Genomic DNA, 57,671 nt, shown 5'->3' with positions numbered 1-57,671 from the left:
TTCGACCCCTTATTGAACTTAACAAGGTGAGCAAAACAAAAATCAAACAATTAGTGTACCTGAGAGTTAGGCGTTGACAGATTGAGTCTCGAACGAAAGGAAGGGGATTCCAATATATGGTATGGTGTAAATTAAAGCCTAATTGAAGGTGAAGGCTAAGGGGGAAGGCAAATGGAGGTAAAACACTCTCATAATTGCAATCTGAACATATGGTATTATCTACCTGATGAAGTATGGGATAAAGTTGCTAGATAACTCGAAAGCTGGTGAGAACATGAATGCAAACCAAGCAATTAACGTTATAGATATGAAATTATCTCGCTAAGTATTTTTATGAGTTGATGGGATAAGAGAAGATAATAAGGGTACCCTCTCTTCGCGGAGAGGGTATTTCTGTTTGTCTGGCCAGGGATGGCAGGACATCTTCTGGGCATCTATAAGTAGTTGTGAGGGGATTTGTCGTGTTTCACTATAGGGTGAATTTAAGTTGCAGTTTTCATGTTACTGCGTAGAATTTTGAAATCTTCTAATATATTGGAGATTCTTAGAATCATATCTCTATTCATATCTTGTTCTGTAGAGTTATTTGGTAAGTATAAGCCCCACTGCTGAAACTTGCCCTCTAATAGAACAAATCCGGATACATGAGCTCCAAAACCATCTATTCTTGCGGCCTCAAGAGTTAATCTGTCGTCATGAAATACATTCACCAGTAGATTCTCAGTCCCCATGAAAAATACCGGATACGTTATGTTACTGAAAAAATCCTTATATTCCTGCTTGGCTGCTTCAGCCAGATGATCCTTTGTAATGATTAAGCCATCATAATTTATATTAGTGTCTTTAATAATATCTTTGAGGCTTTTTGGTATGTAGCTTAGATTTCTAATGTTATCAAAAGGAACATCACCAACAACTGCAATTTCTAACTGGATTGATGGAGGGTTATAAAGCTCCGCTTGAGGCTCATTTACAATTGTGCTGTCACAGCTGTTATTATAATGGTTACTTTATATTTAAAAATATAGAAAAATAATCCTTTTTTCAAGTGAATAATTAACCGTGTAATTCATCAATAGCAAGTCTAAGGTGGATGAGAGTGGTTGAGCCTCTAATGATAGGAAGGGAATTCCAACATATGGTACGATGTGATTGAAGTCTATCTGAAGGTTTGGAGGTTATGACCATACAAAGATTGATTTTCTCAAGAGTAAGAGCATAAAGACCTTCCACGAAATATTGGAGATAGCAGAACGTCCGGATTTGCTGTTCTCAAACGACAAGAAACAGTACAATGCGGAGGCTCGCCATAACCTCTATACCATTCAGAAGCTGAACAAGCCGATCAGGACGAACAGGATTTCGCTGAACGAATTAGAGCAGACTATAAGCTTCATTGAGGATTCTTGGTCCCGATATTTGAGCGAACACTATCAAGGGAAGTCCTTTGTCTTTTATTTGTGGGGTGATTATCAAATTCCTACAATACGATTATCCATAGTTTCTTTTTATGAGGGAGTAAAACTATCGTTCGAATGTGTAGTGGAAAAGCTTAATGAGATTGGCAAAGTTCTATCGCTATATATAGATAAAGCTGACTTTGATGGTAGTTTGGAGTCAGACATCGACGATTATACACTAGATGATTATACGTTGAGTGTCTATTCCAAGAAGATTATTACGTAAGGTTTATTTGCTATAAGTTGTTAGGCTAAGGGGGGAAGGCAAATGAATGAAATAACCTCTCATCATTGTAATCTGAATATATGGGCCCATCTACCTGATGAAGTATGGGATAGAGTTGCTAATATATATGCGCTTATGCCTGGTTGGATAGGGTATACAGATGGAATTCCACACTGGTTTGAGCAGGAAGAGGAGGATGTTTATATTCAGGCATCCGTTGAGCCGAGCGGATTATCATTTTATGCTCAGATGAATCAGATCAAAATGTATGTCAGCGGCTTCCTCTGGGCCAGCGAATTAAGAAATAAATGAACACCAAGTCCACCAGTGAAGTGCGGCTGCTTCGGGGCGAATTTGGAAGAAAAGAGTAGGACGAGGCGGAGGGACTTGGAGATTAAGCTGTCAAAGTTGGAGAGCTCCGTGTAGAAGCGATCAGACAAGCTTAAAGGGAACAGTGCCGGAGGATCGTCTAATCGTAATTGCACAAGCAGAAAAAGTACAGAACATACCAAAGACCTAATGTCCGCTCAGGCTGCTAAGTAAATCGAATTTTATCATGATGGCTTATAAGTTCTTGGCTATCCCTATAGAGGAAAGCCTAGAGAGCTATGATATTGCATTGAATATTCTGGCTTTGGTGGACAGAGGGGCTGGAAAAAAGCAGATAATGAGTATGGTGGAGAAGGTGGGGTTGAAGTATCCGGTTGTGCGGTGGTTTTATAAGTTACGGCAGGATAGGGGCGATTTTTTACCCGGGGATGAATGAGCTTAGATGGGAAAAGCATTTGGAAAATGGATGGGAGAGTGATAAATAACTCAACTTTCGCAGCTCAAATCCGCAAACAAACCCTTGATATAGCTGGGTAAACCGGAGATCCATTCGTGTAGTTGACAAAAAACAGCTATTTTGTTCTTCTTGGTTTTCGCCTGGGACATTTCGAGAAATAAACTCATGAGCTGCTGAAGCGCGGTCTGGTAGTCCAGATCGCGGACCTCGTCGGCAAAGAGAAAGAAGAGTCCTCCCAGTGTTCGGTCATCACTCGATTGACGCCGTTCGTAATCCATTGCCAAATATCGACTGAATACAATCGTCGTATGGCTAATCAGCCCATCAAAGGAACGGCTCTGAAATTCAGTTCCCAGTTTCAAGTAGCTTTTGGTGACTTTGAAAAAGGTCTCTATGCTCCAGCGCATGCCATAGATTCGTACGATTTCAGCTGCATCCAGCGTTACATCGGTGCTTAAAATGGCCAGCCACTCTCGTTTTTTATTCCGGTTGCGGACAAACACAAGCTTCACGGGCAGACCGCAGGCGGTGTGCACGATGACCGAGCCTTTAATGTCTTTGGCTTTCGATGTGGGAAGGCTTTGAAAAACCTCGCGGAGTGTCATTCGCTTACCTTGAACCAGGTAGCGTTGCTTCATTTCTTTCACCATACCAATGACGGGAAGCCCTTTGGCGGCGAGCTCACGGAGCAGTGGAGCTTGCGTAAACCAGCTATCCATAAGCACGTAATCGGCGGTGAATCCTGCACCTAAGGCTCGTTCCAACAAGGCTACGACTGCATCCGGCTTCCGAGAAAAGGCCTCCATCCGGCGCTTGTAGCCGTTACTGCGTTTGGAGAGATTCGAAGCCATTTCGCACAGACGGTTGGCTAATTTGGCTGAAGACAGCATGACAAAGTCAAGTGGAGCAAAGCTAAAGCCGTCTGACAGCCTAGCGTTAGCATCGTGTAGCCTTTGGTAAATTTGCCTGTGGAGTGGTCAAATACACGTGCCAAAAGTTCCGCTTTTTTGCTCCGGTTTCGGCTGAGCACGGAATCGTCAATAATGAATACGCGTACTCGGTGCGACGAAATAAGCGATTCGAAATGGCGCACGATGCGAAGGCTTAAGACCTGCAAAAAGCGTCGCCAGGCAAAAGAGGCTTGATTCAAAAAACGGTAGATCACGTCTTTGCCGGGAAGATCGGCTGCGCGGTCACTTTCCAGAAGTCGATACCAATTCTTCCCTTCGAAGACCAAAGAGAAAATGATTTGGAAAATGGCTAAACTCGAAAGACCAAACGATTTAGAAATACCCGCTTGTCGCAACGATTTCCCGATGTGAAGACTGGCAAAAAGGTTGGAAAAGCGAGACTGTTCAGACAGGGAATGTTGTTGTAACATAGAGTTACGCACCTTTCTTGTTGGCATGGTTGGTCGCACTTCCATGATACCAAACAAGTGAGGTGTTTTTTTGTCAATGCGATTAAATCAATTGGATTTTCCTTACGTACTCAAGGGTTTAGGCTCATTTTCCTGGTGCGAAAGTTGAGTAAATAATTATTAAAATGAAGAATCTATTTAATACGAGTCGTTGATTTTTTAAGTATAGGAAAATCTCTAGAGCAATTAGCTGTGCGTATTTAAAATCTTAAATTTTATTTTGAGTTCTTTGCAAATAACAAGAAGGGATATTTAGTGCTTCTAGTTAATTAAGTATTTCATTGATATACTGAAAGAGTATCTATATATTCATGTGAAACTAATTGTTTGTGTATTCGAGCATATAAATAGGAGGACTATATTGCATGGCAAATGGAAATAACACAGCAGATATCGGCTTTGAACAACAAATCTGGACAGCAGCCGACATCCTGCGCGGGAATATGGATGCATCCGAATATAAGCATGTCGTTCTTGGACTTATTTTTCTGAAGTACATCTCGGACAAGTTCGAGGAACGTTATCAAGAACTACTTGCCGATAATGACGACGTGGAAGATAAGGACGCTTACACTGAGGTGAATATTTTTTATGTACCGCCTATTGCAAGGTGGAATGTGCTCTCTGAATGGGCACACAAAAGTGGAAAAGTAACTGATGAAAACGGAAGAGAGGAGTATTTTGATATCGGCGGAATAATTGACCGTGCCATGCGAGCTATTGAAAAAGAGAATAAACGGCTTAAAGATATTCTTCCTAAGAACTATGCTCGTAGTGAATTGGACAAACGTCGTCTTGGGAATGTGGTTGATTTGTTTAGCAACATTCAGATGATAGAGCACGGCACAAATAAAGACATTCTTGGTCGAACCTATGAATACTGCTTGGCCAAGTTCGCTGAGCAAGAAGGCAAACGTGCAGGTGAATTCTATACACCATCCTGCGTGGTTCGTACGCTTGTTGAGGTATTAAAACCCTTTAAAGGTCGAGTATACGACCCTTGTTACGGTTCTGGTGGAATGTTCGTACAGTCAGCTGATTTCGTTAATCACCATGCAGGTAATATCAATAACTTATCCATATTTGGACAGGACGCCAATCCTACCACACGGAAATTAGCATTGATGAACCTTGCTATACGAGGCATTGAAGCTGATCTTGGTGGGTATAACGCTGATACTTTTCATAATGATTTGCATCCTACGCTAAAAGCAGAATTCATACTCGCTAATCCGCCGTTCAATCTTTCAGACTGGAATGATGGCTCTCTAAATGATGACCCACGTTGGAAATTTGGTCTGCCTCCATCCGGTAACGCGAACTTTGCGTGGCTTCAGCATATGATCTACCACCTTTCACCAAATGGCAAAATGGGCTTGGTACTTGCTAACGGCTCGCTGTCCTCTCAGAGTGGAGGAGAAGGCAAGATTCGCCGAAGAATTATTGAGGATGACCTTGTTGAAGGGATTATTGCGATGCCGCCACAGCTCTTCTTCACTACGCAAATTCCAGTTTCGCTATGGTTCATCAGCAGAAACAAGCAGCAAAAGGGGAAAACATTATTTATTGATGCGCGGAAAATGGGAACGATGGTAAACCGTCGGCTGCGTGAATTAACTTATAAAAATCTAGATGGAAGTGATGGCGATATTTTGAAAATTGCTGCTACATTTGAGGCGTTTGACAATGGGACGCTTGAGGATGTGAAAGGCTACTGTGCCGCGGTCACAACTGCTGAAATCGTGAAGCAGGATTACATACTCACACCGGGGCGCTATGTTGGCATTGAAGAGCAAGAGGAGGATGGTGAACCTTTTGATGAGAAAATGACGAGGCTGACTGAAGAACTCTCTGATATGTTCAAACGCTCTCATGAATTGGAGTACGAAATCCGGAAAAGATTGGCGGCGATTGGGTATGAAATCTAAGTGGAAATTAACATCCTTACCTGACTTGTTGTCATTTGTTGTTGACAATAGAGGCAAAACTGTTCCGACTGAAGAGAAGGGACATCAATTGATTGCGACAAACTGTGTTCGCAACGACAAACTGTATCCTGTTTATGAAAAAGTACGATATTTATCAGATGAAACATATAAAACGTGGTTTCGTGCACATCCAATCCCTGGAGATATTCTCTTTGTTAATAAAGGGACTCCGGGAAGAGTATGTATGGTTCCTGACCTAGTGGATTTTTGCATTGCACAAGATATGATAGCTTTCAGAACAAATGATCGTATGTATAACAAGTTTTTGTTTGCAGTACTTAGAAGTTCTAATATTCAGACTCAAATATACAATACGAGTGTAGGCGATGTAATACCACACTTTAAAAAAAGTTTTCTTGATCAGCTTCTTATCCCAGAACCAGACTTGGAAACGCAACGTAAAATTGGAGATATGTATTATTTATTGTCGAAAAAAATTGATATAAATACAAAGATAAATCATCAGCTAGAGCAGACTGCCCAGACTATTTTTACTGATTTTAAGAAGCGCTGTACAAGCAATATTTGCACCATTTCCGACATTGCAGCGATAAACACTGACACATATTCCGGAAAAGAAGGATGGGAATATGTGAACTATCTTGACACAGGGAATATCTCTAATAATGAAATTGAATCAATTCAACATTTTGCTTTACTTGACGGTAAGTTGCCTAGTAGAGCAAAGCGCAAAGTTAGGGCAAATGATATAGTCTACTCCACGGTTAGACCCAATCAACGGCATTTTGGTATTATCGCTCATCCCGTTGATAATATGTTAGTCTCAACAGGATTTGCTGTATTGAGAAGTGTGAATCCTGCTGTATGCAATGAATACATTTATTTAACGCTCACGTCAGAGGCTATTATTGAGCAACTTCAACAGCTTGCAGAACAAAGTGTTTCCACCTTTCCTTCTATAAAAGCTTTAGATATCGGAGGTTGTAAAATTATTGTACCAACATTGGATGAAGGTAAAACAATCCAGATGCAGTTAGCTCCATTATTTCATGCTATTTATGAAAATCAGGTGCAATCTACTCGCCTAGCTGCGTTAAGAGATACCCTGTTACCCCGCCTGATGTCTGGTGAATTGTCCGTTTCTGACCTAAAGGCTGTTAACCAAGATTAAATAAGAAAGGAGTAAAGTCTGATGTGTGCAACATTAACTGAGGGAAATGCTCAATTACAAGATCAGATGATAAATGATGATGAACCATGTCTTGGGACATATTTAAATATCTTTTTAAAGAACACTAAAGTCGCCAAAGCTCTGGATGACAAACGAATTTTATTCTATCGTGGACAGTCTGACTCATCCTATTTATTAACTCCAAGTGTTTTTAGAAATGGATTGCTCACAAAAGAGCACATTTTGATAAGCGACATTGTGCTTAACTCTCCAAGTGAATTTAATGCTATTGGTAACTCATTTGAACGTCTTATCAAAATGCAACACTACGGGCTTCCAACAAGACTTTTAGATATAACCTTGAATCCTCTTGTTGCTCTGTATTTCGCTTGTAGTAAGGATCCTGAAAGTGACGGAGAGGTTTTAATCTTTTATGATTACATTCAACGTCCTTATGACATAAATGTTAGAAGTCTTGTTGCCTTGGCTGAATATAGCGGATCATCAGAGCGGAAAATGCTGGGTTTTTTAAGTGATAGAGAAATAAAAAGTCCAGAACTTGGCTATTTAACTACCGTATCACACGTACTAATTGAAGCACCAATGAATAACGAGCGCATTAAACGGCAGCAGGGAGCATTCATTATTGTTGGAATACGTGGCGACCAAAGTAGTAACCCATTTCAAAAAACAGAATTTGATCTGAAGCCTCTACTGGTCAAAGACTTTGATGATGGTATAGGCCGTTCAATTATTATACCTAAAGATGAAAAGGCTAAACTGTTACTGGAACTTGAAACATTCGGAATCAATCATGGATTCCTTTTCCCAGAATTAGAGCACCAGGCAGCTTACATAAAGAATAAATATGAAGGGGGGTAGAACTGTGCCATATACCGAAGCCAACTACGAAAACGCAGTAATAGAGATACTCCGCGATACGTTAGGATACAGCTACGTTTACGGTCCAAACGTTGAGCGTGATTATACCGAATCTTTGTATATGGATGAATTATTTCCTGCTCTGCTACGTATTAATTCAAAACTCCCGGAAGCAGCGCTATTCGAGGCAATCTACAAGCTGCGTAATTTTGAGAGTGGCACGTTGTTGCAGAAAAATGTCCAATTTATGGACTATCTGCAAAATGGTATATCAGTGAACTATTTCGATGATGGTGAGCAGCGGGCATCTCTTGTCTATCTTGTGGATTACGATAACATAGAGCAAAATGATTTTACTGTTGCAAATCAGTGGACCATTACCGAAAATAGCGAAAAACGCCCGGATATTATTGTTTTTCTGAACGGACTGCCTGTTGTGGTGTTTGAACTTAAATCGCCGAGTAGGGAGGAAACCGACGCTAGTAAAGCCCATCGCCAGCTTCGTAATTATATGATAGAAATACCGTCCTTGTTTATATATAATGCTTTCCTGGTAATGAGTGATCTTGCCATGTCCAAAGTCGGCACAATTACTGCCGATGAAGACCGTTTTATGGAATGGAAAACAAAAGACGGCAGTTATGAGAATACGCAGTACGCCCAGTTCGACACCTTCATTGAAGGGGTATTTGATAAACGACGAGTTATTGATATTATCAAAAACTTCATCTGCTTTTCAGGCGATGCGAAAATTCTTGGTGCATATCATCAGTACTTTGCCGTTCATAAGGCAATTGCTTCAACCATAAAAGCAATCGAGGCAGATGGTCGCGGTGGCGTGTTTTGGCATACGCAAGGCAGCGGCAAGTCCCTGTCCATGATATTCTATGCTCATCTGTTACAGGAAACGTTAAAATCGCCTACTATCATTGTGCTTACCGATCGAAATGATCTTGATGACCAACTTTTTGGGCAGTTCGCCAAATGTGCAGATTTCCTGCGGCAAACACCGCAGCAAGCTGATAGTCGTTTTCATTTAAAAGAACTTCTTGAAGGTAGGCAGGCGAACGGAATTATTTTCACTACCATGCAAAAGTTTGAAGAGTCTTCAGAAGCTCTTTCTGATCGCCGAAACATCATCGTTATAACCGACGAGGCTCACCGTGGACAATATGGGCTTGAAGAAAAGGTTGATGCTAAGACAGGGCGTGTAATTCTAGGCACGGCCCGGATTATACGGAACAGTCTGCCGAACGCAACATACATAGGATTTACAGGCACCCCGATATCATCGAAAGATCGCTCAACAATCGAAGTATTTGGAAATTATATTGACATCTACGACATGACACAAGCTGTTGAGGATGGAGCAACTCGCCCAGTTTACTATGAAAGCCGCGTCATCCATCTCAAATTGAATGAAGATATTTTACGTCTTATTGATACTGAGTACGACATTATGGCGCAAAATGCTGAAACATACGCAATTGAAAAAAGCAAAAAGGAACTCGGGCAGATGGAGAGCATCCTCGGTGCAGGCCAGACAATAACTGCCCTATGTGAAGACATCTTAAAACACTATGAGGAAAACCGCCAGTATGAACTGACTGGTAAGGCAATGATTGTGGCGTATTCCCGCCCGGTGGCAATGAAAATTTATCATGAAATATTAGATATGCGCCCTGACTGGACACAAAAAATTGGCGTGGTGATGACAAGCAATAACAACGATCCTGAAGAATGGCGTGAGATCATCGGAAACAAACGTCATAAGGATGAAATGGCGAAGAAGTTTAAGGATAACGCTAGCTTGTTAAAAATCGCTATAGTAGTAGACATGTGGCTGACGGGATTCGATATTCCTAGCTTAGCAACGATGTATGTTTATAAGCCGATGGCAGGCCATAATTTGATGCAGGCAATCGCCCGCGTAAATCGTGTTTATAAAAATAAAGAAGGCGGTCTAGTGGTCGATTATGTTGGTATTGCATCGGCGTTGAAGCAGGCGATGAACGATTATACCAATCGCGATAAGAATAACTACGGTGATATGGATATCGCAAATACTGCTCAAGTGATATTTCATGAAAAACTGGAGGTTTGCCGCGACCTGCTCCACGGTTTTGATTATTCAGGCTTTATGAGTGAAACAGCTACTGATCTAAGTCGCGCCAAGGCAATCAGCAACGGAGTGAATTTTCTGTCAAGCGTAAGCAAAGAAAAGCAGCGTGAGTTTTTTGTCAAAGAAACTATGTTGCTTCGTCAGGCATTGTCGCTGTGTCGTTCACTTCTCACCACAGATTTGCGATTTGAGGCGGCATATTTCGAGGCGGTCCGTACACTTATTACTCGTATCACTGGCGAAGGTAAGCCGCTGTCGCTAAAAGATATAAATGCCCGCGTAAACGAACTGCTCAAAGCTAGTATTCAGAGCGAAGGAGTCATCAACTTATTCTCCGATGTAAACACAGGCTTCTCCCTTTTTGACCCTAAGTTTCTTGAGGAAATCTCAAAGATGAAGGCGCGTAATCTTGCGGTTGAAATTTTAAAGAAGTTGCTCGCAGAGCAGGTAGCGATCTACCGCCATACGAACCTCGTCAAGAGTGAAAAATTTTCTGAGATGCTCTCACGTGCTATGAAAGCTTATCTCAATGGCATGCTCTCCAACGAAGAAGTCATCGCAGAACTGATGACAATGGCAAATGATATGGCGAATGCCCATTTTCAAGGCGATGCTCTGGGTTTAACCGACGAGGAGTTGGCCTTCTACGATGCTTTGACACGCCCCAAAAACATCAAGGACTTCTACCATAACGAGGAACTTGTGGCCATGACTAAAGAACTTACAGATATGCTCCGCAAAAACCGCACTATTGACTGGCAGAAGAAAGAATCTGCCCGCGCCGGAATGCGACGTATGGTCAAGAAACTACTGAAGAAGTTTAAATACCCGCCGGAAGGTATAGAAGACGCAATCTCTACCGTTATCGGGCAGTGTGAGATGTGGACTGAAAGTTAAGGGGGATAAGAGAGTGAATGCTTTTAAAAGCAATATTTTTGAATATATGAATGGTATAAGGCAGTACAGCATCCCCATTTATCAGCGAGTCTACAGTTGGGGAATTGAGCAATGCCAACGACTTTGGGCGGACATCGTCATGATGCAAAAGGAGAATCACGAAGGGCATTTTGTTGGCTCCATTGTCCGCATTGACGAAGTGTCGGCAGCTGGCTTCCCTAAGGCAATGATTATCGACGGGCAACAGCGTCTGACTACGCTTACACTACTGTTGATTGCGCTTCGGGACTTTATCAAAAATAACAATACAACTACAGAAATCAACGCTGCAGAAATAACAGACACTCTTCTCATTAATTCATATAAACGTGACGGAGACCGCTATAAGCTTCTGCTTACTAAAACTGACCAAGAGATGCTGAAAAAGTTGATTGAAAGCATCGCTCCTAATCGCGAATCTGTTTCAAAGATTCTTTCAAACTATGAGTTTTTTGAGAGGCAAATCGCAAAGGGTGACCTAAAGGCCGACGAGATTTATCAAGCCATAGGAAAACTCCAGATAGTCGATATCGCGCTGGACCGCCAATACGACGATCCGCAGGCGATTTTTGAAAGTCTGAACTCCACTGGTATAGATTTGAAAGATTCCGATCTTATAAGAAACTTTATCCTTATGGGTCTTCCTTCGGGAAGACAGGAATTTGTTTACAACAACGTATGGATTCATATGGAAGAATTATTTTCATATGGAGACAAGGCTGTATTGATGGACAATTTCTTCCGTGACTACCTGACTATGAAACTCGGGAGGTTGGTCAATCAGCGCGATGTATATAAAGAATTCAAGCTCTATCGAAACATTTATTGGAACACTAAAACAGAGGAACTCTGCCGCGACCTTCTGGCATTCGCAAAGCACTACGCAGATATGGATTCTGGTGAAAGCAGCGATGTACAACTTAAATCTTTATACATTGACTTGAAAACCATAGGATTAGGTGTTGCCTATCCATTCTTGATGAAGACTCACGAAGATTGTGCGAACAATATTATTTCGGTAACAACATTACTTGAAATCGTATCCATATGCGTAAACTATGCGCTTCGGCGCTCAGTCTGTAGCATGCGCACGACCGGATTGAACTATATGTTTGCGGTATTAAAAAACTCGATAAATGAATCAGATTACCTCAACTCGGTAAAGGCGTTCTTTATCTTGCAGGAATCGTCAAAGGAATTTCCACGTGACAAGAGGTTTATCGACGAGTTTGTCACCCAAGATGTATACAGTAAGAAAATATGTCGTTTCATCCTCTGCAAATTAGAAACGTGGAATGGGCATAAGATCGTATCTTTGGATGACCTGTCGGTTGAACACGTATTCCCGCAAAAACCAAAAGCATCAGAATGGGGAGTAGTGCAGAAGGTACTACTGCATACCGTTGGCAATTTAACTCTTGCGCATTGGGCTGACAATTCGTCTATGTCGAATAAGCCATTCAGCGATAAACTTACAATATCGCAAGGATACAAGCAAAGTGCTTTACGTCTCAATGAATATATCGTCGAACAGTCAGAGTGGGGCGAAACACAGATAAATGAACGCGCCAGAAGACTTGCGGAATTAGCAATGAAGGTATGGCCGTACCCGATGCTCGCTGATAAAGAACTAGAACCGTATCGTAAACTGGATGATTCCGTTACACAGTATACATTTGAGAGCTATGGGAATTCAGACGGTTTCACAAAAATTCTTTTTGAATCATTGAATTTGAGGATATTGAATCTCGGTACAGTCATTAGTCGTGTCTTTAATAAACAGTACGTGGCATATAAATTAGACACAAATTTTGCGGATGTTGAAGTTCAGAAACAACGATTACACATCTGGGTAAACTTACGTTTTATCGAAGTTGCCGATCCAAAGGGTATCTGCCGAGATGTTTCGGGAATCGGTCACTTGGGAAACGGCGATGTTGAAGTATACTTGGACGGCTTAAATAAACTTGATGATGTTATGGTTATCATTGAGCAAGCATTCCGAAAGCAAAATGCTGAATAAGCAACATAACAACAATCAACTCCAGGTAGAGAATGCTCGTGCTGCCTGACATAGGAGAATAGCTTATTCCGCCCAAGACGCTGAGAAGCGCAGAGCGAAGGCGCTAGGAAGTAGAGCAACTAACGGAATATAGGTCCTGAGCGCGATGCTGGAGCGCCGCTGGCTTGATTTTGAATTAGAACAAGAATTCTGAAACTGGGAGTTTGACGCAAATTGCATTCGGTCTTCTTATTGCTTAAGTCAGTGATAGACACTTATGCATATGGAGTGTGTGGCTTTTTTTGTGGAATATAAAGTTATGCAAGTATCCCTTGTTAAGCGTAATGAACTTATGACAAAAATTGAGTGATAAGTAATAATTATAAGAGGTATGAGGAAAAAGGCTGAAAGCTTGCCTAAAGCCTTTTCTCTCGTTTTTAGAGGGAGGTCGTCAATTCAGAAATAACCTTTTTTAATGTGATGATTTTGTGAAATACATTCATTGAAACGAAACAATGTCATCTGTCCAAATAAGGGCTATTCAAGTTCCCCCAACAACTCCACAACAGAAACCTCCAGCGCCTTCGCTATGGCAACCACTTCATAATCCTGAACTAATCTGTATTGACCTTCTAATCTCGATAAACTAGTCGGACTAATATCTAATCCGAAGGTTTGCAACCTGGCAAGGAAATCCTTTTGCTTCATTCGCTTAGCTTTTCGAATAGCTACAACTCGAGTCCCGATGATGTTTTTGTCGCCTGGGGGCTCTTTACGATGTCTCATTTCCGTGTCACCTCACAATTTAACCAAATTGTATGCGAGGTAACTGTTGTTTTAATGCGGATATCGAATTAAAATAAAATAAACCGATAAACGCATTAAAATATCTTCACATCGTCTACAGACATAGCTTTTCCAGGAAGGAGGGTTTGTAATGCAACATCTGATGCAGAAATATGAGGAGGAAAAGCGCAAGCTGAATGAACTTGGCCAGAGATCACTGGAGCAAGGAATTCCACTGAGCGGCAATGAAGCAGTTCAAGCCCAGAGTCGTAGAGTGGATGAACTCATTAATCAAATGCATCTAGAAAAGAACGGATATTCAGAGGCTTTTCGTTTAAACTTCTGTCTTGGGGGAGATGTGGTGAGCTTTCCAGTGTGGTTTGTACAAACGATTCAAGGTCGATTGAATGAGGTAACCGCACAGATTGAATATCAATCTGAGTCTAGGCATGCTTTTGAAGAAGAGAGCAAGGCCTTTCAGGCGTTGTTTGACTCCATGGATATTGCACGCATGCCAGAGTTTGAGTATTGGGAGGATAAGCTGCAATTGAAGCAATCTGCTCTTAATGAACGTCTATATCTACAAGGACTAAAAGATGGTATGCAGCTCGCAAATGCCTTTACTGCTCCTTCTATTCTCTCCGATTAAGACAGAATCAAAAACGTATACGCATACTTTATTTTTGGACTGTCCAGGCGACAGTCCTTTTTCTTGTGTCTGGAAGGGATACTTTCCCATATTGTCGAATAACCATACATATTGTAAATCAAGACTAGAAAAGGCTTTGCTCTATTTAATGAATAACTGAATCAGTCGAGCGTCACAGACTGAACCGTTCGCTAACTTCATTTTGAAAAGCTTCCAACTAAAAATAATAGTTAACCACCTTGGAGGACTCACATGCCATTACCAGAAACAATCGCACAGATATTCAAGCGAAAACAAAAATCATATAAGATTGTCTTAATCCTATCCTTAATTGAAGAGCTTAGAGCGTCCAAGCGGGAGCGAGTGTCTTATGATCGAGTTAAAATGCGGTTCCTTAACTACTTCATAGCTGAACAAGAAAGAGGAAACCGGGTAGATTTGCCACAAGGGCGGAAGTTATGGCGAGAGGCATCTAAAAGTCGGTTGAAGGATATCCTTAACAGTCCTGTTAATGCACTTTCGCATATTTTGTATGTAGATTTGAGAGAGAACACTATTGGGTTTCATAGCCAGATTCATAGACAGCTAGGGGAAGAGGGGCTCTCACAATTAGAGCGGCTTGCCAACGAGGAGCTACAGGCTTACAACGCTGCTTTGCAGCGGTTCTCTTTGCAAGGTTATCTGGAGAAAATCCTGGCGGAGTACACCTCTGCTAAAATGGAAGGATTCGCAGGTCATTCTCTTGGCACATTGTTTCGCCAGACCCTGCCTTCAGAGCTTAAAGCATTACCTTCCATAGATGAGCAATACAAGGTTCAAGGGTCAATTGGACAAGGCAATTGGGCAACGGTACCATGGCTGGCAGTTCTGGATAAACGAATAACGGAAACAACTCAGCACGGGGAATATATTGTGTATCTATTTGCTGAGGATATGAGTGCTGTGTATCTTACGTTTAATCAGGGTGTAACAAAGCCCATTCAAGAGAAGGGGCGCAGAGAAGGCTATGCTTATCTGAGAGATCGCAAAGAAGCTCTTCTAGATCTCCTTGACCTGACTAATATGAATAAGGATGAGAACATTCATCTTGTGGATAGTGGTCTTGGTCAAGACTATCAGGTATCGACCATCGCTTACATTAAATATGATAGAGGTAATGTTCCGAATGATGAGCAGTTAATTCAAGATCTCGAGAATGTAATCGAGGATTACCGTCTATATGTGGAATCGGTGATTGCGCCCAGTGATGACGAAGCCATTGATGAGGAAGTGGAACTATTGCCACAAGAAGCCGAGCCGTTAAAGGACGAGGAAGTTACAAGTATCCTCCACCACATCCAATCCCACATCCGCCGCCAAGGCTTCTTTTTCCCGGAGCATCTAATCGAGAACTTCTACCTCTCGCTGAAGGCGAAGCCGTTTGTGATTCTGGCGGGGATATCGGGGACGGGGAAGACGCGGCTGGTGAAGCTGTTTGCGGAGGCACTGGGGGCGACGCGGGATAATGGGCAGTATACCTTGATTCCGGTGCGGCCGGATTGGAGTGATCCTGCGGATCTGCTGGGGTATAAGGATCTGTCGGGCAGGTTCCAGCCGGGTCCGATGACGCAGGTGTTCGTGGAGGCGCGGCAGCCGGAGAACCGGCATAAGCCTTATTTTATCTGTCTGGATGAGATGAATCTGGCCCGGGTGGAGCATTATTTCAGTGATCTGTTAAGTGTGCTGGAGACGCAGGAGTGGCGGGAGAGTGAGATTCAGACGCAGGAGCTGATCTCGAGTGCCTTGCTGGGTATACCTGAGGATCGAGCGACCTATGGAGGCCTGGGCATCCCGGAGAATGTGTTCCTGATCGGGACGGTGAATATGGACGAGACTACGCATCCTTTTAGCAAAAAAGTTCTCGACCGCGCAAGCACCCTGGAGTTCAATTACATCAATCTGCAGCAGTATCCGCAAGGGGCTGAGCAGGACGCGGGCGATCCCGCTGATCTTAATGAGCTGAATCATCTCTTCCTCCGTTCCGATTATTTGCAGCTGGTGGATGCCTATGATACCCATCAGGAGCTCGTTGTGCGGACGACGGAGAGACTGGTGAAGATTAATACACTGCTGGAGGATATCCATGCTCATGTGGGCTTCCGGGTGCGGGATGCGATTTGCTTCTATATGATCTATAACGAACGGTATGGCCTGATGGAGGAGGAAGAGGCGTTTGACTGGCAGCTGCTGCAAAAGATTCTGCCGCGTATCCAGGGGAGTCATTCATCGGTGCGACGGGTTCTGCTGGGCCTGATGAAGGTTGCGATAGGCAGCAGTGCTGGCATTACGGTTAATGTTCAAGAACTCATGGACGATGATGCTTCGCCGCTCTATCTGAAATGGGCTGCCGGGCAGAATCCGCCTGGGGTTAAGCATCCGCAAAGTGCCCGTAAATTGGCTTATATGCTGAGGAGGCTGGAGGAAGATGGATTCACCTCATACTGGCTCTCTTAATCAGGCGGTGGAATTGCTCCGTATCGAGACGGAGCTTTTTACACTATATGTGCAGGGGCGGCCCTATCATCCTACGGTGGAGACGTTGCAGCTTCATCGCTCCCCGGATCAGGAGTGGGTGAATGCTCAGCTTGGGATTACCTGCTCGCAGCGGCTTGGGGAAGTACAGATTAAGGTGTTCTCGCCTGAAGCCTATAGGCTGATCGACTGGCAGCCGGGGGAGTCGTCCTTTCCTTGCTTTTATGAGACGCAGCCGTATGAACTGGTGATTCAGAACAAGAAGGCGGCTAAGCTTACTTTCTATCATGACAATGTGCTGCTCCGGCAGGCGGTTAAGCCTCTGGGTGACTCGATCCTTGCGGGTGTGCTGAACTTTGGGAATGAGGTTGGGCTGACGGAATGGGAGATCCGGGGTGAAGGGCAGACGCTGCTGCGGGTGGAGATGGAGATTTTCCCCTCAAAGATGGATTACAAGCGGGATTACCAGAACCTTCTGCATGAAGTGAATGCGCAGATTTATAATTTGGCTTTTGATTTTCTGCGCCGGACGTACCAGTTAACCGGACTGCGGGAGACGCAGCATCAGAGCCTGACGGAGTTCTTCGCCATCCTTCAGCATGTATTCAGACAGCTCTTGGATGCCGTTGAGCGGATCAACAAGAATCCTAATGTTGCGCTGCTCCAGGAGCGACGGTTAATGGATGCAGGCCGGGTCAAAAAAGCCGGAAGAGAGAACATCCGCGAGCTCGCGAAGCATCCTGAACGGTTAAGAGAAGACATGAACCATGGGTTCTTAACGATCGGCAACCGGAGCTACACAGCATCCCACTTAATAGAGACACGGAAGCGCCTCGCCTATGATACGAGTGAGAACCGGATCGTCCGCTGGATGCTGGAACGTATTCACGGGAAGCTTAAGGAGCTTAAGGGCCGCTGGAAGGAGAATAACCGGACCTCAGATCCGCAGCTTATCCGAAGAATCGACACGATGCTCACTCAGCTCGAGCGGGTACTTAAGATAGATTTTCTGCGGGAGGCTGGAGCACTGAAGCAGATGTCCGTTACGCTGGTGCTGCAGATGGCCCCCGGATACCGTGAGGTCTATCGCTGTTATCTCATGCTGCTCAAAGGCCTGTCGATCCAAGGCGACCTGCTTCGTCTATCCATGAAGGATGTCGCGCAGCTCTATGAATACTGGTGCTTCCTTAAGCTGAATCAGCTGCTGGGACAGAAGTATACGCTGGTGAAGCAGGATATCATTAAGGTGAACCGGAATGGGATCTTCGTTACGCTGGACCGCTCGCAGAGTGCGCAGATGGTCTATGAGAATCCGGTTAACGGGGAGCAGTTCATCCTGTACTATAATGCGATTCATGGAACAGACAGGACCCCAACGCTCAGTCAACGTCCCGACAATGTGCTTACCTTGAAGAAGAAGGATGCGGGTCAGATCAAGGAGTATAAGTATGTTTTCGATGCCAAGTACCGCTTGAATCCGGCGTACGAGGGGACTTCTTATCAGCAGAAATATGGTCAGCCCGGGCCGGAAGAGGATGACATTAATACGATGCACCGCTACCGGGATGCGATCGTATATCAGGAGATAGGATCAGGGGAATACGAGCGAAGCATGTTCGGGGCGTATGTGTTGTTTCCGTATCCTGATGAGGAGCGGTACAAGTCCCACCGTTTCTACAAAAGCATCGGGCTGCTCAACATTGGCGCCTTGCCGTTCCTGCCCAATTCCACAAGCCTGGTGGAGCAATTCTTAGCTGAGATTATTCAGGATAGTCCAGAGAAGGCTTATGAACGCTCGACTCGTCCGCGCGGCACGAAGGAATACTATGCCAATCAGCTTGCGGGCAAGAATGTGCTTGTGGGCTCTGTCCGGGGGCCGGAGCAGGTGGGAGTGGCGCTGCGGGAAGCTTTTTATCATATGCCGCTTAAGAATCTTGCCCTCCAGAAGCTGCTGACCCAGATCGAATACATCGCGATGTGCCAATCCCGCAAGAAATTCATTGATCCCGCCAAAACAGGCATTCACTGGGTAGGCAAGGTAGCGGATTGGCAGGTGCTGCGGCGTAAGGAGATTACGGAAATCCCTTGTCGGCCGGGTACCGAGGAAGAGCTGTATGTACGCTTCACGATTGAGGAATGGAAGAGGGTAGCTGATCCTATCGCGCTTGGAGGACAAGGGATTTACACGGTGCTCTATACGAGTAAGTACATCCTGGACCGGGCTTTGGAGATTGCCGAGCTGCGGCTGGATACGGAGGAAGCACTACGCGAATGGCGGGAGAAGCGCCGCAAGGGCAGAGTGCAGGTGAAGCTGGATCATGAGGAGTATGTGGATTTGGGCAGGGTGGTGGAGGTGCGGAATATTTGAAAGAGAGCAGGAAAAATGCAGACACTAGGCATTTAATTCTACTCAAATTATTCACGACGACAAAGGGAGAGAACAATTATGAATGATCGCCATCATCCATTCTTTCGGCTGGCTATGAAAACCTTGATTATGCTGCTGTGTGTTGGTCTGCTGCCAGCCATACATTCGGCAGCTCCGGCGCAGGCCGCACCGGTAGTGGGGAACCAGATTAGTCCGCTGCTGATCAATAGCCAATATGTGCTGTTTCCAGGTAAGCTGGCGCCCTATATACAGGCAGGCAAATTGATGGTACCTATCCGTGCGTTCGCAGGTGCGCTAGGGGCACAGCTGACGTATGATGCCGCCACAAAGAGCTCCACGGTATCCCTTCTAGGTGAGAGTGTGGGACAGCTACGGGCCGGGCAGGCTACTGCGGTAACCAAAGACGGGAATACAATAGCGTTGGGAGTATCCCCGCAACTGCGGGAGGGCGTGCTGTTTGCGCCCATGAACCCGATCCTCACCGGGCTGAAGAAGGTGAAATGGGAGAACATGTATAAGGTGCTCAGACTCAAAGTACTGATAGTGCAGGGGCGTGGAGACACGGTGTTGCCGCAGGCCAAGTCTTGGAAGAGCGTGACCCCGTTTGGAGATTTGGGAGGGGAGCACCACAATCCCTTTTATCCGACACTACTGACGCAGTCTACCGATGGCAAGGGTTTCCGGCTGACTCTCAGCGTACTTAATGCCTCTGGGTTTGTTATTCCCAAGGGCGCTTCCCGCTTGGAGTTGGTCGCTGTGGACAGCCTGGGTCAGGCCGTTGTCCGGCAGCTTCCCGGCCCTTCGGAGGCGACTCCCAAGGCAGGGGCCTTGTCATTCACGATTAATGTGCCCACAGCGCCGGATTATGTGATTTTCAATTCACGGATCGAGTAAAGAACACAAGGAGGCCAGGATTGCCATGGACACCCCGGAACATATCCAGAAGATACTTGATGAAGATAATGATGAATGGTTATCGACTAAGCCAGAGGAGCGTATTATACGCTTCTATGAAACGGACAAACCTTATGGCTGTTTTTCCAACTTTTCGAAGCATCCCATCCTGTTAAAGGGCAAAGAGTGGGCAACAACAGAGCATTATTTCCAGGCGCAGAAGTTCGTAGGGACAGAGCATGAAGAGGAAATCCGGTTCGCCAGTACGCCAATGATAGCGGCTAGGATGGGGCGGGAGCGGGATCGGCCGCTGCGGCCTGATTGGGAGGAGTGTAAGGTGCAGGTGATGCGGGAAGCGCTCGTGGCAAAGGTTGAGCAGCATCCTGTTATCAAGTCCATCCTGCTCTCCACCGGCGATTGCACGCTGGTTGAGCATACCTCGAATGATGCTTACTGGGGAGACGGCGGGGACGGTCAGGGCGGCAATATGCTGGGAAAGCTGCTGATGGAGATTCGGGATGGCCTGGAGAGAGAAGCATTCACCGGAAGCTCTTAAGGAGTACGATGCGTACTTCAGTCCGCCGGAAGAGTGGGCTCGGGGTAATGAGAAGTTCTAAGAAAATAGATATCTTCATACATTTTCTTACTTTATGATATGATTTGTGGTATAGTAAAGGCAGAAAAAACGTAGAATACAAAGAGAGCCGTGCTGGATACACGACTCTCGGAGCAATAGCCGCTTTTAAGGGCGGTGGCTTTCGGAATAGCAGTTAAGAAATAGACCGCTTCCCTTGACTAGGGCGGTCTATTTCTTTTTGTGGAAAGAGAGAATCAACACAACCAGAGTCGCGAACGAAATCATTAGCGTCAATGCTTGGTATACCTCCACAGGCTTCACCTCCCTTCCGGGAGATTAGCCGACCGCCCATATAAGCCTTTCTATTGCTTCTGCGATTATACCACGGATGGAAAATTTTGAATATACGAACAGCTCAGACTCGACCAATGGAGCCCGCCGGAAGAGTGGGCTCGGACTAATGAGAGATTCTAAGAGAGCGGTGCAATAGGCAGGAGAAAGTATAATAAAAAAGAGAGCCGTACTGGACACACGACTCTCGGAGCAATAGCCGCTTTTAAGAGCGGTGGCTTCAAAAGGTAGACCGTCAAAGAATAGACTGTATCCCTTGGGCAGGGCGGTCTATTTCTTTTTGGGGGAATTAAGCAGTGCGATAATGAACATGCCGAACATGAACATCAGGGATCACGAATGGAAAAGTGTGAACTTACCAACAGGACTCTTCTAAAAAAGCTCAAAAGCAGGCCCCCACCTGCCTTTGGGCTTTTTCCTGTGCCTCCTACAATCCCCTCTGGAAATTTATTCTCCCCTCGTAATACTTCCGCCATGTTCGCCCCGCCGGATATCAGCGATGATAGAGCCTGTAAGGTAACGCCAAGCGCGTTCATCCTACAACTGGTTCTTATCCGAACGGGCGTAACGAGGCGGGGATCTCAGGTGATCCCGCAGTGCCGGCATGTATGTTACGGTATCCTGTACGGTCCGTTGCGGTAAGAGCAGATAAGGGGTTCGATTCCCCGATCGCCTTCACAGCGACGTTGGTTACAGTACTCGATTTCCATCGAGCCACAATTGAAGCACAATTGGAGTAAGGAAACCAATGGACAGAATCTCTGGCGGCTAGTCTAGCGCACTGCGGAAGGGCTTTGCAATCCGTGGATACCGATAGTGTGGCAGCAGGGGAGGACAGTGGCAAGGACAGAAGGGAATGAAGGCTGGCTGAAGGTTGGGTTAGCCTCGGACCCCTAGAAGTCCTCCCGGACCTCCCGGCAGACCGCCTGTCTCAAATGTGATTCCGCCCGGTCCACAGCGGGATTCTGTCATCCATTGGCCAAACATGAAGGGGGTAATGCATATGATGTTGAAACAAATCACGATTCAAGCGGACCAGCGCGGTCTGCTCTTTTATAAGGGAAGTTATGTGAAGCGGCTGCTGCCGGGAACCTACCGTTACTTCTCGTGGTCGCAGCATACGGTGGTCGTCCTGAACATTGGCAGGCCGTTTAGTGTCGAGGGCAAAGACCTGGAGCTGTTCTTACAGGAGGATGAACTCCTGCGGGAGCTCGATGTCGTACGCGTACAGGATCATGAGATTGTTCTGCACTATGAGGATGGTCAATTCAAGCAGGTGCTGAAGCCGGGTGTGTATGCTTATTGGAACATCCTGCGGAAGCACACCTTCGTCCATACGGATATCAGGCAGCCGGAGCTGCCTGCCGGGATCGACCGCTCCATTATATCGAAGCTTACTCCATATGTGCAGTGCTACGAGATTGCGAGCTACGAGCAGGGATTCCTGTTCTATGATCATACACTCCAGCGGGAGCTCACGCCGGGTAAGTATTATTTCTGGAAGGGGCCGGTCTCGGTGCTGACGAAGACGGTCGATCTGAGACAACAGCAGATGGATCTGGTGGGCCAGGAGATGATGACAGAAGATAAGGTCTCGCTGCGTCTGAACTTCGTATGCCAGTACACCATCGTCAATCCGCACCGCGTTCTGGAGATGAAGGGGTTCGACGAGCAGATCCACATCCAGCTGCAGCTCCTGCTCCGGGAGTATGTCGGGACGCTGAAATTGGACGATCTCCTGAAACGAAAAGAGGATGTTGCCACCTTCATTCTGTCCCGTATCCAGGAGAAGGAGGGAGAGTTCGGGGTACGTTTCCTTGGGGCGGGGGTGAAGGATGTCATTCTGCCGGGAGAGATGAAGGACATCCTGAACACCGTTCTGCTCGCCGAGAAGAAGGCGCAGGCGAACCTGCTTACCCGCCGGGAAGAGACAGCTTCGACGCGCAGTCTGCTGAATACGGCGAAGCTGATGGACGAGAATCAGACGTTGTTCCGTCTGAAGGAGCTGGAATTCCTGGAGAAGATATGCGACGGGATCGGTTCTATCTCGGTTACGGGCGGCGGCGATCTGCTGGAGCGGTTAAGCTCACTCATCGGTACCCATAAGTAGACCGCTTCCTGGCGGTCTATTCTTTTGTGCAAGCTATAGAACTAAGCTATAGTAGAGCTAATAATGCCGAACCCAAGGAGGTAATCCCATGGACAACAAAGCAAAGAAAATCCTGATGAACACCTTCTGGACCTCAGCCGGCTGGAAGAGTAGTCCTGCTGCCTTCACCGGTGAGGATTTCGACTATGCCAAAAGCAAAGGCCTGATGTTCGATCCTGTGACGATTACCCACGACGAGATTATCCAGCGGCTGCAGGAGCTGCACCAGACGATTACCAGGGAGCGGGTAGCCGCTGCGTTCCTGCACAGTCTGTCGACGAAGAAGGTCCATTTGCGGAGCGCCCTGTCCAGCTGGGCTCTGACTTCCGGTGTACCTGTGCATACCTATGAGGAGCGGAGTGCTGTCCGGCCCAATTATAGCAGCTGCGGGGATTGTAACTTTCACAGGTTAATGTCTGACCGGGAATATATCAATCAGGATCTGAATGTGCTGAATTTCGAACGGGTCAAGTGGGGCGGGATTCGTCTCAACTGGCTTTTATATTGCTGGCTGGACCTTGAATTATTCAGTACAGAGGAAGAGTTCGAGGTTACCGCCGAGGATGCTGCTATACTCTCCGGGATGCTGGAAGCGGTTCGGGGTTGTGGGGAGTATGATGGTGCACGGATGCTGGAGAAGCGGTGGAAGGACGTCGTTCCTTCCAGTAAGAATGAACGGGATGTAATCATGGAGATTTGGGGCTATGCCGGATTGCTGGTACCGCGGGACACACCCCGGAAGCGCAGAGGCGGGAGTTCAGATTATAACTCTATGGCGGAGTGGCAGGGGAATGACGGTTATTCCCAGGAAGCGGTAGAGCTATATTTCGGCGGCTTCAACAACAATCGCCCCCCACAGCTCTCATGAGCGAATGGAGGGCGATCTTGGTAATGTGCGATTCCACTTAATCTACTCCACCAATCCCAGCAAATACCCGTAATGCTCGGCTTCCATCTGGTCCTGCGGGATGAAGCGGATGGAGGCGCTGTTGATGCAGTAGCGCTTGCCGCCGCGGTCTTCGGGGCCGTCATCGAACACATGACCCAGGTGGATGTCGCCGGATTGGCTGCGGACCTCGGTGCGTTCCATGCCGAAGCTGGTGTCCGTATCGTAGGTTACCACCTCCGGGGTAATGGGCTTCGTGAAGCTGGGCCATCCGCAACCGGAATCGTATTTGTCCCGGCTGGTGAATAGGGGCTGACCCGTGGTGACATCCACATACAGGCCGGGTTCGTAATTATCCCAGTATTCGTTGCTGAAGGCGCGTTCAGTATCATTGTTGACCGCTACCGCATACTGTTCATCCGTTAATTGTTTCTTCAATTCTTCATCGGAGGGGCGCGGATATTGGGCAGGATCAATCACCACCGCTTGCTCATCCAGAATGCTTAAGTCAATGTGGCAGTATCCGTTCGGATTCTTCTCCAGATAATCCTGATGGTACTCCTCCGCCAGATAATAATTCTTCAGAGGCAGCACTTCCGTTACGATCGGCTTATCATAGTTCGCCTGCTCCTGATCTACAGCCTGCTGAATGACGGCTGCATCCTCCGGGGACGAATAGTAGATTCCTGTACGATATTGAACACCTCTGTCATTGCCTTGCTTATTGAGGCTGGTAGGGTCAACTACTTTGAAATAAGAATCCAGTAACTGCTGCAGCGTCACTTGCTTCGGATCATATTTCACATGAACGGTCTCTGCGAACCCACGGTCCCCGCTAATGACATCTTCATAGGTTGGATTCTCGCCTTCCCCGTTGGCATAACCCGAGGTGACATCCTGAACTCCCTGAATGCGGGACATATAGGCCTCGACCCCCCAGAAGCAGCCGCCCGCCAGGTACAGATTGTGCAGATCCTTATCGGCGATGGTGGTGGTCTTCACGGCCCGGACCGGCGCCGAAGAAGCGGTCCGGCTCTCCGCATTGTTTCCACAAGCAGATAGTACGATTGCCATGGTAAGCAGGCATAAGCCCCATAAGGTACGTTTCATGAGTATTCCTCCTTCCTTACATCATTCCCTCGAAGGTCTGGGTAATTTGCTCATTGGAAGCATGACCCGGAAGTGATTTCACTAGATTACCGTCGGCATCAATATAATAGGAGCTGGGGAATGCCCGGACTCCGAATTTCTTGGCCCATACCCCATCCTCATCCAAAAGCACAGTTAAGTTGTCATAAGACTGTCTGTTGAACCACTCTGTGAATTCCTTGGAGGACTTTTCGCCCTTGGCATCCGGTGTAACGATCGTGACCACCTGGAAGTCATTCTCTTGCCCGGCCAAGGTATTGAGGTCCTCCAGACCGGCCAGACAGATGGAACACCAGGAAGCCCAGTACTTCACATAGACTTTCTTCCCTTGAAGATCCGCAAGCTGTAGGGAGTTACCCTTCAGATCCTGTAAGGCGAAATCTGGGGCAGGCTTTCCTTTGTCCATTGCAGCGGGGGAGCCGGTATTGCCGGCCGCTGCGTCCGGTTTCGTACCACAGGCCATCAGGAGCGACAGCATTCCGCCAATCACCAGGACATATCCCATCCATTTCCACGCACTCCTCATAGCTAACCCCTCCTAACGATTTATTGAATCCAGCCGACAATCGTGTTCAGCCGGTCTGTCATCAGCAGCAGTCCCATGATAATCAGCATACAGCCGGATGCGATTTTGATTCCTCCCATGAATCTGTACAAGCGGCGAATCCGCTTCACCAGAACTTCCGAGAATACGGACATAATCAGGAAGGGGATCGCTAGACCGAGCGTATACAGGAACATAAGGAAGCCTCCATAAGCAGGAGAGCCTTCACCGGCGGCGATGCTGAGAATACCTGCGAGTACCGGGCCGATGCAGGGAGTCCAGCCGAAGCTGAACGTCAGACCAAGCAGGAAGGCTCCTATATATCCGCCTTTGGCCACACGATTGCTGGATAGCTTTTTTTCACGTTCCAGCCAAGATAACTTGATCAGGCCTGTCTGATAGATCCCGAATAAGATAACGATGGCTCCGCAGATAGCAATGAATCTCGGGCTGGATATGATATTGCCAAGGATGCCGGAACCGAAGCCAAGCAAGATGAAGACTACAGATAGTCCAAGCACGAACAACAACGTCCGCATCATGAAGCTGGAACGAAACCGGAAGGAGCTGGTGTCAGCCACTCCCTGATTCGTACCATCCGCTATGCTTCCAGACAGATAAGACACATATACCGGAAGCAACGGCAGAATACAGGGTGCAAAAAACGATAACAGCCCTGCGCCAAACACGCCGAACAGAAATATAGATTCACCGGCCAAATCAGTCACCACCTTAATAAATGCTGCTTACCCGGGCCCTAAGGCTTACCGGCTGATATAGATGGGAACGGTGAACCAGAAGCAGCTGCCTGCTCCCTGAACACTGTGCACCCCAATGGCACCGCCATGAAGCTCAACAATCGACTGTGCGATGGCAAGGCCCAGACCGGCGCCCCCGTTGTTCTTGCTGCGTGCTTTGTCAATCCGGTAGAACCGTTCAAATATGCGTGCCGTCTCCTCCGCTTCAATCCCCTGACCTTCATCGGTCACTGAGATTCGCAGGTATTGACCCTCTTCAGCGGCAGCCAGCACGATCTTACCTTCCACAGGTGAATGCTGAATGGCATTCTGCAATAAATTGGACAAGACCCGCTTAATCTGCGTCGGCATCATCAGAGCGGCAGGCAGCTTATCCGGCAGCTCAATCTCCACGTTCAGCTTCTTCTCCGTGAGGTGAAACGAGAAGCTCTCCAGCGTACTGATCAGCAGCTCATCGGCATGACAAGGCAGCGGGTCGAAGATTTCGCCTTTGGCTTCCAGACTGGATAATTCAAATAGATCATGGATCAGCCCTCCGAGCCGCTTCGTCTCCAGCCGGATGGTATTCAGATAACGCTGAAAAGTCTCTTCGTCCTGAATGACATCGTCCTCCAGCGCTTCAACGAACGATTGAATGGAGGCGAGGGGGGTCCGCAGATCGTGGGATACATTCGCAATCAGTTCCCGCCGTGCGGATTCCGAGTGGTGCAGGTTGTCGAAGCTTTCCTTCAATTTGAAGCTCATTACATTGAACTGCTGTGCCAGGAGCTTGAACTCCTGCGGGCCGATTAAGGGGACTTCGGTATGGAAATCCCCCTCGGCAATTCGTACTGTCTGCTGTGTAATCTGTGCAATGGATTTCTCTAACGGCCTTGTCAGCAAATGCTGCAGGATGAAGGAGAGCAAGCCTACCCCCGCCGTTATACCGGACAACCAGTAGAACTGATTGATGTTGAGGAGCATTTTGGAGTAGCTGACGAATAGACAGATCAACAGGACCCCAATCCCCGTGAGGCTGGACAACAATAGATACGTACGCAGTTTCATTAGATGCCATCACCCGCAAACTTATAGCCTATTCCCCAGACCGTCTTGATATATTTCGGGTCAGAGGGAGTCTGTTCGATCTTCTCCCGTAATCTCCGGATATGCACGGTAACTGTGGTGGTATCTCCCTCGTAGCTGAAGTCCCAGATCTTGCTCAGAATCTGGGTCCGCGAGAACACCTGGCCGGGATGACTTGCCAGCAAGTACAGCATCTCGAACTCTGTAACCGTCAAGTCAATCGCCTGCCCGCTGATCTCCACGGTACGCTTCGCCACGTCTATAGTAAGTCCTTCATACTTAATGGTGTGTTCAGCCGCGGTAACAGGCGATGCCTGAACCACCCGCATTCTGCGCAGGATCGCCCGCACACGCAGCACGAGTTCTCTTGGACTGAAGGGCTTGGTCAGATAATCATCTGCACCCATCGTCAGCCCCATCAGACGATCCTGTTCCTCCCCGCGCGCCGTCAGCATAATGATCGGGACATCTTCGGTCTGCCGGATCTCACTGCACACTTCCCAGCCATTCTTATGCGGCATCATCAGATCGAGCACAATCAGGCTGGGAGTCTGACTGCGCCATAGCTCCAGCGCTTCTACCCCGTCTTTGGCGGTGATCACCAGATAACCTTCCCGTTCAAGATACCTGCGGCACACATCGGTAATATTCGAATCGTCATCAGCGACCAGTACCCGTTCATTCACCTTAACCCACCCCATATTCGGAAAAATACATTTGACTCCATCATAGCATATGGTGATGGTATAGCTCAGTCCGTCTTACTTCATAGCCTTGGCAGGCTTCATGTAGTCTGCCACTACCATGTCCACCACATAAGTGCTGCCATCGTAGAGAGCAGGGGCCATACTCAGGTTGACCGTCTTGCCGTCGACCATCATTTTTTTCGACCCAATCATTACCTTGATCATCTTACCCATCGGCTTCATGCCGTCATCCATCATCTTACCATCGTCCATCATCTTGCCGTCATCCATCATCTTGCCGTCGTCCATCATCTTGCCGTCGTCCATCATCTTGCCGTCATCCATCATCTTGCCGTCGTCCATCATCTTGCCGTCGTCCATCATCTTGCCGTCGTCCATCATCTTGCCGTCATCCATCATCTTGCCGTCGTCCATCATTTTGCTGTCGTCCATCATTTTGCTGTCGTCCATCATCTTGTCCATGTACATTAGCGATACTGAGCGGTCCTTGCTGTTCCATTCAATGCTGTAGCCGTACATCATGGCGGCCTGTCTTAGGTTCATCAGCTCCATGCCGTCTTTTTTCATCGTTTTGATTCCTGCTGCCGCACCGGCTATTCCGGACACCGCCAGAGAGAGCACCAATACTGCTGTCATCATGAACCTTTTGCCTGATTTACCTTTAACCATGTTTATCACGCTCCATCGGTTTTTTTGATTACATGGATAAGAATAAGCAAGAGAGCTTACGATTCTCTAAGCTAAGTATTACGATTGTCTTACGAAGCGGGCAGAGATTGCAGGGTCCGGGCTGCCGCACTATAACCTTTCACTATAACCAGGTATCATTTTTAAGTGTTACGTACCTCCGAGCCCTCCATGCTAGAATTTAGACACAAGAGACAAAGATGAGTGAGAATAGAGGAGGACTAACCATGTGCAACAGATTTCAGATCGTAGGCAGCCTGCTGCGTCCGGCGGAGCTACTAGAATATAAACAGCAAATTGAACACCGGGATGATATCCAGTATCCTTTTTACCAGGATTTCCAGGGTTATGAGCAGTGCGAGGCTGAGGCGATTCAGGCGGTAGTCGAGCAAGAGCGCGAGAATGGGCTGTCCATTCTGACGGATGGGGAGTACTCCAAGTCGATGTGGCATCTGGACTTCGTGTGGGGCTTCCAGGGGATTGAGCGCTATATAGCGGATCACGGTTATTTCTTCAGAGATATTGACGGTACCTCCAAATATGAGACGCGAAAAGATATCGGCCTACGCATTACAGGCGAGCTGGGCGGGAAGAATCATCATTTCCTTCAGCCCTACCGTAAGCTTCAAGCTCTTGCCGGCGACCGTGAGACGAAGCTATGCGTACCTTCGCCGTCCCATATCTTCGGAGAGCTGTCCTGGTCGGATAACCTTGGCGGCGCTAATGCAGTGTACCAGAACCGTGATGAGCTGAAGGCGGGTCTGGTGACGGCGTATAAGGATTTTGTACAGGAATTCGCGGCCGCTGGCGGGAAAATTCTGCAATTCGACGACTGCCTCTGGGAGCTGTTCGCGGACGATAATCCGAATTCGCCATTCACCGGCGAGAAAATCAACCATGAAGAAGTTCAGAGTCTCGCCACAGAATTCATTGATATTAACAATACCATTATTGATTACGGACATAGCTTGGGGCTGAAAATGTGGACGCATAACTGCCGCGGCAACTATGATTCCCGGAATATGGGCGGCGGCTCCTATGTGAAGATTGCCAACCTGTTCCTGAAGCAGCTGAAGTACGACCGCTTCTTCCTGGAGTGGGACGACGAACGTGCAGGTTCGCTGGAGGCACTTGCTGTGTTCAAGGATAGACCGGAGACGGAGATCGTACTGGGCCTGCTGTCCTCCAAGACGAACACTCTGGACGATGAGACCCGTGTCCTCCGCATGCTGGATGAGGCCTCTACAATCATTCCGAAGGACCGATTACTGCTGTCCCACCAATGCGGCTTCGCGTCCTGCGACGGCGGCAACGAATTAACGGAAGCCGAGCAGTGGGCGAAGATCAGACAGGGGCAAGAGATTGCCCACCAATATTGGGCTTAACTTCATTAATAGGTAGCAACGGTTCATACAAAGCAAGCCCGCATCCGCCAACAGGATGCGGGCTTGTTGATTGTTTAGGAAATTATAGTTTCCCTCTGATGTGGACCAAATGTAACCGGAAAACCGAACACAATTGGACTGGGAGCGCCACGTAGGCCAAATGTAATCGGAAAACCGAACACAATTGGACTGGGGGCGCCGCGTAAGCCAAATGTAACCGGAAAACCGAACACAATTGGACTGGGAGCGCCACGTAAGCCAAATGTAATCGGAAAACCGAACACAATCGGACTGGGGGCGCCGCGTAAGCCGAATGTAATCGAAAAACCGAACACAATTGGACTGGGAACGCTGCGTAAGCCAAATGTAATCGGAAAACCGAACACAATTGGACTGGGTACGCCATGTAAGCCAAATGTAACCAACCCATGTCGCATTTATCCGGATGCAATGTCGCAAAAGTACATGGAAACAGAGGCTCTGAATCGGCTATACTCGCTGTAACAATTATGATAATGAAAATCATTATCACATAATACAGAGATGGGGGAGTCGAAATGAATAGAGCAACAAGGAAAAAGAGGACCGGCAGCAAGAGCAACGCCACCCAAAAATCAGGACTGTTCATGATATGGATGCTGGCGCTGGTGCTTGTGCTGACGGCATGCGGGACAGGAGGGGGCACTAACGGCAATCAGGCAGGTTCAGCCGCACAGCCGACAGCGGCAGCTGAACCGTCTCCGGCCTCTGAAGCACAGGCTCAGGCATCGCCGGAGCCGCAGACTGCTGCAGCCTACCCGGTTACCCTCACCCATATCAAGGGTGAATATACGCTGACGGAGAAGCCGAAGGTGATTGCTGCGCTTGATGTGAAATTCGCCGATCAGCTGATCGCGCTTGGAGAGAAGCCTGAGGGCAGCGTTGTTGCTGGAACAAAGGACGAGTTCCCGGAGTATTTGAGTGAGCAAATGGCAGGTGTGAAGGTCCTTGGTACACGGGATGAGCCCAATCTGGAGGCGATTGTGGCGTTGAACCCGGATCTGATTCTGATGACTGACTTCCAGGAGGAGGTCTATGAGAGTGTCAGTAAAATTGCACCTACAATCGTCCTGGACTTCTATGAGGATTGGCGGGATACGCTGGCTACCATCGGTACCATAACAGGCAAGCAGGCAGAGGCTGAAGTGGTGAAGAAGGCCTACGAGGACAAAATCACCGGTCTACGGGAGCAGCTGTCGGCGAAGCTGGGCGACGAGACGGTTGCGCTGATTCGTCCGAGACCGGAAGGGATTCGTGTGCATGGTCCCGAGCACCGGACCGGAAGCATTTTGTATGAGGACCTGGGATTAAATGCGCCTGCCTTCGTTCAGGAGATCAAAGATGATACCTCGGTTGAAATCTCGATGGAGACTGTCGCAGATGTCGGAGCAGATCATTATTTCCTGCTCTCGGATGATCTGTTCGCCAAAGAAGCAGAGGTGCTGGCCAGCAGTCCGATCTGGAAATCCCTTGATGCAGTTAAGAATAACCGTGCATACGACGTTAATTCAACGCTCTGGATCGCTTATTATGGTCCCCTTGCAATCAATATCATTGTAGATCAGGCCTCGGAAGCGCTGCTTGGAGCTCATTGAGATGGAACACTATCTGTCGTCGACCCCCTGGAGGGACTTGGCGGAGGATTACAAGCTGTGGCTGGGTGAGCCGCCCGCAGGCAGCGTCCGTACTATTGCACTGAGCCAGCTGCAGGATGAAGCTGCATGCCGCGAATATGTCAGCTGGCTTAAGGAATATATCGGTGCGCCGGACATGCAGGTTGCGGCTTCCATGCTGGCCAAGCGGATCGGCTATCTGTGGATCGCGCCGCTATTGACCGCCATGACCTTTCATAATCGTGAAGTCTTCTTCCCGCTGGACCGAAGCTTCCTCTATCATCCGGCTTCTGCAGAAGAGACGACATTCCCTTTCCTGGCGCTGAATGGGCTTCGGTCCGCATCACCGCCGGAAGATAGGGGAGTGTGGCAGGAGAAGGCTGCAGAGAAGATTTTTGCAGTACAGCTTGCGCCGATGCTGCAGACGCTTGCTGCCATTGGTCCTGTCTCCATGGCCGTGCTGTGGGAGAATATTATGGTGCGTATTGCCCCGCTGTATGCGCCTGGAACAGACCATTCCGGTCAAGAAAGGGCGCGGATGCAGGAGGATTTTGCGTTTCTGGCCCGGACGGCTCCCGGACAATTGTTCGGGGCAAGACGCAATCCGTTCACCCGGTTCACAGAGGGGAATGACAAGGCTCCGGTTGCGAAGAGCAAGCGCATGACCTGCTGTTTCTATTACCGGATGTCGGGAGAATATTGCCGGAAATGCCCGAAAATTGACAATGAGAATGAATCTCAATTAAAATGACAATAGAATATCCGTTTAGCCAAAGGATACTGTTGTCAGGAGATGAGAGAAATGCCGCAGCAAGAACAGGCAAGTCTGTGGAGTGATACGACGATCAAGACGCTTGACGTACGCAGCGGGACTGTGCCGCCGGGCGGGGTTCTGAGCGAAACGGGACTTGCGGCAAATATGCTGCTGCTGGCAGGCGGCGGGCAAGGAGGGCTTGTGATTAATGGTGAAGCTTGCCATGTCCAGGCCTCTTTTGCTTGCCACGCTGTTAAGGGATCATCCTTTGCTCTGACTGCGGGATCAGACAACATTCATTATACTGTTATTAGCTACAAGGCCATTCCTGTTGCGGGAGCCGCCCATGTTCTCTTCCCGCAGCGCAATCACCCGCTACGCACTTCGTTCGTTCACCATCCCGCGCTCCCGGCGGAGCTGCATATGGCGGCGGATAGGATTGCGTCCAAATGGGGCCGGGGTGAAGGGCTGGAACGCTTCCATGCCAATGCGCTGCTGCAAAGCATGCTCTACGAGCTTATTATGGAGCATGAACGCGGCCGGGGCGGCGCAGAGCCGGACATGGTGGATGTGGTCGCCGCTTATATAGCGGGGCATTATCGTCAGGACCTCGAGCTTAAAGAGCTGGCTACGCTTGCCGGATGCGGCGCGAGACAGCTCCAGCGCCGGTTCAAACAGGAGATGCTGGTCGGGCCGATGGAATATGTGATCCGGCTGCGGATGGAGAGCGCAGAGCGGATGCTGCGTTATACGGATGCTCCCATCGGCGAAATCGCTGAAAGAACAGGCTACCGCGACATGTATTATTTCAGCAGGGCGTTCAAGAAATATTATGGCGTCCCCCCGCAGCTCTACAGGCGCACTGCCGCTTCAGGCCCCGGTACGGTCGCTGCTTCTTCGGAACTGCCGGACCCCCGCTTGGCTTCCCCGCGCGAGTCACTGCAGAGCCCGGTGATATCCCATCTGCGGGGCGAATATTCTGTCACCGCTACTCCGCAGCGCATTGCTGTACTAGACGTTCAATATGCTGACCATTTGCTTGCGCTTGGGATGTCTCCTGCAGGAAGTGTAGGCTTCGGCAGCAGGGCGCTCAATTTCCCCCCGTATTTCCGGGAGAGGCTTAAGGCAACGGAAATGCTCGGAACCTATGAGTACCCGGACCTGGAGGCTGTAGAACGGCTGCGGCCGGATCTGATTATCTGTACCGAGGTGCATGATCTGCACTATGAACGCTTAAGCCGGACGGCTCCAACGATCATGTTCAAGCGCAATGAGAGCTGGCAGACGATTCTGAGCCTGTTCGGCGAACTGACGGGCAAGCAGGCGGAGGCGGAACGTATGATTGCCGATTACCTCCGACGTACGGCACTGCTGTCGGCAGAGCTTGCGCCGGTACTGTCGGGCAGGAGCGTGGCTCTGATCCGTCCGCGGGAGTCAGTGGTCCGGATACATACGGCTGCTCACCGCACCGGCGCTGTGCTGTACCGGGACCTGGGTCTGCCTGCTCCGCTGTTTGTTGCAGATACATCCGACACAGCCTATCATATTTCCGTCGACAGACTGCCGGCTGTGCATGCCAACTACTATTTCCTGCTTAGCAACGAGAGGATGCAGGACGGAAGTTCTATGACAGAGCAAAGCGTGAGGGGCATACTGGATGCAGACCAGCGGCAGCGTATATACGCGGTGGATGCGGCTACCTGGATCGGCTGCTATGGACCGACAGGCATCAATTGTATTGTGGATCAGGTAGCCCGGGCCTTGCTGGCCTGAGCAGCAGCCGGTGACCTTTAATTGAAATGACATACTCTCTGAGGCGTTTTTGGTTGGCGGGGATAGTATACCCATTGCTTATTTAAAGGCTGAACTGGACGGAGGACTGGGCGCAATACCTTTAATTAGCATGTCTGTCCATTGGGCAGTGTAAGGAACGATCCTGCCGTAGATATGCGGGCTGGAGATCCCTTCAACTAAGGCCTGGAAGTATATCAAAAGAAATTCATCTGAATATTTCAGATCAACCTTGCCTTCCTTACGTCCGCGGTGGAATAAATCCAGCATGATATTAAAGCTTTCCTTAGCGTATTCCTGCATCATCATAGACAAGCCATCCTCCCCCTTCCTGGTGAAGTAATCCATCATCTCTAAATAAAACTCTTTTTTGATTTTGTCCAGATAATGAATTTTGGTCTGACTCATGGCAATGAGAGTTTCTTCGAAAGGCTTATTCTCGGCCATAATCCCCCGGGCGGTGTTCCCCATTTTGTCCAAAAAATACTTAAAAACCTCATGAATAAGATTCTCCTTACTCCCGAAATATTTAAAAATCGTTGTTTTGCCAACGTTGGATTGTTCAGCGATCTCCTCCATTGTTAATTTCTCTATACCGGTATCTGAATTCATCAGGTTAAAGGTGGCTTCTAATACTTGGTTTTTCTTCTCCTGGGTCCGCTTTTCGAAACCGTTCATGTATCATTCCTGCTTTCTATTTCAAGTAAATAAATATATTTATGGTTGGTTCAGTTCAAAATTTTCTTTCATATTAATTATATAGCTATAGTTATGGGTTATCAATCTCATGATAGTTCATAACTTTTGATTTTTAAATTGACTGAGAGGATGAAAAGAGCTATAACTGAAGATGTAAATGAACTTTGGTTTAAAACAAAGGGATAATTCATTAAATATGAACTTTAATACTATTAATAGTTCATATTTATCTGGAGCTGACCTTGCTTTGAACTGGAAAGCACGTTACTAAAACTGTTTTTAAAAGGAGTTTTAGTGCTATGGATGAAATTGTGAGGGTGCAAGGCCTGCAAAAAAAGTTCGGGAAATTCAAAGCGCTGCATGATGTGACATTCACCGTAAAAGCCGGGGAGGTTGTGGGCTTTATTGGGCCAAATGGCGCGGGTAAGTCAACAACCATTCGTACTTTGCTGGGGATCATCAATCGTGATGCCGGGGATGTGAAGATCTTTGGCAAGGATGTATGGAAGGATAGCCTGGAGATTCATAAGCGCATCTCTTATGTTCCAGGCGATGTGGCTCTGTGGGGCAACTTAACAGGCGGCGAAATTATTGATCTGTTTATTAAATTGCATGGCGGAGGAGACAAGGATAAACGGGATTATTTGATTCAGCGTTTTGAACTCGATCCTAAGAAGAAGGCTAAGGGGTATTCCAAAGGAAACCGGCAAAAGGTTGGCCTCATTGCGGCATTGTCTGTGGACTCCGATTTGTATATTTTCGATGAACCGACTTCCGGGCTTGACCCGTTGATGGAGGCTGTCTTTCAGGATGAGGTGGAGCAGATCAAGCATACCGGGAAAGCAATCTTACTATCGTCTCATATTCTGAGTGAAGTGGAACGTCTGGCAGACAAGGTGGTTATCATTCGTCAGGGAAGAGTGGTTGAAACCGGGACATTGAATGAATTGCGCCACCTGACCCGTTCTATAGTGACTCTGGTAACTGAGGGGGATGTGGCTGAGATGCTATCTGTTAATGGTGTCCATGACTTTAAGCACCAAGGCAATCAGGCGACATTCTCTGCGGATAATGAATATATTAATGAGATTTTGACCCAAGCGGCAAAATTAGGGGTGAAGAGGTTCGAAGCTGTACCGCCAACGCTGGAAGACTTATTCATGCGGCATTATCAAGTCTAAGAGCTGAAATGGAGGGACATGCGATGCAAGAAAAATTTGCACGTTGGAATGTGTTATTTGCGCTGTATCTGAAACGTGACTGGAAAAAAATAACGGTCTGGATTTTGGGCCTGGGTTTATTCTCAGCGGGTTATGTTCCAGCTTTTGAAGAAATCGGCAAGGGCCAAGGTTTGCAGGGGATGTATGAGACCTTACGCAATCCCGCTATGATCTCAATGGTTGGACCGACACCAGTGAACACCGCGGCTGATTATACCTTGGGTGCTATGTATGCGAATGAGATGCTGTTATTCTGTGGTTTGTTTGCGATGATTATCGCTGCTCTGCATGTTGTGAGCCATACCCGCAAAGAAGAAGAGCGCGGGCTTACAGAACTGGTGCGTTCCTTTCAAGTGGGGCGTCAAGCGAACTCGTTTGCGGTGATCGCTGAAGTCGTCCTCATCAATATTGTATTAGCCCTTCTGATTGGCGGGGTTATGACTAGCTTTGGTGTAGATACGATCTCGGCGGGGGGATCATTTTTGTTTGGCGCCTCCATCGGGATGGCAGGTATTGTGGGAGCTGCGATTGCATTGGTGATGGCACAAATTATGCCAACTTCATCCGGGGCAACGGGTTCATCACTGGGGATTGTGGGTTTGCTCTACATTATTCGGGCCGGTACGGATGTATCGAATGTTGATTTCTCAATGATCAATCCTATGAGCTGGATCTATCTGACCTATCCTTTTACAGACAACAATGCGGTTCCCCTGATTTTGTCCGTAGCCTTCAGTACTATTGTGGTGATCGTTGCTTTTGCCCTTGAGGGCGGAAGAGATATGGGGGCTGGTTATTTACCGGAGAGAGAAGGACGCGGGGCAGCGAGACAGTCGTTGTTGTCTGTACCCGGTTTGTTTATGAAGCTTAACCAAGGCATTATCATTAGCTGGTTGATTGCCTTTGTAATTATGGGGGCGGCCTATGGCTCGATTTATGGAGATATGCAGACCTTCCTGGCAAGCAATGAAGTGATGAGTCAAATGTTCACGATAGCCGGGGTGTCCATCGAAGCATCATTCACTGGAACGATTATGATGGTCATGATTGGGCTGGTTTCTATTCTACCCGTTGCCATTGTTAATAAGCTGTTCTCGGAAGAAGCGCGGCTGCATTTGAGCCAGATCTATTCAACCAAAGTGACCCGGGCTCAGCTCTATTGGACGAGTGTCATTATGGCAATCATTGCCGGACTAGTGGGTATTGTGCTGGCTTCAAGCGGTCTTGGGGGCACGGCAATATCTGCAATGGGGGACAGCTCGTCCATGAATATGGGAGACTTCCTCGCTGCAGGCTATAACTTCCTGCCTTCTGTGCTGTTCTTTACCGGACTTGCGGCTCTGGCTTTAGGCTGGGCGCCGAAGCTGGGCAAGGTGATTTATGCTTATCTTGGCTATTCTTTTGCGCTGAACTATTTTGGAGGAATTCTGGATTTGCCGGAATGGTTCTCCAGAACAGCGGTTCAAAGCTGGATTCCGCGGATGCCGATGGATAACTTTGATGGAGCCGTCTTTATGACGATGACAGGAATCAGTATCGCCATGATGGGGATAGGCTATATGGGATATCGCAAGCGGGATATGGTGGAAGGGTTATAGAGGGAAATAGAAGGATAAGTTATCGTGTGCAACCTATAAATTCTTATATTTGGACAAAAAGACACGAATGGACTCGTGTCTTTTTTGCGTGTGCTTAACCATCTATAGTCAGAAACTCGTCACTCTTCCATGCGAACGTTTGTGCTACAATAAACTTTGTGAATATATGGAAGAGGGGTGGAGCTGTGACTTCAAGGCAGTGGGTCATTAAGTTCATGCGGATGCACCAATGGGTGTTTGTATGCGGGTTCCTTGTCACTACACTGATGACTATGGTCAACCTGATGTATCCGTTCCTGGGCGGGAAGTTAATCAATATCGCTTTTTATGATAAAGACATGACCGCCTTTTTACACTTGTGCCTGATCTATGCCGGTATACTCTTTGTCAATCAGTTCGTCATTGCGACACTCAATAATCTCATTTCCTCACAGCTAATGACAGGGTTTGTCTTCGATATCCGGCGGGCACTGTTCAGCAAGATATTACATCAGCAGGGCAAGGACCTCTCCGGGATGTACAGCGGGGATCTGATCAGCCGGATGAACCGCGATGCCAAGGATATTATGAATCTGGTATTCTGGAGCGGACTTTGGGGATATTCCAACCTGCTGCATATTGTATTCGCTGCCGGCTTCATGTTTTACTACAACGTTCTTCTGGGGGCTTTTACGGTCGTTTTGGTTCCCGCCGTGTTTTTTGCTTCGAAGGTCTTCAAGAACAGAGCACAGAAGGTTAACAAGGATATCCTGACGGAAAAGGGGAGGCTATCCTCTTATTTATTCGAGATCGTGAAGAATTTGCGGGAGGTCAAGGTCCTGGGTGCCGGGAAGAAGGTAACAAGTACATATCTAAGAAGAACGGTCTCTATCCATAGAATGAATGTAGACAACGGAAGAATCGAAATGACCACCGAAAGGGTGAATTCGTTCATCATGCTTGCCGCCCAACTCCTGCTCTTCATTATCTGTGCCCATCTGATTGTGCGCGGCCGAATGCAGCTTGGTGTTTTTGTCGCCGCCGCCAGCTATTTCAATATGGCTGTGAACTACTTCAGCTCGATCAACAGCAAGATGGCCGACATCTGGGGGCAGACGGTCTCCTTGCAGCGTGTAGTGGATATCCTGAATGAAGAGGAAGAGGATTACCGGGAACTGCAGCCGCCGTCATCCATCAAGGAGGGGACGGTTGAATTTCATAATGTCTGCTTCGGATATACCAAGGATCGGCCGGTGCTGAACGGATTCAATCTCCGTGTGGAGGCGGGAAGCACCATTGGCATTGTCGGAAAGAGCGGTGCGGGCAAAACAACCATGGGGAACCTGCTCAATAATCTATACAGCGTGGACAGCGGTGAGCTTGTGATTGATGGCGTGAATGTCAACGATTACAACCTGCACAGCTTGCGGAGCCAGGTGGGGATAGTCCATCAGGAGACGGTTATCTACGATAATACTTTGCGGTATAATCTGTCGTTCACGAACAACCGTGACCATGACGATCTATTGCTGGAGGCGCTTAAGAAGGCCGCTCTGTACGAAGTTGTCCTAAGCCTTCCTGAAGGGCTGGACACGTGGCTGGGGACTTACGGACAGGAATTATCCGGCGGGCAGAAGCAGCGTCTGGCGATTGCGAGAATATTGGTCAAGAACCCGAAGATCCTGGTCTTCGATGAGGCGACTTCTTCCCTCGACAGCAAGAATGAGGGGCTGATCCGGCAAATGATGAGCGAGCTTGCGCAAGACCGGACACTGATCATCATCGCTCACCGTCTCTCCACCATCCGAAGCTGTGACAGAATCGCAGTGCTGGAAGGCGGCGTTGTCCAAGGCTATGATACTCACGACGTACTGATTAGAAGCAATACAACATATAGGGAGTTATTCAGCGAACAGTGTGCAGGAGGGGAGGCCGTATGACACGACTGGATACATTCAAGGCATTAACCCGGGAGATCGGGGGTATTCGCAAGCCGCTCCTGGTGCTCGCCCTGTTCAAGCTGTGGAATCTGGTGTGCGGACTAATTCCATTGTTCCTGTACTCATTGTTGGTCAAGCAGGTTCTAGTGGATAAGCACCTGAACGAGCTGTGGCCGGTCCTTGCTGGTTATCTGGCGGTATTCCTGCTTACGACGATCGGGATTGCAGTCAGCCAGCGGTTCTCCAACCAGCTAATCCTGAAGTATGATCTGAGGCTCAAGCATAAACTGTTGAATAAATTGCTCCGCCTTGATCATGAGGTATACAGCACATATAGTATGGGCGATGTTAAAAGCCGGATTGAGCAAGATGCTGCCGTTGCCGGGAAGTTCTTCATGACACATATATTGGATTATAGCTATGCGGTCGTATATGCCGGTGCGCTGGCTATTATCTTACTGTGTTACGACTGGAAGATTGCACTGCTTAGCTTCGTCTTTGTTCCCGTGTCTTTGTATACAGTTAATTTCCTGGGAGAGAGGACACGGAAGGCCGGAGAAGAATTATGGAAGCTGCAGAACCAATATGAATCTTTTTTACATTCGAATCTGCAGAACTGGAAGGATATTAAGACCAACAATCTGGAGGAGGCACAGCTCGCTGAACTGAACGGACATTATAAGAAGATCCGCCCGGTCTGGTTCCGTAATCAGCTCTATTTGCATCTGGGGATTAGCTATTCATTCTTCACCAAGAACTTCATTACGCAGCTATTTATCTACTTCATCGGCGGGATATTTGTCATTCAAGGCTATTCGCAGGTCGGCGTATTGCTGGTGTTCATCAGCTTCTATGGGCAGTTCTTCGGGTTCATCGAGAGGATTAGCAATAGTCTGATGAATTACAAGAATGATTCGGTGAATATTAGTAAAGTGATCGGGCTATTACATGCAGAAGCGGACAAGCGGCCTTACAAACGCATTAGCGGAATGGATATAGACGTTCAGAATCTGCAATTCCGCTATGAGGGGAACGATTCTTTCGCGCTTGAGGGGATTTCGTTCTCGGTGAGCAGGGGGGAACATCTGGCTATCACCGGTCAAAGCGGCAGCGGCAAGTCTACTCTAGCTAAACTGCTGACAGGGCAGAGGAAGCCGCAAGGAGGAAAGGTCAGCATCGGCGGTATAGATCTAGCTGAGGTGAACGGCGAGAGTGTCTCTGGCAAAGTAAGCATCGTTGTGCAGGAACCCGTCCTGTTCAATATGACGATCAGAGAGAACCTGCTGCTGGCTAAGGCCGGTGCAACCGAAGCAGAGCTGATAGCGTGCTGCCGCAGAGCGAGTATCTATGAATGGATTGAATCACTGGAGCATCAGCTGGATACGAGGATTGGAGAGAAGGGGGTTAAGCTCTCTGGAGGCCAGAAGCAGCGCTTATCCATTGCCCGGGTGTTATTGCAGGACAGGGACATTATTATATTCGACGAAAGTACAAGCGCTCTGGATCACGGGAATGAGAGTGACATTATTACTGAGCTTCAGAGCCTGTCCTCCGGGAAAACCATGATTTCCATTGCCCATCGTCTATCTACGATTCAAGGCTGCGACAAGGTAATGGTGCTGCAAGCCGGAAGGGTGGTAGCCTACGATACCCACACTAATCTGTTCACCCGAAATGAAGCTTATGATATGCTGTTCCAGAGTCAGTATGTATACATGAATCAAGCGAACTGATCTGTCCATTGACGGCATCACCGCCCGGTAATATATTGAAGTGAAGATATTCCTGGCGACAGATTGTAGAGGAGAAGAGAAATGAGCCCGACCCAAGTGTGGATACCTGTCGTCTGTTATTGGCTGCCGATGCTCTTCTTTTTCTACATGGGGATGGATGTGCTGCTGCGCAACCCGAAGAAGATTGAACACCGTCTGGTGAGTGTATCGATTCTGTGCTACTTCCTGATGTTCCTGGAGGAGTACATCCGATATATGCTGCCGATTGAATATAGTCCCGTACTGGCTGCAGCCTGGTTCGCCAATGTGGGTATCCTCATTCCAGGGCTTGGATTTCACCTCATGGCCCGGTTAATCGGCTTGCATAAGCGGATGCCGAAGCCGTGGTATCCCTATCTGTTACATATATTGGTGCTGGCTATACCAGCCGGACTTATTAGTCAACGTTCCTATACGTCTGTAGAGATGTTCACGACATCCGGTGTGTGGAAATGGCCGGTGGCGAATGCAGCCTATTATGGAACCCTGACGGCAAGCCTGCTGCTTAGCTTCGTGCCTATCGCCATGCTGCGCAGTGCGCGCAAGTGGAGTGCTGCCGATCCGGCCTATCAAGAGCATAAGGGCATCTTCAAGCTGCTGGAGTACGGCTCCTGGGTTACGATCCTCTGGGTAGCCGTATTCGGCTATTTCCGGTTCGGTGAGGTGTTGCCGCCCTATACGTACATATACGGCGGGCTGATCTGGTGCTTCGTCCTGCGTCTATCCATGCAGAGGTATGAGTTCCTCAATCATGCCGGACAGCGCTACCAAAAGATGTTTCAGATCAACTCACAGGCCGCGCTGCTCGTCTCGCTGTCCGGCAGCATCAAGGAAGCAAATCCGAGTGCGAATAAGATGTTCGACCGGCTGGCGCTTGGCCCGGCGAATCTTGCCGATCTGGGCGGTGCGGATATCGTGGCCAAGCTGAAGGCACAGGAGGATATCGGCGAAATCGAAGCAGTGCTGCGTAGTGGTGACGGGATGATCGAGGTGATGATTAACGGGGATTACGTAACCGTGGATCATGAGATCTATGCCGTTCTGCTGATTCGTGACATCCGGTTGCGCAATCAGCATTTGCGTCAAATTGCCTTCATGGCTTATCATGATCCGCTGACAGAGCTGCCGAACCGCAGGCAGTTCTACGATAAGCTGGGGGAAGCCCTGGCGGAGGCGGACCGGACCGGCGGGGAGCTGGCTATTCTGCTGATTGATCTCGACAGGTTCAAACAGGTGAACGACCGCTGGGGTCATGAGGCTGGAGATCTGGTGTTATGCCGGGTGGCCGTCATGGTCCGGGAGCTGGTCCAGCCCTACGGGCTGGCTGCCCGCTTCGGCGGTGACGAATTCGTGCTGTTCTGCCCTGTCGGACGGGAGGGGCTAACCGCCGCTGAGCTGGAGCATCGGCTGCATATAGCTGCTACGCAGGCTACGCTTGATTACGAGGGTGAAGAGCTGAGGATCGATATGAGCATCGGGATCAGTCTGTACCCGCGGGACGGGACGGCCCCGGACGCTCTGCTGCGTCATGCGGACAAACGGATGTATGCGGTCAAGCGGGGCGATGTGGAGGGCGGCCATGAAATTTGAACCGGACGGGAGTATAGATGATAATCGCTTACAACCGGGATATATTTAGTGCTATATTTGAAATCAATTGACTTACAGATACGCCGTTAGGACAAGAAAGGAGTGAGCCGAATGGGATACCCTGAAATAGTGCGTAAAAAGGCCTTATATGATCAGGTTAAAGATAAACTCCCGGACATTACCGTCAATAGCTACGTCAAGGCCTTTGAACTTGAGTATACGCATAACTCAACCGCGATTGAAGGCAATACATTGACCCTTCTGGAGACCAAGGTGGTTCTGGAGGAAGGGTTATCCGTAGGCGGCAAAATGCTTCGGGAAATATACGAGGTGATTAACCATAATAAAGCCTACCAGTATATTAAAGCCTGTATTCATGATGGGAAGCCGCTGGATGAAGGGATGATTAAAGATATCCATGCTGTATTAACTGAGAATATCATGGTAGGCGGTGTCTACCGGAATGTTGAGGTGTATATATCAGGAGCATCCCATACACCGCCGCCACCCAATGAAATGTACCAGCAGGTGAAGAACTTTTATGCGGATCTAGCTGACAAGAGTACCGCCGATATCATAGAGCTTGCGGCCTGGACCCATGCTGAATTCGTGCGTATCCATCCATTCGCTGACGGGAATGGGAGAACCTCGCGTCTAATCATGAATTATCAGCTGCTGGCGAATGGATATCTTCCGGTTTCCATAGCCAAGGAGACACGGCTGGATTACTTCAATGCCCTCGAAGCCTACGCTGTGCACCGGGACCTTAAGCCTTTCGCGGACATGGTAGCCTCTCTGGAAGAACAGCAGCTGGATCGCTATCTGGGGATGATGGGGCGGCAGGCGTAGGGTTTCTACTATCGTTTATATGGAACAACCAATTTATTTCCTAGGAGCTGTGTTACGAACCATGATCAAGAAAGAAGCCGCACATATACGTAAGCAGTTTAAGATGGATCACGATCAGCTGAATCTGTACGATATTCTCAACGTGTATATTATGAAGGAGACCAACGAGATCTATCATTTCGAGCGCCAGCCGTTCGCGATGCTGGAACGTGAGAAGCAGGAGCTGTATATGAGCAACTTCCGCAAGCTGCTGACCGGGGAGCTGGACCATAAGCTGTTCGAGCTGAAGTTCTTGGAGGAAGCGGAGGAGCCGTCGCAGGTGATGCTTCACCAGGGACTGGTGACCGGTGACCCGGAGGAGTGGCAGGACCTGATGCTCATGCTGGTGGACAAAATGCTGGTGGATGCCAAGTATGAGAAGGATGCGGTCATCACATTCGTACGGGGGCAATACTTCCGGCCGACCAAGGCGCGTAATGACGAAGCCGAGGAGACCGGGAAGGACGAGGTATTCGCTCATCCGTTCATCCTGTGCAGTGTGAATTCCACGGAGCAGCAGCGCAAGACGCTTTTATTCGATTATGTAGAACGGGAATTCAAGTATAATATCATGGTTGACCCGATTATCAAGCTGAGCACGCCGGAGCAAGGCTTCTTCTACCCGAGTGTGACGGACAACTATTCGGATGTGAACCGTGTACTGTATTGTACGGGAAGCGCGAATAATCCGAACCCGCATTTCATTGAGCAGGTGCTGAATGCGGAGCGGTCTGTGACGGCCATGGAAGAGAGATCTATCTTTGAAGAGATTGTAAAAGAAGTGGCAGGCGAACAGATTGATGTGGGTACCATTGCCCAGGTGTACGAGGAGATTCACCAGGTCATCGAAGACAACGCGGATGAGGAAGAGCCGCCGAAGCTGGATTACCGGGATGTGGAGCGTGTGCTGAAGGCAAGCGGCGTAGAGGACGTAACCATGGAGAAGGTGGAGCGCGCTTTCGAGACCATTGTCGATAATAAGCACTACGAGATGAAGGCCAGCAGTGTCATCCCGAAATTCACCTCCAAGTCGATCAAGATTGATACCAAGGTAGCTTCGATCACGATCAGCCCGCAGGATCTGAAGTATGTGAGACAGGTGAATTATCAGGGGAAACGCTGCATCATGATTGAGATCGAGGAGGATGCGGTGATTGAAGGGTTTACGCTGCTGACGGAGAATTTATCCTGACCTGTAACACCTGAATAGGTGACAAGAATAGGGCTATTCCGAAGTCTCGGATGAGACCGGAATAGCCCTGTTTGATTCTGTCCGCAGGAAGGAGGGAGCGGAAGCTGCCATTACCTCCCGTACTTCTCCCAGACCGCTGCATACTTCTTCTCCAAGATCGCCCAGCGCTTCTCGGCGCCGTATTTCGCTTGGAGCTGCTTGAGGTATTGCTCCGCAGTCTCTGTGTCCCCTGTATCCAGCAGGAACCCGAAGGTCTCCTCACTTAAATGCAGTGCTATCTTCGGCATATAGTATTCAATAATGGCCCTGGCATCGGTTAGGGTGTACATGAATTGGAGACCCTGATCCAAGTGGAGCAGCAGGTCTGCCGTGAACTTGTCCACATCTACCTCCGGAGTCAGGAAGTAGCGTTCCGGGGCGGCGGGGACGATGTTCCTGATCCGGACATAGAAGTGAGGCAAGCCCAGAGAGGAAGCAGGCCTATATTGCGCAAGCTCTTCGGAATTAAGACTGTAATTCACATAGAAGCTGAGTTGCTTGTGTGTATTGTACTTGAATTTCTGGATATTGATTTTATAGCTGAGTTGGCCTTCTGTTTTGTTGAAATTCAGATCCTTTGTACGATAGCCCCGTTCGGAGAAAAAAGGTTTGACGTCCTGCTTAATGATCGCCTTAAATAAATCCTGCATATCCTGCATATTCTGCACACTAACCCCTCCTCGTTCCAAGTAGATGACTGATGGCAAGATTAATTGTACTATAGTCACAGATAATCGCAAATTGTAAGGGCAATCATACCCGGCCTATTCTGTTCAATGGACAGATCGGGCTTTTTTTGTGCTTGTTTTTGCTGATTCGCATCATGCAAGGACTAAATATATATTTATATCATTATTCAGTGAATATATTTGTCGAACTTGTTAATTTTAACGCGGAAAATGTCGATAAACCAATTATTAAAAGCGTTATCAATCATATGGGAATAGCCAATTCGACAAGGAGGAAAGCGATGTTAAGTAAATTTGGAAAGATCGGGCTGGCTTTGGTATTGGTGATCGGGCTGCTGCCCATGGTATCACTCCGGGCCTATGCTGCGTTGCCAACTTTTAATGAAACACTCGATTTTGTCATCGAACCTCCGGTTTCAGGCACCACAGGCAAGACTGTTTCGGATGTCCAAGGTCTTCAGGATGGAAGTACGGCAGTGCTGCTGAATTCATTCGTATATCAAGGTAATACCTACACCTCCTCTAATTTCCTTAGGATCTATAACAGCACAGGAACACTTACAACAGACGTTAACCTGGGCAGCCTGATGGACACCTATTACAAAATGACTTATGTGAGTATGCTTGCGCTAAGTAACGGCAATCTATTGATTACGTATAGTAAAAGTGACTCCAATGAAAATAATCTGCAGTTGGGGACTGTTACGGAGAGCACGCCGAATGCCTATTTCATGGTGCTTAACAAGGCAGGCCAGAAGGTAACCGGCCAGACTCAGCTTAATACATTCAGTACCGGAACTCTTCCGCAGCTTACGCGTTTTGTATCGGCGGCGGAGTTATCTGACGGGAATATAGCTTTTTCCTGGCAAAGGAATGACAACAAGAGTACGGTTACCCGTGTGTTCACCGCTGCGGGTGTACCCGTGTCAAGCGAAACGCTGCTGGTCGATGCTAATGCGAGCATGTCCTATGTAGCTGCTGGTGACGGCGTGTATATGGTAGCTTACAATTCGGGGGCTCCCAACGATAATATCTATCTGAAGTTATTCCATAACAACGGAACCCCCACCGTAACAACTATTAATGTGGGAGCGAGAATGAATGAGAGGCAGCTGTATCTGTCTACACTGGGCAACGGGAACTTCATGTTCAGCCAATATCACTGGCAGACCGGGGTAACCAGTGTTTCTTTATATGACAACACGGGTGCAGCTCAGGGCGGATTTACCATGAATGGTTCTCTGGCCGCGGCATCAGCCGTTGTCTACAAGAAGGGTGCCATGCCCGGATTCGTAACCGTAAGTACGGACGCTGTGTCCAATAAGGCCATCGACGATGCGTACAACTACGGTACAGAGTGGTCGGGAACCCAGTATGCTTACCTGAATTACTATGACTATAACGGGAACTTGCTTTATACAACGGATCAGCCGGTGGACTCCGCGCCGGTCGTATTTCAGGGATATGATGAAGATAGCTGGATGTTCGCTGTGGAATATTATCCGAAGTTCTCTATCCACCCCACCTTTGGCGACAAGCTTGTCTTCATCAGAACGGATAATACCGATGATACTCATTACAGAATAACCGGCAGACTGTTTGCAACAGAGATCTCCACTCCGGTAGTGCTGCAATCGGCGGTAGCTGATGGCGTACCCGGAACCACAACCTCGACGAAGATTGATCTGACGTTCGATCCCGCGATTGCCGGGCTGACGGCAGATGACATCACGATTACTGACGGTACAGGCTCTGCGGTAAAAGGAGCATTAAGCGGGTCAGGAACAGCTTGGAGCATTGCGCTTACTTCAGTGGAAGCTGAAGGGGACGTATCGGTGGCAGTGAATTCGCCAAGCGGGTACACGATCAGCGGATCGCCGCTGACGGCAACGGTATCACTGTTCAAGCCAGCGCCGGAAGTAACCCCGACCGCTGATATTGATTATGCAGCTGAACAATTAACAGGCTTAACGGCTAACGGTTCATATACGGTGAACGGCGCTTCGATGATGGCTACAGCAGAAGGCAAGCTGGCTATAGACAGCAGCTGGCTGGGAACCACGCTGAGCATCGTGAAGAAGGGCAATGGTTCAACGACGATCGACAGCGCGGCGCAGACGTTGGTAGTTGCTTCCCGTCCGGCAGCGCCTGCTGATGTAGCAGCGACAGCTGAAACAGCGATTAATGCCAACAACGGTACGCTGGTTGATGTGACTCCTGCGATGGAATACAAGAAGGGCTCGGCAGGGGCGTGGACAGTTATAGCAGACACAACGGTAACGGGGCTTGCTCCCGATACGTATTACGTGCGGACGAAGGCGACAGCGACAGCGTTTGCCTCGGAAGCACAGACGGTGACGGTGAAGGCTTACGTAGCAATACCTGAAGCAACTCCGGCAGCAGATCTGGATTATGTGGCTGAACAGCTGACAGATCTGGTACCAAACGGTTCGTACACGGTAAACGGTACGCTGGCGGTAACGGCGACAGCAGAGGGTAGGCTGGTGCTGGATAGCAGCTGGCTGGGAACCACGCTGAGCATCGTGAAGAAAGGCAATGGTTCAACAACGATAGACAGCGCGGCACAGACGTTGGTAGTTGCTTCCCGTCCGGCAGCGCCTGCCGATGTAGCAGCGACAGCTGAAACGGCGATTAATGCCAACAACGGTACGCTGGTTGATGTGACTCCTGCGATGGAGTATAAGAAAGGTGCAGCAGGGGCGTGGACAGATGTAGCGGGCACAACGGTAACAGGGCTTGCTCCCGATACGTACTACGTGCGGACGAAGGCGACAGCGACAGCGTTTGCCTCAGAAGCACAGACGGTGAGGGTGGCGGCTTACGTAGCAATACCTGAAGCAACTCCGGCAGCAAATCTGGATTATGTGGCTGAACAGCTGGCAAGTCTTGCGCCAAACGGTTCGTACACGATAAACGGTACGCTGGCGGTAACGGCGACAGCCGAGGGTAGGCTGGTGCTGGACAGCAGCTGGTTCGGAACCTCGCTGAGCATCGTGAAGAAGGGCAATGGTTCAACGACGATTGACAGCGCGGCGCAGACGTTGGTAGTTGCTTCTCGTCCGGCAGCGCCTGTTGATGTAGCAGCGACGGATGAAACAGCGATTAATGCGAACAACGGTACGCTGGTTGATGTGACTCCTGCGATGGAGTATAAGAAAGGTGCAGCAGGGGCTTGGACAGATGTAGCGGGCACAACGGTAACGGGGCTTGCTCCCGATACGTATTACGTGCGGACGAAGGCGACAGCGACAGCGTTCACCTCAGCTTCGGTGCCACTTACGGTAATGTCGTTCACCGCAACGGCTGAAGTGACACCTGCGGCGGTCATTGATTTTGCCGCTGAGCAATTATCAGGTCTGACACCAGACGGCTTATACACGGTGAATGGCATGGCAGTAACAGCTGCAACGGACGGAACATTGGCTGTAGACAATGGGTGGCTGGGAACCTCGCTGAGTATTGTGAAGTTGGGCAACGGGGTAACCACCACGGATAGTGATGTGCAACTGTTAACTGTTCCTGCCCGTCAGGCCGCTCCGGTTGGTGTGAGTGTAACGGATGTGACCTACAACGGAGCCAATGATGGTACTCTGCAGAATCTGACGGTCCAGATGGAATACAGAGCAGGCAGCGCGGGACTTTGGACTGAGGTCATCGGCACAACGATTGCTGGTCTTGCGCCGGACACCTATTATGTACGTGTGAAGGCAACGGCAACAGACTTTGCTTCAAATATTGCTCAGGTTACTGTTCATGATTCGGATGCGGTTATCCCGTCTGCACCTGAAGTAGCCGCAGATGATCAGAGCAATACGATTATAGGCCTGAACACAAGCATGGAATTCGCTGTAGACGACGGACCTTACGTACGGTACGACGGAACTAACCTGCCGGATCTCGGCGGTGAGCATACCGTCAAAGTCCGGGTAGCAGCCAGTGGATCTGTTCCGGCGGGACCGGCAACGATGCTTACTTTTACAACGAATGTGCTGATCCCTGCTGAAGACTTGTCTGTGAGTGCCAGTGACCCGGGTGGTGCAGCCAATAACGGCTATACGCTTATATCGGTTACGCCTGCACCCGCTGAGGGGCATAAGCTGCTGTATAAGAACTTCGGTCCTGGGAGTGTCGGCGTGCCGAATGCGGGAGACCTTCTGAGCGGATACACCCTTGTAGGCAGTGAGGGTCTGATTCCGGCAGCCGACGGGGATACGATTGGAATTGCTGAGGTTGATGCTGACGGTAAGGTAGTGAGGTACGGCAGCGCGATAGCGGTAGTTGCGGTGACTAATCCGGTCATACCAGATCCCGGGCCGGGCAACCCGGGAAGCAACCCGAGCAGTGGCAACCCAAGCAGCGGAACGCCTGCCGGGAATCCGGCAACTACGGTTACCGATGTAATCGTCCTTGTGAACGGCAAGCAGGAGAATGCGGGCAAAGCAACAACAACGACCTCCGGCAACGTGAGAATAACGAACGTCGTTGTAGATCCGGCCAGACTGCAAGCGAAGCTCGATGCGGAGGGGAATGGGGCTGTAGTAACCATTCCGGTGATGCTGGATTCCAACATTATCATCGGAGAATTGAACGGCCAGATGATCAAGAACATGGAGGAGCTGTCGGCCACCCTGGTGCTTCAGACAAGCAAGGGTACCTATACGTTACCTGCATCCCAGATTAACATTGGAGCGTTAGCTGCAAGACTGGGGAACGGGGTGAAGCTGGAGGATATTACGCTGAAAATTACAATTGGCGAAACTTCGGCATCCATGAATCAGGTAGTGACTGCTGCGGCAGGCAGAAACGGCTTCACGCTAATTGCCCCAGCGCTGGATTTCACCGTCACTGCTACCTCTGGTACAGCAACAGTGGAAGTGAGCCAGTTCAATGCTTATGTTGAGCGGACAGTGGCGCTTCCACAGGGCATTGATCCGAACCGGATTACCACGGGCATCGTCGTTGATCCAGTTGGAACGGTGCGTCATGTGCCCACCCGGCTTATCCAGAAAGACGGCAGATATTATGCTGAGATTAACAGTCTGACGAACAGCTCTTATGCTGTAGTGTGGCATCCGCTGACCTTCCAGGATGTAGAGAAGCATTGGGCGAAAAATGCGGTGAACGATATGGGCTCGCGTCTGGTCATTAACGGAGTGAATGATTCAATGTTCAATCCGGATGCAGACATTACCCGGGCAGAGTTCGCAGCGATTATCGTACGCGGTCTGGGACTGAAGTATGGAGGAGAAACTGCGAAGTTTGCCGATGTTCCGGCGGATAGCTGGTATGCCTCTGCAGTCGAAACAGCCTCCTGGTATGGTCTGATCACCGGCTTCGAGGATGGAACCTTCCGTCCGGATGCCCGGATCACACGTGAGCAAGCCATGAACATCATCGCCAAAGCGATGAAGCTGACTGGCCTTGCAGAACAGACCGGCACGGTGGATACAGCAGGTGTACTCGCAGCCTTTACCGATGCAGGCCGCGTAAGCGCCTGGGCCAAGGACAGTCTGGCACTTGCAGCCAGCGCCGGCTTGATCACCGGCCGCGGCGGCAGCAAGCTGGACGCCAAAGCTAATGTCACCCGCGCAGAAGTGGCGGTTCTGATTCAGCGTTTGCTGCAGAAGTCGGAGTTAATTGACTGAAGATTGTTATAAACAGAAAAAAGCGAATTCAGACATTGTGCTGAATTCGCTTTTTTCATTGTTCAGGAAATTGTGGGACCAAAAGGCTGAAGGAGCGAATGAAGAGCATTAGTGCACTTGAATTCAGCGGACATGGCCCAAATGAGCGAATGAAGAGCATTAGTGCACTTGAATTGAGCGGACGTGGGGGAAATGAGCGAATGAAGAGCATTAGTGCACCTCATTACGCCAGATGGCTACCGGAGTAAGCGAATGCCGTCTAAAAGGACGCATAGCCGTTGCTGTATGTAAGCATAGAGAAGACAAAGGTTAATTTAATCTATATTCTCAATACCCCATTCACCTGCTTTATTTTTAGTAAAGAAGTAGGTAATCCCTTGATTTTGAATGGTTCCATCCGCCATTTTTTTGGCATATTGAACGCCGACTCTAATTTGTTCACGCCCATGAACTGTGAGTTTCTCCAGAAGATCTAGATCATAAAACATAAATTGAACGCCTTCTTCACTGAAAAAGTATGTTTCACCACGAGAGCCTTCATGTAGATGCTCTTTGAATTTTTCTTCATCCTGCTCGACCACAGCTTCAATATTACCATTGAACTTAGAAATAATATCATCGTCGAAAAAGCTTTTTTGGTATGGGTCAAAATTAATAAATACTCCTTTTGTGAAGTCGGCTTCGGCAATTTCTTTGACTTCTTTTGTTGCCGGATCAATCAATTTCTCTGAATCTGCGGGTGAATTAGTAGCAGGTGTTGGAGTTGTTGGTAGGATAGTACCCGATTCTTCACTGGTTGTAGAGTCATCGGCTTTTCCGCATGCAGAGAGAAGTAGAGCTCCGATTAAACATAAAGATAAAATACCACGAGTTAGATTTTTCATTAATATCCTCCATGAAAGTTTTGGTATATATGTAAGGACGCAAGTGATAAGGAAAAGTTGAATCAAAATAAGACAATTATTCAAAGATGCAAAGGACCGTAAAGTCAATTGCTTTGGGCGGACAAGCAGGAGATTTTGAAAAAATGGCAAATGGTTAACTAATACGGAAAAGGAGAGTAATAACATGTTCATAGTCAACGTAGAAGGTGCGGTCTACAAGGATGGAAAATGGCTTGTGATTACTAGAAGTACCAAAGAAGAGCATGCGGGAGGGACGCTGGCTCTTGTTGGGGGGAAGGTGGACGTTGAAGGGAATACGCTCGATATCCTTGAACGGACGGTACAGCGGGAATGCTATGAAGAAGTCGGAATTCGGATCACAGAAGCGGTTACGCTGGTGTACAGCTCCTCCTTCGTCACTGAGGATGGACGCAATGTCATCAATCAGGTCTTCCTTTGCGAATATGACAGCGGTACGGCAACGAACAAGAGTCCTGATGAAGTCGAAGCCGTACATTGGATGACCTACGATGAGATAATGGCTCACCCCCTGGCTCCTCCCTGGACGAAAGAAAGTATTAGAAGAGTAGAGCTGGCAAGAAAATAGAACATAACATCTCGATGATGAGAGGGGAATACACATGCTTCAAGTAGAGTATAACCGGGAAGAAATCTTACAGCTTATCGACAAGGTGACCCGCAAAACGCTGGCGATGGACTTAACCTGGGAATGGCCTTGCGGCGTAGCTTATTATGGGGTGTCCAGAGCTTACCAGACCACAGGGAACAAGGAGTACCTGGACAGACTGGTGGAGTGGGTGGATGAATATATCGGGCTGGGCCTGCCGGATTGGACCGTGAATACCTGTGCCATGGGACATATGCTGATTACTTTATATGAAGAGACCGGAGACCGGAAGTATTGGGATATTGTGATGAGTAAAGTCGGGTATCTCCGCGGGACCGCGCTGCGGTTCGGGGACAACGTGCTGCAGCATACGGTATCGGTGTCCAATGATTTTCCGGAGCAGGCCTGGGCGGATACGCTGTTTATGGCGGCGTTTTTCCTGCTGCGTGTGGGCAGTAAGCTTGAGGATCAGGAGCTGATCCAGGATGCGCTTAACCAATATTACTGGCACATCAAATATTTGCAGGACCCCGGCACCGGCTTCTGGTTCCATGGCTACAATCATGTGAAGCAGGATCATATGTCCGGGCTGTATTGGGGCAGAGCGAACGCCTGGGGCGCGTATACGATGTCGCAGGTGAAGCCGCTTTTGAAGGAGTGGTATCTGTACCCGCAGTGTATGGATGTGGAATGTTCGCTCCGGGATCAGCTGGCGGCGCTCAAGACGGTGCAGACGGAGAACGGCTTGTGGCGGACGGTGCTGGACGATGAGGATTCCTATGAAGAGGTATCTGCGTCCTGCGGAATCGCGGCGGCTATGATAAGCAACGGGAATCCGCTGCATACCAAATATGTGCAAAAGGCCCTGAAGGGCATTCTTGAGCACATCACCGAAGACGGGCGGGTACTGGGCGTATCCGGCGGAACGGCCGTTATGAAGGACCTGGAGGGATACCGCAATATCCCCAAAGACTGGATTCAAGGCTGGGGCCAGGGCCTGGCGCTTGCTTTCCTGTCTGATATGCTTCGGTAGGAGGCAGAGTATGTTAGTATATAAGATACATTTATTTTTCCCGCAAGGGTAGAAAAGAGAGTATCATGAGAATCATCATTTCACCTGCCAAGAAGATGAAGACAGACACGGATATCCTGGAGTACCGCCAGGTTCCGCAATTCTTAAGCGAGTCGCAGAGTCTGCTGGCCTTACTACGCAAGCTGAATTACGAAGAAGCCAAGGCGCTATGGAAATGCAATGATGCCATCGCCACGCTGAATATGCAGCGGATTCAGGAGATGGAATTAACCCGCAATCTGACGCCGGCGATCTTCGCTTATGAGGGAATCCAGTATCAGTACATGGCGCCGGGGATTTTTCAGACGGAGGAGCTGGAGTACCTGGAGCAGCATTTGCGCGTGTTGTCCGGGTTCTATGGGATCGTCCGTCCGTTCGACGGGGTTGTGCCGTACAGGCTGGAGATGCAGGCCAGGCTGGGCGGGCCGGGCTTCCGTACACTCTATGAGTTCTGGAACAGAAGGCTGGCGGACCAGCTATTTGCCGAGAGTGACACTATTGTGAATCTGGCCTCCAAGGAATACAGTAAGTGCATCTCTCCGTATGTAGGCAGCCATGTGCGGATGGTTAGCTGTGTATTCGCACAGGAGATTGGCGGTAAGCTGGTGGAGCGGGCGACTCTGGTCAAGATGGCCAGGGGTGAAATGGTCCGCTTCATGGCTGAGCGGCAGATCACATGCGTCGAGGATATCAAGGGCTTCAGCGGATTTGATTTCAAATTTGCAGAGGCCTTGTCGGATGAGAATACCTATGTATTTATCCAGCAGAAGCACGAACAGAAGGAACTGGTAGAGTAAGCAGGATGGCGGGTAATCTTGAAGACGGTGGAATCGCCGGATTAGGGGTTGCCCGTATTTTTTTTGAGATGGAACCCGAACAGATTCAAGATTCAGAGGAGGACTTATGATGGTTAGGCGAGACCCATTGGACAAACAGAGCTTACTCAAAGAACTCGATACACTAGGTTATTCCGATAGAATCCGAACCATAGCGGTCTTAGGCCGTAATCACCTTGGTTCTCCAGCGTATTCCCGGTTATTAGCCTCCTTACTGGAGGGAGGAGCCTATGAAGCACGCCTGGCCTTGATGGGTGCGATTGCCACACTGGATGCCCCTATACTTCTATCCGGGCTGCGCCATCCTATGGCGAGTATCCGAAATACAGCGGCCGGATTGGTAGCCAAAGTAGCCTCAGACGAAGAGATCGAACGGGAGCTTCCCCAGCTATCGCCGGATTGCCGCCGCAAGCTGCTGCGCACAATTTCACTTGTGGGCCGTCAGGAGCTGGCGGAGCGGCTGTTGCCTATCGTGTACGCCCGGTGGGGAGCGGAAGAGGCGGCTATTGTACTCCAGGCCTCTTCTGCGGCAACCCTCCGCACCTGGCTGGAAGCTATCGGCTATGCGATTAAGGACTGGAAGAGGTTAGCGGGCCGCCATCTGGACGTAGTTGCGGAATACTTCACAGCCACTCTGGAGGAAGCACCACTTAGGGCGAAAGGAAGGGTCTGGTCAAGGTTCTCCTCAGCGATGGAGCATCTATGCAATCACAAGCCGGAGCTGGTGCTGGCCTGCGCGCAGAATCACGGCCCGGTGAACCTGATACATCCTTCCATCAAAGCCCATCTTGGCACACTGGTACGCCTGAAGCCGGATGGGGTGTATCAGCTGCTAACCCAGCCCGGGGTACGGAACGATCTTATGTCCCTGGGCGTTCCTGAGGCCGTACTCAAGAGGAGGAAACTCCTGACCGTAGACCAGTGGACGGAGATTGCCAAATTGCTGGCAGACACCCCGGTGCATGTAGCGAAGCTGCTTGAACATATGGCTCCGTCTAATCGTCAGTCGATTTTTGACGCGGTGTACGGGGAGGAGAAGCGCAAGGAATGGATTTTCCCCGAGAGACTCTTGTATGCCTTGCCGCATGACTTGCGTGACAAGGAAGCTGCCCGGATGCTCGGACTGCGTGAAATCAAGGACAACCGGGACCGGACTCTTCGCATAACCGCTTCCCGCTCCATTCTTCAGGCAAGAGAGCCGCTTGAACAAGCGACCCGGGTATCCAGTGCAGACGAGCGCGCCACAGCGCTGATGCAGCTTGTCCGAAGTACGGTTCTGTCGAGACAGGGCATGAGTGAAACGTTATTAACTTTAAGCCGGATTGTAAATGATCAGGACCCGGTCCGGGGCGCTGTGTTCAAAGAGCTGTCGGAAAGCCCGGCGTCCGTCTATACGAATGACCATGTGCAGGCACTTACTGTACTCGTCGATAGCGTGATCGACGCCAGAGATACCTCCTATGGTACCAAGTTCTCTGTCCAGCAGCTGGCTTTCATTCTCCTGCGCCATAATGCGGCCGAGCCTCACGGGGAGCTGTTCAGGTTCGCCCTTACTACGCTTCAGAAGCTGGCGAAGCAGGACGGACAGCTGTCTCTCCCCTCGCTGGAAAAGAACCTGCCTAAGGGAGTAGAAGAGATTATTTTCGAGGCGATTTATTCTTACGCTGCACAGGCAGGCAAGAGAGAGAACTACAATCTGGTGCTGAGTCTGGCGAATTCCTTCGGCAAAAGAGGGAGCGGTATCGTCAAACTTCAGCATCTGTTACAGGAAGCCACACGAGCCAAAACCGATTCCACAGCGATACGGGCAGCCAGATTCTGGCTTGCGCCTCTGAAGACGCGGGATGAACGGGTGAAGGAATTGCTGGCCGCAGATCCATCGTATATTACGATCCATGAGGTGTTCCGGCATCTGCACCTGAAGCGTCAGGAATGGCTGGACCCGTATATTTCGGGAGCTGTAATCAAGGGCAAGTTCCTGTCCGGCAAAACCATTCATCCGGTTCCGGCTACGGACGGGTTCTACCGGTGGCTGCCACGGCAGCAGCAAGCCTACGGCTCTGTGTTAAGCAGAGTCGCCTCCGATCCGAAGTACAGCCTGTCCGAGCGTTCAAGAGCGATAAGAATCATGGCAGCTATGCCTGATTGTGACCCGGACCCGCTATTTAAGCTTGTGCAGGATCAGGAGGTCGCTGTTGCAGAAGCTGCGCTTCATGCCTTATCCCTGCTGGAGGAGCCGGAGAAATCCCTTCCCGTGCTGCTGGACCATCTGGATGGAGACCGGGCCCGTGTAGCCATGTATTCGATACCAAGGTGTATCCGCAGGGTGAATCCGGTATT

The 57,671-nt window shown here is 48.9% G+C and carries 40 protein-coding genes and 3 pseudogenes (1 of these 43 only partly in view); 30 read left to right on the top strand and 13 right to left on the bottom strand.

Annotated features, from left to right (window positions below; genetic code table 11):
* The first annotated feature begins 1,728 nt into the window (after positions 1-1,728).
* On the top strand, positions 1,729-1,998 hold the full coding sequence (locus HQN87_RS23915; RefSeq protein WP_173138432.1) for a hypothetical protein: 270 nt from the start codon (positions 1,729-1,731) through the stop codon (positions 1,996-1,998).
* A 133-nt stretch (positions 1,999-2,131) separates the two neighbouring features.
* Positions 2,132-2,452, top strand: a pseudogene (locus HQN87_RS23910) (SF0329 family protein); the annotation flags it as partial.
* Between the two features lie 50 nt (positions 2,453-2,502).
* Here the strand turns inward: HQN87_RS23910 and HQN87_RS23905 are convergent.
* Positions 2,503-3,854: pseudogene (locus HQN87_RS23905) on the bottom strand (IS4 family transposase).
* A 404-nt stretch (positions 3,855-4,258) separates the two neighbouring features.
* Here HQN87_RS23905 and HQN87_RS23900 point away from each other — a divergent pair.
* The 5 genes from HQN87_RS23900 to HQN87_RS23880 are packed head-to-tail and all read left to right on the top strand — an operon-like array spanning position 4,259 to position 12,976.
* Positions 4,259-5,821, top strand: coding sequence for a type I restriction-modification system subunit M (locus HQN87_RS23900; RefSeq protein WP_173138428.1), 1,563 nt, complete (start codon positions 4,259-4,261; stop codon positions 5,819-5,821).
* Positions 5,811-7,013: a restriction endonuclease subunit S gene (locus HQN87_RS23895; RefSeq protein WP_173138426.1), complete on the top strand. Its 1,203-nt coding sequence runs from the start codon at positions 5,811-5,813 to the stop codon at positions 7,011-7,013. Before HQN87_RS23900 ends, HQN87_RS23895 begins: the two co-directional genes overlap by 11 nt.
* Before the next feature lie 21 nt (positions 7,014-7,034).
* Complete coding sequence (locus HQN87_RS23890; protein WP_173138424.1) at positions 7,035-7,895, top strand: FRG domain-containing protein; 861 nt, start codon at positions 7,035-7,037, stop codon at positions 7,893-7,895.
* Positions 7,896-7,899: 4 nt separating this feature from the next.
* Positions 7,900-10,914 carry a type I restriction endonuclease subunit R gene (locus HQN87_RS23885; RefSeq protein ID WP_173138422.1) on the top strand — a complete coding sequence of 1,005 codons (3,015 nt, stop codon included), beginning with the start codon at positions 7,900-7,902 and terminating at the stop codon, positions 10,912-10,914.
* A 13-nt stretch (positions 10,915-10,927) separates the two neighbouring features.
* Positions 10,928-12,976 carry a GmrSD restriction endonuclease domain-containing protein gene (locus HQN87_RS23880; RefSeq protein WP_173138420.1) on the top strand — a complete coding sequence of 683 codons (2,049 nt, stop codon included), beginning with the start codon at positions 10,928-10,930 and terminating at the stop codon, positions 12,974-12,976.
* Positions 12,977-13,492: 516 nt separating this feature from the next.
* On the opposite strand, the gene HQN87_RS23875 is transcribed toward HQN87_RS23880, so the two are convergent.
* On the bottom strand, positions 13,493-13,741 hold the full coding sequence (locus HQN87_RS23875) for a helix-turn-helix domain-containing protein (protein WP_173138418.1): 249 nt from the start codon (positions 13,739-13,741) through the stop codon (positions 13,493-13,495).
* A 151-nt stretch (positions 13,742-13,892) separates the two neighbouring features.
* Between HQN87_RS23875 and HQN87_RS23870 the strand changes: the two genes are divergently transcribed.
* The 5 genes from HQN87_RS23870 to ybiA all read left to right on the top strand — a co-directional run bounded on the left by HQN87_RS23870 (position 13,893) and on the right by ybiA (position 20,740).
* Entirely contained in the window at positions 13,893-14,390 is a 498-nt protein-coding gene (locus HQN87_RS23870; RefSeq protein ID WP_038585799.1) for a hypothetical protein, read from the top strand.
* A 252-nt stretch (positions 14,391-14,642) separates the two neighbouring features.
* A complete protein-coding gene (locus HQN87_RS23865; protein WP_173138416.1) occupies positions 14,643-16,883 on the top strand; it encodes an MrcB family domain-containing protein in 2,241 nt (746 codons plus the stop codon).
* Positions 16,855-19,269, top strand: a complete 2,415-nt coding sequence (locus HQN87_RS23860) for a restriction endonuclease-like protein (RefSeq protein WP_173138414.1) — start codon at positions 16,855-16,857, stop codon at positions 19,267-19,269. Before HQN87_RS23865 ends, HQN87_RS23860 begins: the two co-directional genes overlap by 29 nt.
* Positions 19,270-19,347: 78 nt before the next feature.
* On the top strand, positions 19,348-20,184 hold the full coding sequence (locus tag HQN87_RS23855; protein ID WP_173138412.1) for a copper amine oxidase N-terminal domain-containing protein: 837 nt from the start codon (positions 19,348-19,350) through the stop codon (positions 20,182-20,184).
* Positions 20,185-20,209: 25 nt separating this feature from the next.
* Entirely contained in the window at positions 20,210-20,740 is a 531-nt protein-coding gene (gene ybiA, locus HQN87_RS23850) for a riboflavin biosynthesis intermediates N-glycosidase (protein WP_173138410.1), read from the top strand.
* Positions 20,741-20,989: 249 nt separating this feature from the next.
* Here the strand turns inward: ybiA and HQN87_RS33085 are convergent, their stop codons facing one another.
* Positions 20,990-21,073 (bottom strand): putative holin-like toxin, encoded by an 84-nt coding sequence (locus tag HQN87_RS33085; protein WP_367272796.1) that lies wholly within the window; start codon positions 21,071-21,073, stop codon positions 20,990-20,992.
* Positions 21,074-21,382: 309 nt separating this feature from the next.
* A pseudogene (locus HQN87_RS33245) lies at positions 21,383-21,445 on the bottom strand (putative holin-like toxin); the annotation flags it as partial.
* Positions 21,446-22,118: 673 nt separating this feature from the next.
* On the opposite strand from HQN87_RS33245, the gene HQN87_RS23845 reads away from it, so the two are divergent.
* Both HQN87_RS23845 and HQN87_RS23840 read left to right on the top strand, forming a co-directional pair.
* Positions 22,119-23,222: a slipin family protein gene (locus HQN87_RS23845; RefSeq protein WP_173138488.1), complete on the top strand. Its 1,104-nt coding sequence runs from the start codon at positions 22,119-22,121 to the stop codon at positions 23,220-23,222.
* Positions 23,223-23,310: 88 nt separating this feature from the next.
* The gene (locus HQN87_RS23840) at positions 23,311-24,129 is read left to right on the top strand and encodes a hypothetical protein (RefSeq protein ID WP_173138408.1); all 819 of its coding nucleotides are present in this window, start codon (positions 23,311-23,313) and stop codon (positions 24,127-24,129) included.
* A 42-nt stretch (positions 24,130-24,171) separates the two neighbouring features.
* Here HQN87_RS23840 and msrB read toward each other — a convergent pair whose 3' ends face one another.
* From msrB to HQN87_RS32105, 6 genes are all read right to left on the bottom strand, one after another.
* On the bottom strand, positions 24,172-25,257 hold the full coding sequence (gene msrB, locus HQN87_RS23835; protein ID WP_173138406.1) for a peptide-methionine (R)-S-oxide reductase MsrB: 1,086 nt from the start codon (positions 25,255-25,257) through the stop codon (positions 24,172-24,174).
* Positions 25,258-25,273: 16 nt separating this feature from the next.
* Positions 25,274-25,822 (bottom strand): TlpA family protein disulfide reductase, encoded by a 549-nt coding sequence (locus HQN87_RS23830; protein WP_173138397.1) that lies wholly within the window; start codon positions 25,820-25,822, stop codon positions 25,274-25,276.
* A gap of 20 nt (positions 25,823-25,842) precedes the next feature.
* A complete protein-coding gene (locus tag HQN87_RS23825) occupies positions 25,843-26,559 on the bottom strand; it encodes a cytochrome c biogenesis CcdA family protein (protein ID WP_173138395.1) in 717 nt (238 codons plus the stop codon).
* Between the two features lie 45 nt (positions 26,560-26,604).
* Positions 26,605-27,645: a sensor histidine kinase gene (locus HQN87_RS23820; RefSeq protein ID WP_173138393.1), complete on the bottom strand. Its 1,041-nt coding sequence runs from the start codon at positions 27,643-27,645 to the stop codon at positions 26,605-26,607.
* Complete coding sequence (locus tag HQN87_RS23815) at positions 27,645-28,349, bottom strand: response regulator transcription factor (RefSeq protein ID WP_173138391.1); 705 nt, start codon at positions 28,347-28,349, stop codon at positions 27,645-27,647. The genes HQN87_RS23820 and HQN87_RS23815 overlap by 1 nt, the downstream gene beginning before the upstream one ends.
* A gap of 75 nt (positions 28,350-28,424) precedes the next feature.
* Positions 28,425-29,039, bottom strand: a complete 615-nt coding sequence (locus HQN87_RS32105) for a copper amine oxidase N-terminal domain-containing protein (RefSeq protein ID WP_216857426.1) — start codon at positions 29,037-29,039, stop codon at positions 28,425-28,427.
* Positions 29,040-29,284: 245 nt separating this feature from the next.
* On the opposite strand from HQN87_RS32105, the gene HQN87_RS23805 reads away from it, so the two are divergent.
* The 4 genes from HQN87_RS23805 (at position 29,285) to HQN87_RS23790 (ending at position 34,621) form a co-directional block, all read left to right on the top strand.
* Positions 29,285-30,442, top strand: coding sequence for a uroporphyrinogen decarboxylase/cobalamine-independent methonine synthase family protein (locus tag HQN87_RS23805; RefSeq protein ID WP_173138389.1), 1,158 nt, complete (start codon positions 29,285-29,287; stop codon positions 30,440-30,442).
* Between the two features lie 557 nt (positions 30,443-30,999).
* Positions 31,000-32,076, top strand: a complete 1,077-nt coding sequence (locus HQN87_RS23800) for an ABC transporter substrate-binding protein (protein ID WP_173138387.1) — start codon at positions 31,000-31,002, stop codon at positions 32,074-32,076.
* Between the two features lies 1 nt (position 32,077).
* Complete coding sequence (locus HQN87_RS23795) at positions 32,078-32,845, top strand: IucA/IucC family C-terminal-domain containing protein (protein ID WP_173138385.1); 768 nt, start codon at positions 32,078-32,080, stop codon at positions 32,843-32,845.
* A gap of 51 nt (positions 32,846-32,896) precedes the next feature.
* Positions 32,897-34,621 carry an AraC family transcriptional regulator gene (locus HQN87_RS23790; protein WP_173138383.1) on the top strand — a complete coding sequence of 575 codons (1,725 nt, stop codon included), beginning with the start codon at positions 32,897-32,899 and terminating at the stop codon, positions 34,619-34,621.
* Between the two features lie 78 nt (positions 34,622-34,699).
* On the opposite strand, the gene HQN87_RS23785 is transcribed toward HQN87_RS23790, so the two are convergent.
* Complete coding sequence (locus tag HQN87_RS23785) at positions 34,700-35,317, bottom strand: TetR/AcrR family transcriptional regulator (RefSeq protein ID WP_173138380.1); 618 nt, start codon at positions 35,315-35,317, stop codon at positions 34,700-34,702.
* A gap of 320 nt (positions 35,318-35,637) precedes the next feature.
* On the opposite strand from HQN87_RS23785, the gene HQN87_RS23780 reads away from it, so the two are divergent.
* The 7 genes from HQN87_RS23780 (at position 35,638) to HQN87_RS23750 (ending at position 45,517) form a co-directional block, all read left to right on the top strand.
* Positions 35,638-36,519, top strand: a complete 882-nt coding sequence (locus HQN87_RS23780) for an ABC transporter ATP-binding protein (RefSeq protein WP_173138378.1) — start codon at positions 35,638-35,640, stop codon at positions 36,517-36,519.
* A 23-nt stretch (positions 36,520-36,542) separates the two neighbouring features.
* Positions 36,543-38,156 carry an ABC transporter permease gene (locus tag HQN87_RS23775; RefSeq protein WP_173138377.1) on the top strand — a complete coding sequence of 538 codons (1,614 nt, stop codon included), beginning with the start codon at positions 36,543-36,545 and terminating at the stop codon, positions 38,154-38,156.
* A gap of 185 nt (positions 38,157-38,341) precedes the next feature.
* Positions 38,342-40,075, top strand: a complete 1,734-nt coding sequence (locus tag HQN87_RS23770; protein ID WP_173138375.1) for an ABC transporter ATP-binding protein — start codon at positions 38,342-38,344, stop codon at positions 40,073-40,075.
* On the top strand, positions 40,072-41,808 hold the full coding sequence (locus tag HQN87_RS23765) for an ABC transporter ATP-binding protein (RefSeq protein ID WP_173138374.1): 1,737 nt from the start codon (positions 40,072-40,074) through the stop codon (positions 41,806-41,808). Before HQN87_RS23770 ends, HQN87_RS23765 begins: the two co-directional genes overlap by 4 nt.
* A gap of 81 nt (positions 41,809-41,889) precedes the next feature.
* Entirely contained in the window at positions 41,890-43,437 is a 1,548-nt protein-coding gene (locus HQN87_RS23760; protein WP_173138373.1) for a diguanylate cyclase domain-containing protein, read from the top strand.
* Between the two features lie 111 nt (positions 43,438-43,548).
* On the top strand, positions 43,549-44,286 hold the full coding sequence (locus HQN87_RS23755) for a Fic family protein (protein WP_173138368.1): 738 nt from the start codon (positions 43,549-43,551) through the stop codon (positions 44,284-44,286).
* A gap of 61 nt (positions 44,287-44,347) precedes the next feature.
* Positions 44,348-45,517, top strand: a complete 1,170-nt coding sequence (locus HQN87_RS23750) for a DUF4317 domain-containing protein (protein WP_173138366.1) — start codon at positions 44,348-44,350, stop codon at positions 45,515-45,517.
* 110 nt (positions 45,518-45,627) lie between these two features.
* Here the strand turns inward: HQN87_RS23750 and HQN87_RS23745 are convergent, their stop codons facing one another.
* Complete coding sequence (locus tag HQN87_RS23745) at positions 45,628-46,215, bottom strand: DUF4304 domain-containing protein (protein ID WP_367272794.1); 588 nt, start codon at positions 46,213-46,215, stop codon at positions 45,628-45,630.
* A 311-nt stretch (positions 46,216-46,526) separates the two neighbouring features.
* Here HQN87_RS23745 and HQN87_RS23740 point away from each other — a divergent pair, with 311 nt between their 5' ends.
* A complete protein-coding gene (locus tag HQN87_RS23740; RefSeq protein WP_173138362.1) occupies positions 46,527-51,911 on the top strand; it encodes an S-layer homology domain-containing protein in 5,385 nt (1,794 codons plus the stop codon).
* A 314-nt stretch (positions 51,912-52,225) separates the two neighbouring features.
* Here HQN87_RS23740 and HQN87_RS23735 read toward each other — a convergent pair whose 3' ends face one another.
* Complete coding sequence (locus HQN87_RS23735) at positions 52,226-52,795, bottom strand: hypothetical protein (protein ID WP_173138360.1); 570 nt, start codon at positions 52,793-52,795, stop codon at positions 52,226-52,228.
* 184 nt (positions 52,796-52,979) lie between these two features.
* On the opposite strand from HQN87_RS23735, the gene HQN87_RS23730 reads away from it, so the two are divergent.
* The 4 genes from HQN87_RS23730 to HQN87_RS23715 all read left to right on the top strand — a co-directional run.
* The gene (locus tag HQN87_RS23730; RefSeq protein WP_173138358.1) at positions 52,980-53,402 is read left to right on the top strand and encodes an NUDIX hydrolase; all 423 of its coding nucleotides are present in this window, start codon (positions 52,980-52,982) and stop codon (positions 53,400-53,402) included.
* A gap of 34 nt (positions 53,403-53,436) precedes the next feature.
* A complete protein-coding gene (locus tag HQN87_RS23725) occupies positions 53,437-54,456 on the top strand; it encodes a glycoside hydrolase family 88/105 protein (protein ID WP_173138356.1) in 1,020 nt (339 codons plus the stop codon).
* Between the two features lie 65 nt (positions 54,457-54,521).
* On the top strand, positions 54,522-55,292 hold the full coding sequence (gene yaaA, locus HQN87_RS23720) for a peroxide stress protein YaaA (protein ID WP_173138354.1): 771 nt from the start codon (positions 54,522-54,524) through the stop codon (positions 55,290-55,292).
* Positions 55,293-55,401: 109 nt separating this feature from the next.
* Positions 55,402-57,671, top strand: the 5' portion of a protein-coding gene (locus HQN87_RS23715) for a HEAT repeat domain-containing protein (RefSeq protein WP_254075633.1). 1,093 nt of this gene lie beyond the right edge of the window; 2,270 of the gene's 3,363 nt are visible here — the first part of the coding sequence; it begins with the start codon at positions 55,402-55,404; its stop codon lies off the right edge, out of view.

The organism is Paenibacillus tritici, assembly GCF_013204885.1.
GTDB lineage: Bacteria > Bacillota > Bacilli > Paenibacillales > Paenibacillaceae > Paenibacillus_AQ > Paenibacillus_AQ tritici.
The sequence above is the reverse complement of the archived record's forward strand: the minus strand, read 5'-3'. Positions and strand labels throughout refer to the sequence as shown.

Coding starts and splice junctions, on each gene's coding strand:
- HQN87_RS23915 (WP_173138432.1), top strand. CDS start 1,729: ATGAATGAAATAACCTCTCATCATTGTAATCTGAATATATGGGCCCAT.
- HQN87_RS23900 (WP_173138428.1), top strand. CDS start 4,259: ATGGCAAATGGAAATAACACAGCAGATATCGGCTTTGAACAACAAATC.
- HQN87_RS23895 (WP_173138426.1), top strand. CDS start 5,811: ATGAAATCTAAGTGGAAATTAACATCCTTACCTGACTTGTTGTCATTT.
- HQN87_RS23890 (WP_173138424.1), top strand. CDS start 7,035: ATGTGTGCAACATTAACTGAGGGAAATGCTCAATTACAAGATCAGATG.
- HQN87_RS23875 (WP_173138418.1), bottom strand. CDS start 13,741: ATGAGACATCGTAAAGAGCCCCCAGGCGACAAAAACATCATCGGGACT.
- HQN87_RS23870 (WP_038585799.1), top strand. CDS start 13,893: ATGCAACATCTGATGCAGAAATATGAGGAGGAAAAGCGCAAGCTGAAT.
- HQN87_RS23865 (WP_173138416.1), top strand. CDS start 14,643: ATGCCATTACCAGAAACAATCGCACAGATATTCAAGCGAAAACAAAAA.
- HQN87_RS23860 (WP_173138414.1), top strand. CDS start 16,855: ATGGATTCACCTCATACTGGCTCTCTTAATCAGGCGGTGGAATTGCTC.
- HQN87_RS23855 (WP_173138412.1), top strand. CDS start 19,348: ATGAATGATCGCCATCATCCATTCTTTCGGCTGGCTATGAAAACCTTG.
- ybiA (WP_173138410.1), top strand. CDS start 20,210: ATGGACACCCCGGAACATATCCAGAAGATACTTGATGAAGATAATGAT.
- HQN87_RS23845 (WP_173138488.1), top strand. CDS start 22,119: ATGTTGAAACAAATCACGATTCAAGCGGACCAGCGCGGTCTGCTCTTT.
- HQN87_RS23840 (WP_173138408.1), top strand. CDS start 23,311: ATGGACAACAAAGCAAAGAAAATCCTGATGAACACCTTCTGGACCTCA.
- msrB (WP_173138406.1), bottom strand. CDS start 25,257: ATGAAACGTACCTTATGGGGCTTATGCCTGCTTACCATGGCAATCGTA.
- HQN87_RS23830 (WP_173138397.1), bottom strand. CDS start 25,822: ATGAGGAGTGCGTGGAAATGGATGGGATATGTCCTGGTGATTGGCGGA.
- HQN87_RS23820 (WP_173138393.1), bottom strand. CDS start 27,645: ATGAAACTGCGTACGTATCTATTGTTGTCCAGCCTCACGGGGATTGGG.
- HQN87_RS32105 (WP_216857426.1), bottom strand. CDS start 29,039: ATGGTTAAAGGTAAATCAGGCAAAAGGTTCATGATGACAGCAGTATTG.
- HQN87_RS23805 (WP_173138389.1), top strand. CDS start 29,285: ATGTGCAACAGATTTCAGATCGTAGGCAGCCTGCTGCGTCCGGCGGAG.
- HQN87_RS23800 (WP_173138387.1), top strand. CDS start 31,000: ATGAATAGAGCAACAAGGAAAAAGAGGACCGGCAGCAAGAGCAACGCC.
- HQN87_RS23795 (WP_173138385.1), top strand. CDS start 32,078: ATGGAACACTATCTGTCGTCGACCCCCTGGAGGGACTTGGCGGAGGAT.
- HQN87_RS23790 (WP_173138383.1), top strand. CDS start 32,897: ATGCCGCAGCAAGAACAGGCAAGTCTGTGGAGTGATACGACGATCAAG.
- HQN87_RS23785 (WP_173138380.1), bottom strand. CDS start 35,317: ATGAACGGTTTCGAAAAGCGGACCCAGGAGAAGAAAAACCAAGTATTA.
- HQN87_RS23780 (WP_173138378.1), top strand. CDS start 35,638: ATGGATGAAATTGTGAGGGTGCAAGGCCTGCAAAAAAAGTTCGGGAAA.
- HQN87_RS23775 (WP_173138377.1), top strand. CDS start 36,543: ATGCAAGAAAAATTTGCACGTTGGAATGTGTTATTTGCGCTGTATCTG.
- HQN87_RS23765 (WP_173138374.1), top strand. CDS start 40,072: ATGACACGACTGGATACATTCAAGGCATTAACCCGGGAGATCGGGGGT.
- HQN87_RS23760 (WP_173138373.1), top strand. CDS start 41,890: ATGAGCCCGACCCAAGTGTGGATACCTGTCGTCTGTTATTGGCTGCCG.
- HQN87_RS23755 (WP_173138368.1), top strand. CDS start 43,549: ATGGGATACCCTGAAATAGTGCGTAAAAAGGCCTTATATGATCAGGTT.
- HQN87_RS23750 (WP_173138366.1), top strand. CDS start 44,348: ATGATCAAGAAAGAAGCCGCACATATACGTAAGCAGTTTAAGATGGAT.
- HQN87_RS23745 (WP_367272794.1), bottom strand. CDS start 46,215: ATGCAGGATATGCAGGATTTATTTAAGGCGATCATTAAGCAGGACGTC.
- HQN87_RS23740 (WP_173138362.1), top strand. CDS start 46,527: ATGTTAAGTAAATTTGGAAAGATCGGGCTGGCTTTGGTATTGGTGATC.
- HQN87_RS23735 (WP_173138360.1), bottom strand. CDS start 52,795: ATGAAAAATCTAACTCGTGGTATTTTATCTTTATGTTTAATCGGAGCT.
- HQN87_RS23730 (WP_173138358.1), top strand. CDS start 52,980: ATGTTCATAGTCAACGTAGAAGGTGCGGTCTACAAGGATGGAAAATGG.
- HQN87_RS23725 (WP_173138356.1), top strand. CDS start 53,437: ATGCTTCAAGTAGAGTATAACCGGGAAGAAATCTTACAGCTTATCGAC.
- yaaA (WP_173138354.1), top strand. CDS start 54,522: ATGAGAATCATCATTTCACCTGCCAAGAAGATGAAGACAGACACGGAT.